At 71.4% G+C, this 55471-nt stretch carries 56 protein-coding genes; 16 read left to right on the top strand and 40 right to left on the bottom strand.

The window, feature by feature from the left end:
- Positions 1–64 precede the first annotated feature (64 nt).
- Complete coding sequence (locus tag AB0A69_RS29240) at positions 65–808, top strand: class I SAM-dependent methyltransferase (protein WP_361428342.1); 744 nt, start codon at positions 65–67, stop codon at positions 806–808.
- A gap of 14 nt (positions 809–822) precedes the next feature.
- Here the strand turns inward: AB0A69_RS29240 and AB0A69_RS29235 are convergent, their stop codons facing one another.
- From AB0A69_RS29235 to AB0A69_RS29190, 10 genes are all read right to left on the bottom strand, one after another.
- Entirely contained in the window at positions 823–1437 is a 615-nt protein-coding gene (locus AB0A69_RS29235) for an antibiotic biosynthesis monooxygenase (RefSeq protein ID WP_361428266.1), read from the bottom strand.
- A gap of 179 nt (positions 1438–1616) precedes the next feature.
- Positions 1617–2195 carry a hypothetical protein gene (locus tag AB0A69_RS29230; protein ID WP_361428265.1) on the bottom strand — a complete coding sequence of 193 codons (579 nt, stop codon included), beginning with the start codon at positions 2193–2195 and terminating at the stop codon, positions 1617–1619.
- Positions 2196–2497: 302 nt separating this feature from the next.
- Positions 2498–3115: a TetR/AcrR family transcriptional regulator gene (locus tag AB0A69_RS29225; RefSeq protein WP_361428340.1), complete on the bottom strand. Its 618-nt coding sequence runs from the start codon at positions 3113–3115 to the stop codon at positions 2498–2500.
- A 143-nt stretch (positions 3116–3258) separates the two neighbouring features.
- The gene (locus AB0A69_RS29220; RefSeq protein WP_361428263.1) at positions 3259–4605 is read right to left on the bottom strand and encodes a dicarboxylate/amino acid:cation symporter; all 1347 of its coding nucleotides are present in this window, start codon (positions 4603–4605) and stop codon (positions 3259–3261) included.
- A gap of 353 nt (positions 4606–4958) precedes the next feature.
- Positions 4959–5258, bottom strand: a complete 300-nt coding sequence (locus AB0A69_RS29215) for a DUF4229 domain-containing protein (protein WP_361428261.1) — start codon at positions 5256–5258, stop codon at positions 4959–4961.
- 77 nt (positions 5259–5335) lie between these two features.
- Positions 5336–5893 (bottom strand): GNAT family N-acetyltransferase, encoded by a 558-nt coding sequence (locus AB0A69_RS29210; RefSeq protein WP_361428259.1) that lies wholly within the window; start codon positions 5891–5893, stop codon positions 5336–5338.
- A 19-nt stretch (positions 5894–5912) separates the two neighbouring features.
- On the bottom strand, positions 5913–6560 hold the full coding sequence (locus AB0A69_RS29205) for a UdgX family uracil-DNA binding protein (protein WP_361428257.1): 648 nt from the start codon (positions 6558–6560) through the stop codon (positions 5913–5915).
- Positions 6561–6588: 28 nt separating this feature from the next.
- On the bottom strand, positions 6589–7752 hold the full coding sequence (mqnE, locus tag AB0A69_RS29200; RefSeq protein WP_361428255.1) for an aminofutalosine synthase MqnE: 1164 nt from the start codon (positions 7750–7752) through the stop codon (positions 6589–6591).
- Positions 7753–7842: 90 nt separating this feature from the next.
- Entirely contained in the window at positions 7843–8298 is a 456-nt protein-coding gene (locus tag AB0A69_RS29195; RefSeq protein ID WP_361428253.1) for an Lrp/AsnC family transcriptional regulator, read from the bottom strand.
- 105 nt (positions 8299–8403) lie between these two features.
- On the bottom strand, positions 8404–9078 hold the full coding sequence (locus AB0A69_RS29190; RefSeq protein WP_361428251.1) for a UbiX family flavin prenyltransferase: 675 nt from the start codon (positions 9076–9078) through the stop codon (positions 8404–8406).
- Positions 9079–9172: 94 nt separating this feature from the next.
- Here AB0A69_RS29190 and AB0A69_RS29185 point away from each other — a divergent pair, with 94 nt between their 5' ends.
- Positions 9173–9811: a rhomboid family intramembrane serine protease gene (locus tag AB0A69_RS29185; RefSeq protein WP_361428249.1), complete on the top strand. Its 639-nt coding sequence runs from the start codon at positions 9173–9175 to the stop codon at positions 9809–9811.
- Here AB0A69_RS29185 and mqnP read toward each other — a convergent pair.
- The 3 genes from mqnP to AB0A69_RS29170 are packed head-to-tail and all read right to left on the bottom strand — an operon-like array spanning position 9801 to position 12615.
- On the bottom strand, positions 9801–10697 hold the full coding sequence (mqnP, locus tag AB0A69_RS29180; protein WP_361428247.1) for a menaquinone biosynthesis prenyltransferase MqnP: 897 nt from the start codon (positions 10695–10697) through the stop codon (positions 9801–9803). The genes AB0A69_RS29185 and mqnP overlap by 11 nt on opposite strands.
- Complete coding sequence (locus AB0A69_RS29175; RefSeq protein ID WP_361428245.1) at positions 10697–11167, bottom strand: hypothetical protein; 471 nt, start codon at positions 11165–11167, stop codon at positions 10697–10699. Before AB0A69_RS29175 ends, mqnP begins: the two co-directional genes overlap by 1 nt.
- Positions 11164–12615 (bottom strand): menaquinone biosynthesis decarboxylase, encoded by a 1452-nt coding sequence (locus tag AB0A69_RS29170; protein WP_361428243.1) that lies wholly within the window; start codon positions 12613–12615, stop codon positions 11164–11166. Before AB0A69_RS29170 ends, AB0A69_RS29175 begins: the two co-directional genes overlap by 4 nt.
- Before the next feature lie 88 nt (positions 12616–12703).
- Here AB0A69_RS29170 and AB0A69_RS29165 point away from each other — a divergent pair, with 88 nt between their 5' ends.
- Entirely contained in the window at positions 12704–13099 is a 396-nt protein-coding gene (locus AB0A69_RS29165; protein WP_361428241.1) for a PLD nuclease N-terminal domain-containing protein, read from the top strand.
- An 87-nt stretch (positions 13100–13186) separates the two neighbouring features.
- On the opposite strand, the gene AB0A69_RS29160 is transcribed toward AB0A69_RS29165, so the two are convergent.
- The 8 genes from AB0A69_RS29160 to hemL form a co-directional block, all read right to left on the bottom strand.
- Positions 13187–13699, bottom strand: coding sequence for an SRPBCC domain-containing protein (locus tag AB0A69_RS29160; protein WP_361428239.1), 513 nt, complete (start codon positions 13697–13699; stop codon positions 13187–13189).
- A gap of 37 nt (positions 13700–13736) precedes the next feature.
- The gene (ccsB, locus tag AB0A69_RS29155; RefSeq protein ID WP_361428237.1) at positions 13737–14816 is read right to left on the bottom strand and encodes a c-type cytochrome biogenesis protein CcsB; all 1080 of its coding nucleotides are present in this window, start codon (positions 14814–14816) and stop codon (positions 13737–13739) included.
- Positions 14813–16582 (bottom strand): cytochrome c biogenesis protein ResB, encoded by a 1770-nt coding sequence (locus tag AB0A69_RS29150; protein ID WP_361428235.1) that lies wholly within the window; start codon positions 16580–16582, stop codon positions 14813–14815. The genes ccsB and AB0A69_RS29150 overlap by 4 nt, the downstream gene beginning before the upstream one ends.
- 4 nt (positions 16583–16586) lie before the next feature.
- Positions 16587–17324 carry a cytochrome c biogenesis protein CcdA gene (locus AB0A69_RS29145; protein ID WP_361428233.1) on the bottom strand — a complete coding sequence of 246 codons (738 nt, stop codon included), beginning with the start codon at positions 17322–17324 and terminating at the stop codon, positions 16587–16589.
- A gap of 3 nt (positions 17325–17327) precedes the next feature.
- Complete coding sequence (locus tag AB0A69_RS29140; RefSeq protein ID WP_361428231.1) at positions 17328–17933, bottom strand: TlpA disulfide reductase family protein; 606 nt, start codon at positions 17931–17933, stop codon at positions 17328–17330.
- A gap of 99 nt (positions 17934–18032) precedes the next feature.
- On the bottom strand, positions 18033–19286 hold the full coding sequence (locus tag AB0A69_RS29135; protein ID WP_361428229.1) for a hypothetical protein: 1254 nt from the start codon (positions 19284–19286) through the stop codon (positions 18033–18035).
- A 129-nt stretch (positions 19287–19415) separates the two neighbouring features.
- Positions 19416–20132, bottom strand: a complete 717-nt coding sequence (locus tag AB0A69_RS29130) for a histidine phosphatase family protein (RefSeq protein ID WP_361428227.1) — start codon at positions 20130–20132, stop codon at positions 19416–19418.
- Positions 20129–21436 carry a glutamate-1-semialdehyde 2,1-aminomutase gene (gene hemL / locus AB0A69_RS29125; RefSeq protein WP_355362735.1) on the bottom strand — a complete coding sequence of 436 codons (1308 nt, stop codon included), beginning with the start codon at positions 21434–21436 and terminating at the stop codon, positions 20129–20131. Before hemL ends, AB0A69_RS29130 begins: the two co-directional genes overlap by 4 nt.
- Positions 21437–21752: 316 nt before the next feature.
- Here hemL and AB0A69_RS29120 point away from each other — a divergent pair, with 316 nt between their 5' ends.
- From AB0A69_RS29120 to AB0A69_RS29110, 3 genes are all read left to right on the top strand, one after another.
- Entirely contained in the window at positions 21753–22412 is a 660-nt protein-coding gene (locus tag AB0A69_RS29120; protein WP_361428225.1) for a hypothetical protein, read from the top strand.
- Between the two features lie 22 nt (positions 22413–22434).
- Positions 22435–22989, top strand: coding sequence for a GNAT family N-acetyltransferase (locus AB0A69_RS29115; RefSeq protein WP_361428223.1), 555 nt, complete (start codon positions 22435–22437; stop codon positions 22987–22989).
- A gap of 118 nt (positions 22990–23107) precedes the next feature.
- Positions 23108–23842: a Mut7-C RNAse domain-containing protein gene (locus AB0A69_RS29110; RefSeq protein ID WP_361428221.1), complete on the top strand. Its 735-nt coding sequence runs from the start codon at positions 23108–23110 to the stop codon at positions 23840–23842.
- Positions 23843–23874: 32 nt separating this feature from the next.
- On the opposite strand, the gene AB0A69_RS29105 is transcribed toward AB0A69_RS29110, so the two are convergent.
- A complete protein-coding gene (locus AB0A69_RS29105) occupies positions 23875–24462 on the bottom strand; it encodes a TetR family transcriptional regulator (RefSeq protein ID WP_361428219.1) in 588 nt (195 codons plus the stop codon).
- A 121-nt stretch (positions 24463–24583) separates the two neighbouring features.
- Here AB0A69_RS29105 and AB0A69_RS29100 point away from each other — a divergent pair, with 121 nt between their 5' ends.
- Positions 24584–26008 carry an FAD-dependent oxidoreductase gene (locus tag AB0A69_RS29100; protein WP_361428217.1) on the top strand — a complete coding sequence of 475 codons (1425 nt, stop codon included), beginning with the start codon at positions 24584–24586 and terminating at the stop codon, positions 26006–26008.
- A 1-nt stretch (position 26009) separates the two neighbouring features.
- Here the strand turns inward: AB0A69_RS29100 and AB0A69_RS29095 are convergent, their stop codons facing one another.
- Positions 26010–26522, bottom strand: coding sequence for a hypothetical protein (locus AB0A69_RS29095; protein ID WP_361428215.1), 513 nt, complete (start codon positions 26520–26522; stop codon positions 26010–26012).
- A 41-nt stretch (positions 26523–26563) separates the two neighbouring features.
- Between AB0A69_RS29095 and AB0A69_RS29090 the strand changes: the two genes are divergently transcribed.
- Both AB0A69_RS29090 and AB0A69_RS29085 read left to right on the top strand, forming a co-directional pair.
- Positions 26564–26899 carry a YnfA family protein gene (locus tag AB0A69_RS29090; RefSeq protein ID WP_361428214.1) on the top strand — a complete coding sequence of 112 codons (336 nt, stop codon included), beginning with the start codon at positions 26564–26566 and terminating at the stop codon, positions 26897–26899.
- A gap of 72 nt (positions 26900–26971) precedes the next feature.
- Positions 26972–27742 (top strand): SDR family NAD(P)-dependent oxidoreductase, encoded by a 771-nt coding sequence (locus tag AB0A69_RS29085; protein ID WP_361428212.1) that lies wholly within the window; start codon positions 26972–26974, stop codon positions 27740–27742.
- A 75-nt stretch (positions 27743–27817) separates the two neighbouring features.
- Here the strand turns inward: AB0A69_RS29085 and AB0A69_RS29080 are convergent, their stop codons facing one another.
- On the bottom strand, positions 27818–29011 hold the full coding sequence (locus AB0A69_RS29080; protein WP_361428210.1) for an RtcB family protein: 1194 nt from the start codon (positions 29009–29011) through the stop codon (positions 27818–27820).
- Positions 29012–29186: 175 nt separating this feature from the next.
- On the opposite strand from AB0A69_RS29080, the gene AB0A69_RS29075 reads away from it, so the two are divergent.
- From AB0A69_RS29075 to AB0A69_RS29065, 3 genes are all read left to right on the top strand, one after another.
- Positions 29187–30038, top strand: coding sequence for a DUF3558 domain-containing protein (locus AB0A69_RS29075; RefSeq protein WP_361428208.1), 852 nt, complete (start codon positions 29187–29189; stop codon positions 30036–30038).
- 132 nt (positions 30039–30170) lie between these two features.
- On the top strand, positions 30171–30908 hold the full coding sequence (locus AB0A69_RS29070; RefSeq protein ID WP_361428206.1) for a DUF3558 domain-containing protein: 738 nt from the start codon (positions 30171–30173) through the stop codon (positions 30906–30908).
- Positions 30909–31026: 118 nt separating this feature from the next.
- Positions 31027–32349, top strand: a complete 1323-nt coding sequence (locus tag AB0A69_RS29065) for a DUF2637 domain-containing protein (protein ID WP_361428204.1) — start codon at positions 31027–31029, stop codon at positions 32347–32349.
- 84 nt (positions 32350–32433) lie between these two features.
- Here the strand turns inward: AB0A69_RS29065 and lysS are convergent, their stop codons facing one another.
- Entirely contained in the window at positions 32434–34200 is a 1767-nt protein-coding gene (gene lysS / locus AB0A69_RS29060) for a lysine--tRNA ligase (protein ID WP_361428202.1), read from the bottom strand.
- Positions 34201–34416: 216 nt separating this feature from the next.
- On the opposite strand from lysS, the gene argS reads away from it, so the two are divergent.
- Positions 34417–36183: an arginine--tRNA ligase gene (gene argS, locus AB0A69_RS29055; protein WP_361428201.1), complete on the top strand. Its 1767-nt coding sequence runs from the start codon at positions 34417–34419 to the stop codon at positions 36181–36183.
- 91 nt (positions 36184–36274) lie between these two features.
- Here argS and AB0A69_RS29050 read toward each other — a convergent pair whose 3' ends face one another.
- The 7 genes from AB0A69_RS29050 to AB0A69_RS29020 all read right to left on the bottom strand — a co-directional run bounded on the left by AB0A69_RS29050 (position 36275) and on the right by AB0A69_RS29020 (position 44445).
- Positions 36275–37567 (bottom strand): hypothetical protein, encoded by a 1293-nt coding sequence (locus tag AB0A69_RS29050; RefSeq protein WP_361428199.1) that lies wholly within the window; start codon positions 37565–37567, stop codon positions 36275–36277.
- 278 nt (positions 37568–37845) lie between these two features.
- Positions 37846–38838 carry a porphobilinogen synthase gene (hemB, locus tag AB0A69_RS29045; protein ID WP_361428197.1) on the bottom strand — a complete coding sequence of 331 codons (993 nt, stop codon included), beginning with the start codon at positions 38836–38838 and terminating at the stop codon, positions 37846–37848.
- A gap of 288 nt (positions 38839–39126) precedes the next feature.
- Positions 39127–40791 carry a bifunctional uroporphyrinogen-III C-methyltransferase/uroporphyrinogen-III synthase gene (locus AB0A69_RS29040; protein WP_361428195.1) on the bottom strand — a complete coding sequence of 555 codons (1665 nt, stop codon included), beginning with the start codon at positions 40789–40791 and terminating at the stop codon, positions 39127–39129.
- Positions 40788–41756 (bottom strand): hydroxymethylbilane synthase, encoded by a 969-nt coding sequence (hemC, locus tag AB0A69_RS29035; protein WP_361428193.1) that lies wholly within the window; start codon positions 41754–41756, stop codon positions 40788–40790. The genes AB0A69_RS29040 and hemC overlap by 4 nt, the downstream gene beginning before the upstream one ends.
- The gene (locus tag AB0A69_RS29030; protein WP_361428191.1) at positions 41753–43111 is read right to left on the bottom strand and encodes a glutamyl-tRNA reductase; all 1359 of its coding nucleotides are present in this window, start codon (positions 43109–43111) and stop codon (positions 41753–41755) included. Before AB0A69_RS29030 ends, hemC begins: the two co-directional genes overlap by 4 nt.
- On the bottom strand, positions 43108–43878 hold the full coding sequence (locus AB0A69_RS29025; RefSeq protein ID WP_361428189.1) for a redox-sensing transcriptional repressor Rex: 771 nt from the start codon (positions 43876–43878) through the stop codon (positions 43108–43110). Before AB0A69_RS29025 ends, AB0A69_RS29030 begins: the two co-directional genes overlap by 4 nt.
- Before the next feature lie 288 nt (positions 43879–44166).
- Positions 44167–44445, bottom strand: a complete 279-nt coding sequence (locus AB0A69_RS29020; protein ID WP_361428187.1) for a glutaredoxin family protein — start codon at positions 44443–44445, stop codon at positions 44167–44169.
- 71 nt (positions 44446–44516) lie between these two features.
- On the opposite strand from AB0A69_RS29020, the gene AB0A69_RS29015 reads away from it, so the two are divergent.
- The 3 genes from AB0A69_RS29015 to AB0A69_RS29005 all read left to right on the top strand — a co-directional run bounded on the left by AB0A69_RS29015 (position 44517) and on the right by AB0A69_RS29005 (position 48431).
- A complete protein-coding gene (locus AB0A69_RS29015; protein WP_361428185.1) occupies positions 44517–45407 on the top strand; it encodes an HAD-IB family hydrolase in 891 nt (296 codons plus the stop codon).
- An 841-nt stretch (positions 45408–46248) separates the two neighbouring features.
- Complete coding sequence (locus tag AB0A69_RS29010) at positions 46249–47028, top strand: ECF subfamily RNA polymerase sigma factor, BldN family (RefSeq protein WP_361428183.1); 780 nt, start codon at positions 46249–46251, stop codon at positions 47026–47028.
- A 215-nt stretch (positions 47029–47243) separates the two neighbouring features.
- Entirely contained in the window at positions 47244–48431 is a 1188-nt protein-coding gene (locus tag AB0A69_RS29005; RefSeq protein WP_361428181.1) for a DUF5667 domain-containing protein, read from the top strand.
- A 75-nt stretch (positions 48432–48506) separates the two neighbouring features.
- Here AB0A69_RS29005 and AB0A69_RS29000 read toward each other — a convergent pair whose 3' ends face one another.
- The 8 genes from AB0A69_RS29000 to AB0A69_RS28965 form a co-directional block, all read right to left on the bottom strand.
- Positions 48507–49556 (bottom strand): lysophospholipid acyltransferase family protein, encoded by a 1050-nt coding sequence (locus AB0A69_RS29000; RefSeq protein WP_361428179.1) that lies wholly within the window; start codon positions 49554–49556, stop codon positions 48507–48509.
- Between the two features lie 15 nt (positions 49557–49571).
- Positions 49572–50672, bottom strand: a complete 1101-nt coding sequence (locus AB0A69_RS28995) for an NAD-dependent epimerase/dehydratase family protein (RefSeq protein ID WP_361428177.1) — start codon at positions 50670–50672, stop codon at positions 49572–49574.
- Positions 50673–50834: 162 nt separating this feature from the next.
- A complete protein-coding gene (locus AB0A69_RS28990) occupies positions 50835–50933 on the bottom strand; it encodes an AURKAIP1/COX24 domain-containing protein (protein WP_003948845.1) in 99 nt (32 codons plus the stop codon).
- A gap of 151 nt (positions 50934–51084) precedes the next feature.
- Positions 51085–51297, bottom strand: coding sequence for a helix-turn-helix domain-containing protein (locus tag AB0A69_RS28985; RefSeq protein ID WP_160159783.1), 213 nt, complete (start codon positions 51295–51297; stop codon positions 51085–51087).
- A gap of 128 nt (positions 51298–51425) precedes the next feature.
- Positions 51426–52241 (bottom strand): phosphatase, encoded by an 816-nt coding sequence (locus tag AB0A69_RS28980; RefSeq protein ID WP_361428175.1) that lies wholly within the window; start codon positions 52239–52241, stop codon positions 51426–51428.
- Between the two features lie 90 nt (positions 52242–52331).
- Entirely contained in the window at positions 52332–53507 is a 1176-nt protein-coding gene (locus AB0A69_RS28975; RefSeq protein WP_361428173.1) for an acetoin utilization protein AcuC, read from the bottom strand.
- Positions 53476–54654, bottom strand: a complete 1179-nt coding sequence (locus AB0A69_RS28970) for an MFS transporter (RefSeq protein ID WP_361428171.1) — start codon at positions 54652–54654, stop codon at positions 53476–53478. The genes AB0A69_RS28975 and AB0A69_RS28970 overlap by 32 nt, the downstream gene beginning before the upstream one ends.
- Before the next feature lie 56 nt (positions 54655–54710).
- Entirely contained in the window at positions 54711–55355 is a 645-nt protein-coding gene (locus AB0A69_RS28965) for an HAD family hydrolase (protein ID WP_361428169.1), read from the bottom strand.
- Positions 55356–55471: the final 116 nt, after the last annotated feature.

Here is a 55471-nt window from a genome sequence, read left to right as displayed (position 1 = left end):
AGAGACCGGTGCGCCGCGCGAAAATCATCGGTACGGGGACGGGGACATGACACCGAGATCCACTCTGCTCGACTACGACGGGGAGGCCGGGGAGTACGACGCCTCCCGGGGCGGTGAGCCGCGGGCGCGGGCGGCCGCCGAAGCGCTCGAGCGGCTGCTGCCCGAGGGGCCGGGCACGGTACTGGACGTCGCGTGCGGCACCGGCATCGTCACCCGCAGGCTGGCCCGCCCCGGCCGCATGGTGCTCGGCGTGGACCGCTCCCCCGGCATGCTGCGGCTCGCCGCCCGCCGGCACCCGGGCCGTGTCGCCCTCGGCGACGCCACCCGCCTGCCCGTGGGCACGGGCGCCGTCGACGCCGTCACGCTCGTCTGGCTGCTGCACCTGCTGCCCGACGCGACGCCCGTGCTCGCCGAGGCGCGGCGGGTGCTGCGGCCCGGCGGCGTCCTCATCACGACGGTGGACAAGGACGACGCGTACTTCACGGAGGACAGCGACATCGCCGAGGTGACGGCCCCGCTGCGGCGGGCGTACGCGCCACGCGTGCCGGACCACTCCGGCCGCGTCCTGGGCTGGGCCGCCCGGCACGGCCTGCGCCTCGTGGGCGAGACCACGTTCCCCGGTACGGGCCAGGGCCGCAGCCCCCGCACCTGGCGGGAGCGGATCACCGGGGGCCACATCCCGTGGAGCGCCGCGGCGGAGCCGGGCGACGCAGCCGAGGTGTGCCGCGGGCTGGCCTCGCTCCCGGAGCAGGAGACCCCGCGGCCGGACCCGCGCTACCGGCTCATCGCGCTCGCCCGGGAGCGGTGACGCGTGCGCCCGGCTCAGGACGGCGGAAGCGCCATCACCATGACCGCCTCGAACTCCTCGACCGACCGCACCCTCGCCCCCGTCTTGCTCGCCGCCTGGCCGCGCAGCACGGCGACGGGCCCCCGAGAGGACGCGAAGCTCTCCTGGTCGGCGTAGATGGCGCCCACCTGCGCCTCGCCCGCGGCGCGGTCGAGGAGCAGCGCCCCGCCCTGGAAGCCGGGCATCTCCTGGAGCTTGGGCAGCGCGCCGTTCTCGAAGGCGTCGACCAGCAGGTCCGCGCGCGACGGGTCGAACTGCATCCGGATCATCCGGAAGCGGGCCCCCTCACCGACCGACTCGGGGCGCGTCGCGACCGCGGCCTCCCAGGTGTCGACGGTCATGGTCGTCGCGAAGGGCGCCAGCATCTCGGTCCGCAGCTCGCCCATCCGTTCGGCGCTCGCCCGCAGGGCCTCCTCGTCGTCCCACCACGTACCGGTCAGCAGCTTCCCGACCTCCCGGTCCACGAACAGGCCCGCGCCGCGGAAGCCGGGCTCGCGCTCCAGCGGCTGCCTGCCTTCCGTGGTCATCCTCCGTACGGCCTCGTCGAGCTTGGCCGGATCTCCCGTCGCATACGTCGTACGAACGAACATGGCGCCCTTTCTCGGCTGGATCGGGGGGCCGGGTCAGAGGGATCGAGGCTCCCCCGTCCATGCGAAAGCCGGTGTGGGCGGGCGGCAAGGGGGCGCGGGCGTTCGGGTGAGCCGTGCCGCCGGCGGCAGCGCCGGGCGGTGCGTCGGCCGAAGAACCAGCCCGTCCGTGGCGGGTGCCGTTACCAGGTGTGCGCGACGTCGATGATCAGCTTGTCGTCCCACTGCGTCACGCGGAACGGCAGGCGCGCCCGGACGCCGAGGCCGATCTGCGTCTGCCCCTCGAAACTCACCGCGAACCGGGTGTCCCGGAAGGTCTGGTAGCCGGTGAGGTCCACGCCCGGGAGCGGTTGGCCGGCCCGGCCGCCGTAGGTCGGCTTCATCGTGTCCGGGTCGTAGCTGGGCGAGGACACGTAGATCTGCAGGATGGCGCCGCCCTTGACCGGTATGGGCTCGCCGGAGGCGTCCTGGTGGAGGGTGTCGACGTAGCCGACGTGATAGCGGAGCTTGCCGGTCACGCCGCCGGTGTCCACCACCATGCGATCGAAGCACGGGGACTGGCCGGTCCTGATCGACGTCAGGGGCCGGGCCGTCTCCGTCCCGGCCGACTTCGCGAGGCTTCCCCAGCCGGTCGGGCAGGTCGTCGTGGTGCTGGTCGCGGCACGCGCGCTCGCGCTCTCGCGGGCCTCGGCCGTCCCCGTCACGCCCGCCACCGTCGCGGCCGTGAGGAGGAACATCGCAGCGGTCTTCAACGCTCCCATGAGCTTTCCTCCCAGAATGTTCGATGTACACCATCCGACCAGGTGGCGAATCGTCCCGGCAAACCCGGTGACGTCAACCGGCCAGCCCACTGACCTGGAACAGCCGGATGGTACGGAGCGGGGAGCCCTCCGGAGGAGGAAGGACAGCTTCGTCCTGGTGCGGGTGAGGCTGTGGTTTCGAGGAAGTGTGAAAAGTCCTGCCAACGGATGGGTGCTCCTCTGGAGGAAGGCCCGCCCGTGACTGACCGAAAACGTGCTGCGGTACACGGCGTACAGGAACCGGCGTCCTCAGCCGCGTCGCGTCAGCGGGACGGTGACCAGCGTTCCCCGTCCATGAGGCTCCCGAGCCCGGTCCAGGCGAAGTTCATCAGCGTCGCCGCCGCCTCCTTCGCGCAGACGCCCGGTGTCTCGTTGGCCCACCCGGCGAGCGACTCGGCCGCGCCGACCAGCGCCTGGGCGAGGCCCGCCGCGTCCCGCTCGCCGAACGACGGTTCCTGGCGCGCCTCGCGCGCCGCCGCCCCGATCAGGCCCGTCACGAAGGCCGTGATGTCGTCGCGCAGCGCGGCCACCTCCCCCGCGAACGGCTCCCCGTGCGTACGCGCCTGCCGGTGCAGGATCGCCCAGCCGTCCGGGTTCTCGGCGGTGTGGGTGAAGAACGCCGTGAGCCCCGCCCACAGTTGGCGGTCCGCCGGCAGTCCGGGCCGTACGGCGGCGCGGACGGCCGCGGTCAGCGCGGCGGCCTCGCGGCGGATGCACGCCGTGAAGAGCTCCTCCTTGGAGTTCAGGTAGAGGTACACCAAGGGCTTGGACACTCCGGCCAGTTCGGCTATCTCGTCCATGGAGGCCGCCCGGTAGCCGCGCTGCCCGAAGGTCCGTACCGCCGCGTCCATCATCTGCCGTTCGCGCACGGCCCGCGGCATCCGCGTCGGCTTCGCACCTGTGCCTCTCACGGCCCCCACCTCCTGTTTTCCGGTGGCGCACAGCCTAAGTGCCCCTGGTCCAGAGATGGACCAGGGGCACTGTCGGCGGGCGGGATGGTGATGCGGGGGCCGCGCGGGGAGTGTTACGCGGCGACCGGCACGGCCACCTTCTGCTCGGCCTCGCGCACCTCGCGCTCCTCCACGGGCGAACCCGAGGCGGAGTTGTACGCGTCGAGGTCGAGGATCTTCTCGCGGGCGGCGACGATGACCGGGACGAGCGCCTGACCGGCGACGTTCGTGGCCGTACGCATCATGTCGAGGACCGGGTCGATGGCCATCAGCAGACCCACGCCCTCCAGCGGCAGGCCCAGCGTGGAGAGGGTCAGCGTCAGCATGACCGTCGCGCCGGTGAGGCCCGCGGTGGCGGCGGAGCCGACGACCGAGACGAACGCGATCAGCAGGTAGTCCTGGATGCCCAGCTGGACGTCGAAGATCTGCGCGATGAAGATCGCCGCGAGCGCCGGATAGATCGCGGCGCAGCCGTCCATCTTGGTCGTGGCGCCGAACGGCACGGCGAAGGAGGTGTACTCCTTCGGCACGCCCAGGCGCTCGGTGACCTTGACGGTGACCGGCATGGTGCCGACGGACGAGCGGGAGACGAAGGCCAGCTGGATGGCGGGCCAGGCGCCCTTGAAGAACTGGAGCGGGTTCACCTTGGCGACGGTCGCCAGCAGCAGCGGGTACACACCGAAGAGCACCAGCGCGCAGCCGATGTAGACGTCGGCGGTGAAGGTGGCGTACTTGCCGATCAGGTCCCAGCCGTACTCGGCGATGGCGTACCCGATGAGGCCGACGGTGCCGACCGGCGCGAGGCGGATGACCCACCACAGGGCCTTCTGGAGCAGCTCCAGGACGGACTCGCTGAGGGTGAGGATCGGCTGGGCCTTCTCACCGAGCTTGAGCGCGGCGATACCGGCGACGGCGGCCATGAAGACGATCTGCAGGACGTTCAGCTCCGTGAAGGGCGTGATGACGTCCGTCGGGATGATGCCGGTGAGGAAGTCCAGCCAGGAGCCGGCCTTCTCGGGCAGCTTGCCGTCCTTCGGGGTCAGGCCGGTGCCCGCGCCCGGGTTGGTGAGCAGGCCGATCACCAGGCCGATGGCCACGGCGATCAGCGACGTGATCATGAACCAGAGCAGGGTGCGGGTGGCCAGGCGCGCGGCGTTGTTGACCTTCCGCAGGTTGGTGATGGACACCAGGATCGCGAAGAAGACCAGCGGCGCGACGGCCAGCTTCAGCAGCTGGACGAAGATGTGGCCGACCTTGTCGAGGGTGGTGTGCAGCCACTGCACGTCGTAGCTGCGGGTGAGCCAGCCGAGGACGACGCCGAGGACCAGACCGGCGACGATCTGGACCCAGAAGGGGACCTTGGGTATGCGGGAGGCGCGCTGGGCGGGGGATTCGGTGCTCGCGGAGGCGGACACGGACACACTCCAGTGGGGCGTATCGGGGAATACGGGACAGGGGTGAGGGGTGCGACGCACGCGCGCTACGGGCGGCGCCGCTGCATGATGCCGGGGTCAGATTTCGCGGCAACAGACCGCGGACATACAGCAGCACAGGTCGACATGCAGGCGCGCCACGAGCGGGGGGCTCATGGCTTCACGGGGGCGCACAGCTGTCTTCACGCCGAACACGTTAACACTTGAACTTTGAGGTCCTCAAAGCACTTCTTTGGGGTGAGGGCCTCCCGGAAACGCCAACGCCCCCGTCCGAAGCGTGGCTTCGGCACGGGGGCGGGTACGGGCGCGTGCGGAGTATGAGCTACCTCACGGCGCGTGCGTCACTGGGCGGTGGCGTCCTCCTGGGACCGGCTGGACTCCAGCCGCGCCTTCATGGTGTCGACCTTCGGGGCGATCTGCTCGGACATCGCGTCCCGCTGCTTGCGCAGCAGCACGAAGCTGAGCGGCCCGGACATCACGATCGACAGCAGGAGCACCCACAGCAGGTTCGAGTCACCGAGCCCGCGCGGCAGCACACCGACGTACACCAGGCCCCACAGGGCGAGGAAGCAACCGACGAAGATGCCGAAGCGCATCAGGGTGTAGCGGATGGTGGCGCTCGTCCAGGCGGCAGCGGACACGGCGGGCCTTCCTTCTTCCTGCTCTGCTCTCTTCGCTTACGTGCGCATCAAGTGAAGCATGCGCCCTTTGGATCATTTCAGGGGGTGAGGGAAGCGGGCGCTCCGGCGGCGCGCTGCAACGGCAGGTACATGATGACGTCGTCGCGGTCGTCGCCCTCCGCGACCCGGATCGCGCCGGGCACGCGCCCCACCTCCTGGTACCCGCAGGCGGCGTAGAACCGGTCGGCGCCGGTGCCGCCGCGGCACGCCAGCCGTATCGCCTCGATGCCGTCGAAGCCGCGCACCGCCTCCTCGACCGCCGCCATCAGCGCGCGCCCGTACCCCTTGCCCTGGTGCTTGGGGTGCACCATCACCGTGTAGACCCACACCCAGTGCTGCATCAGCCGGTGCGTGTTGTACGAGACGAAGGCCGTGGCGGCGAGCGCGCCGTCCTCGTCGTACCCGGCCAGCAGCCGCATCCGGCCGGCCTCCAGCGCGGCGAGCTGGCTCACCCACTGGGGCAGGATGTCGTCGGTCGTCACGGGCGGTACGAAGCCGACGGCGCCGCCGGCGTTGGTGACGTCCGCCCACAGGGCGAGGACGCCGTCACGCAGGGCGGGCTCGATGCGCGGGTCGAGAACGAAGGTCAACGGCATGCCTTCGACGATAAACGCCTCAGCCGAGCGCCCGGGCGGCGATCCGCAGGTCGGACACCAGTCCCTCGTAGACCGCCTCCCGGTCGTCGGCGCGCAGCACCGCGGACGGGTGGATGGTGGCGAGCAGGCTCTCGCCCCGGTCCTCGTACGGCAGGAGCATGCCGCGCTGCTTGGTCACCCGGAAACCGGAGCCCAGCAGCGCCTTCCCGGCGGTCGCGCCGAGGACCACGATCACCTCGGGGTCGACGAGCCGCATCTCGGCGTCGAGCCACGGCTTGCAGGCGGTCATCTCGCGCAGGCCGGGCGACTTGTGGATGCGGCGCTTCCCGCGCTCGGGGACGGTCTCGAACTTGAAGTGCTTGACGGCGTTGGTGGTGTACGTGTCGTCGGGGTCGATGCCCGCCTCGTCCAGCGCCCGGTCCAGGAGCTTCCCGGCGGGGCCCACGAAGGGCGCGCCCTGCCGGTCCTCCTGGTCGCCGGGCTGCTCGCCGACGAGCATCACGCGCGCGTGCGGGTTCCCGGCGCCGAACACGGTCTGCGTGGCGTCGCGGTGCAGCGGGCAGCCGCGGCACCCGGCGGCCGCCGCGCGCACCTCGTCGAGGTCCGCGCCGGCGGGCACGAACGGCCGGGCGTCGTACGCGTCCTCGGGGGCCTTGGTGTGCGCCATGGCCCCCGGGTACCCGTGGGGCGGTGCGTCAGACGCGCATGGGCTGCGGCGACTCGCGGCGGTCCGGGTCCGGGCCCGGGTACTCGCGGATGATCTCGTACCGCGTGTTGCGCTCCACCGGGCGGAAGCCCGCGTCCCGGATCAGCTCCAGCAGGTCCTCACGGCTCAGCTTGTTCGGCGTGCCGTAGTTGTCCGCGTCGTGCGTGATCTTGTACTCGACGACCGAGCCGTCCATGTCGTCCGCGCCGTGCTGGAGCGCCAGCTGCGCCGTCTGCACGCCGTGCATGACCCAGAAGACCTTGACGTGCGGGACGTTGTCGAAGAGCAGCCGCGAGACCGCGAAGGTCTTCAGCGCCTCGGCGCCCGTCGCCATGGTGGTCCGCGCCTGGAGGCGGTTGCGGATCTTGCCGTCCTTCATGTCCACGAAGTCGTGCTGGTAGCGCAGCGGAATGAAGACCTGGAAGCCGCCGGTCTCGTCCTGGAGCTCCCGCAGCCGCAGCACGTGGTCCACGCGGTGGCGCGGCTCCTCGATGTGGCCGTACAGCATCGTGCACGGGGTCTTGAGCCCCTTCTCGTGCGCGAGGCGGTGGATGCGGGACCAGTCCTCCCAGTGGGTGCGGTGGTCCACGATGTGCTGACGGACCTCCCAGTCGAAGATCTCCGCGCCGCCGCCGGTCAGGGACTCCAGTCCGGCGTCGATCAGCTCGTCGAGGATCTCGGAGGCGGACAGCCCGGAGATGGTCTCGAAGTGGTGGATCTCGGTCGCCGTGAAGGCCTTGAGGGAGACGTTCGGCAGGGCCTTCTTCAGCTCGCTGAGCGACCGCGGGTAGTAGCGCCACGGCAGGTTGGGGTGGAGCCCGTTGACGATGTGCAGCTCCGTGAGGTTGTCGTTCTCCATCGCCTTGGCGAGGCGGACGGCCTCCTCGATGCGCATGGTGTACGCGTCCTTCTCGCCCGGCTTGCGCTGGAACGAGCAGTACGCGCACGACGCCGTGCACACGTTCGTCATGTTGAGGTGCCGGTTGACGTTGAAGTGGACCACGTCACCGTTCTTGCGCGTGCGCACCTCGTGGGCGAGGCCGCCGAGCCAGGCCAGATCGTCCGACTCGTAGAGGGCGATGCCGTCCTCGCGGGTCAACCGCTCCCCGGACCGGACCTTCTCCTCCAGCTCGCGCTTGAGCCCCGCGTCCATGCGGATGCCTCCCATACGTGTGTCAATCGGGCTCCACCACCGTACTCCCCCGTACTTTTCAGCCGGGGGGACCCCCACCGGGGCTCCGCGTCACTCCCCCTCCGGCAGGTCGCCGACCCGGTTCTCCCACTTCGTCGACAGCACGATCGTCGTCCGCGTACGGGAGACGCCCTTCGTGCCGGACAGGCGCCGGATGGTCTTCTCCAGGCCGTCGACGTCCGTCGCCCGCACCTTGAGCATGTACGAGTCGTCGCCCGCGATGAACCAGCAGTCCTCGATCTCGGCCAGGTCCTTCAGCCGGCGGGCCACGTCCTCGTGGTCGGCGGCGTCGGAGAGCGAGATGCCGATCAGCGCCGTGACGCCGAGGCCGAGCGAGGCGGAGTCGACGGTGGCGCGGTAGCCGGTGATGACGCCCGCCGCCTCCAGGCGGTTGATGCGGTCGGTGACGGAGGGCCCGGAGAGCCCGACGAGCCGGCCGAGCTCGGCGTACGAGGCCCTGCCGTTCTCCCGCAGGGCCTGGATGAGCTGCCTATCCACGGCGTCCATATGCCTGAAGCCTTCCATTGGTCAGCGAAACCGCGCGTTTGAGTGTCAATCTAAGGCATGCGGGGTCGGCGCCCCGTACGGATCTTCCCCTGGCTCTCGAGAGCCCTAATCACCATCACGCGAGCCACCACCGAGCTCGCCCTTCCAGCGGCGGTACAGCGCGTGCGGTACCCCCGCCGCGTCCAGCACCCGCCCCGCGACGAAGTCCACCAGGTCCTGGATGTGCGTCGCCCCCGCGTAGAACGCCGGGGAGGCCGGCAGCACGACCGCGCCCGCCTCGTCCAGCGCCACCAGGTGCTTCAGCGTCTGGCCGTTCAGCGGGGTCTCGCGCACCGCGACCACGAGCCGGCGCCGCTCCTTCAGGGTCACGCTCGCCGCCCGCTGCAGCAGGTCCTTCGACAGGCCCAGCGCCACCCCGGCCACGCAGGCGGTCGACGCGGGCACGATCAGCATCCCCTTGACGGGGTACGAACCCGACGACGGCCCCGCGGCCAGGTCACCGGCCGCCCAGTGGCGTACGTCCGCCACGTCGACGTCCCGGAACGCGCCCGGCTTCCCGTCCGCGCCCCGCGCCAGCCACTGGGCCAGGTCCTCGCGCCAGTGCGCGTCGCGGAACGCGATCCCCGTCTCGTCCAGCAGCGTCAGCCGGGACGCCCGGGACACCACCAGGTCCACGCTCTCCCCCGCCGCCAGCAGCCCACGCAGCACGGCGGCGGCGTACGGGGTCCCCGAGGCCCCGGACACCCCGACGACCCAGGGAACGCGCTTGCCGACAGTCATGCGCCTGAGCCTATCCGGCCCGGCGGGTGGGGAACCGGGTAAGGTCCCCGGACGTTTGCCGAGGTGGAAGCGTGCGAGACCGCAGGGGGCCGCCATGGCGGGTACGACGAGTGGGACGGGAAGCCGGACCGGCCGCGACGGCACCGGCTGGAGCCGCGCCGGCCGGGCCGGGGCGGCCGCGAAGCTGATGGTCGCCTGGGTGGCGCTGCTGTGGATCCTCGAAGCCGTGGACATGGCGACCGGTCACGCCCTCGACGCCTACGGCATCACGCCCCGCGAGGCCGCCGAGCTGCGCGACCTCGTCCCCGCGGCGTTCCTCCACTTCGGCTTCGCCCACGTCGCGGCGAACACCGTGCCGCTGCTGGTCTTCGGCTTCCTCGCCGCGCTCGGCGGCATCCGCCGCTTCCTGGCCGTCGCCGCGCTCATCGTGGTCGTCGACGGGCTCGGCGTGTGGCTCGTCTCCCCGTCGTACAGCGTCACGGCGGGCGCCTCCGGCCTGATCTTCGGCCTCTTCGGCTACCTGCTGGTGCGCGGCTTCGTGGACCGCAAGCCGCTGGACATCGGCGTCGGGCTGGTCATAGGCGCGATCTGGGGCAGCTCGATCCTGCTGGGCATATCCCCCACCCAGTCCGGCGTCAGCTGGCAGGGCCACCTCTTCGGCCTCCTGGCGGGCGTGGCGGCGGCCTTCGTCTTCCGCCGCCGCCCGCGCCGGACGGCGGCGCTCACCCCCTGAGCCCGCGCACCACCAGGTCCACCACCGCGCACACGAACAGCGCGATCCCGATGAAGCCGTTCGTCGTGAAGAACGCCCGGTTCAGCCGCGACAGGTCGTGCGGGCGCACGATCGTGTGCTCGTACACGAAGGCGACGGCCACCACGACCAGGCCCAGCCAGAAGAAGAGGCCCGCGTCGGTGGCCAGGGCGTACCAGACGAGCAGGGCCGTCGTCACGGCGTGGCAGGCGCGGGCGCCGTGGAGGGCCGCCGGGACGCCGAACCGGGCCGGCACCGACATGACGCCGTGGGCGCGGTCGGCCTGGACGTCCTGGCAGGCGAAGATCAGGTCGAAGCCGCCGATCCAGACGCCGACGGCGAGGCCGAGGATCACCGCGTCCCACGACCACGCCCCGGTGACCGCGAGCCACGCGCCGACCGGGCCGATGGCCTGGGCCAGGCCCAGGATGGCGTGCGGGAAGTTCGTGAAGCGCTTGCCGTACGGATAGACGACCATCGGCACGACGGCGAGGGGCGCCAGCGCCAGGCACAGCGGGTTGAGCAGCGCCGCCGCGCCCAGAAAGACCACCAGGGCCACCAGCGCGCCGGTCCAGGCGGAGCGGACGGACACCGCGCCGGTGACCAGCTCGCGGCCCGCCGTGCGCGGATTGCGGGCGTCGATCTCGCGGTCGATGATCCGGTTGCAGGCCATGGCGAAGGTGCGCAGGCCCACCATCGCGACCGTGACGAGCAGCAGCTCGACCCAGTGGACGCTCCGGTCGTCCTCGTACATCGCGGTGAGGGAGGCGATGTACGCGAAGGGCAGCGCGAAGACCGAGTGCTCGATCATCACCAGCCGCAGGAAGGCCTTGATGCCGCCGGCCGGCTTCGGCGCGGTGGTCGTCATCACGCGAGGCTCCCGAGGAACGCGTCGAGGTCGGCCAGCAGCGCGGCCACGGGCAGCGGCCCGGTCTCCACGGTCAGCGTGGTCTCGGGGTCGTCGGGCGGTGTGACATGCGCCGTGAAGGCGTAGGCATCCGCGCCGGCCGGACGGGCGTCCAGACGCAGTACGGCGCCGCCGTCGACGCTGAACGGCCCGGATGCGGCGGCAAGCTCGGCGCGCAGCCGCTCCGCGAAGTCGGCGGGCTCGGCGTCGCGTACGCCGGGCAGCTCGAAGCCGTCGCCCTCGCCGCCGCTCTCCACGAGGACGGCCCAGAGGTCGCCGGCGCCCGCGAACTCCTCGGGCGCGACGCCCGCCTCGGCGGCGGCCCGCTGGACCCCGGCGTTCGCCGGGTCGAGCTCCGGGCGCACCAGCGCGACGTAGTCGGTGTCGGTGCCGATGAAGAGGGCGGGGCCGCCCATCGCGATCGGGCTCACAGCCCGTACTCCTTCCAGCGGCGGTCCACCAGCGCCGCCGTCGCCGGGTCGGACTCCACCATGTCCGGCCAGCCGCCGTCGCGCGTGTAGCCCTCCTCGGGCCACTTCTTCGTGGCGTCGATGCCCGCCTTGCCGCCCCAGAACTGCTGGTACGAGGCATGGTCAAGGTGGTCGACCGGACCCTCGACGACCGTGAGGTCGCGGGCGTAGTCGGTGTTGCCGAGCGCCCGCCACGACACCTCGTGCATGTTGCGGACGTCGCAGTCGGCGTCGACGATCACGATGAGCTTGGTCAGCGACATCATGTGCGCGCCCCAGATGGCGTGCATGACCTTCTGCGCGTGCTTGGGGTACTTCTTCTCGATCGAGACGATGGCGCAGTTGTGGAAGCCGCCCGACTCCGGCAGGTGGTAGTCCACGATGTCCGGCACGATGATCTTGAGCAGGGGCAGGAAGAAGCGCTCCGTCGCCCGCCCCAGCGGCCCGTCCTCCGTCGGCGGCCGGCCCACCACGATGGACTGCAGCAGCGGCCGCTTCCGCATCGTCACGCAGTCGATCTTCAGGGCCGGGAACGGCTCCTGCGGGGTGTAGAAGCCGGTGTGGTCGCCGAACGGCCCCTCGGGGAGCATCTCGCCCGGCTCCAGCCAGCCCTCCAGGACCACCTCCGCCTGTGCCGGGACCTGCAGCGGCACCGTCTTGCAGTCCACCATCTCGATCCGCTTGCCCTGGAGGAAGCCCGCGAACAGGTACTCGTCGATGTCCTCCGGCAGCGGCGCCGTCGAGGCGTACGTCACCGCCGGGGGCGCCCCGAACGCGATCGCGACCGGCAGCCGCTCCCCGCGCCGCGCGGCGACCTGGTAGTGGTTGCGGCTGTCCTTGTGGATCTGCCAGTGCATGCCGATGGTGCGCTTGTCGTGGCGCTGGAGCCGGTACAGGCCGAGGTTGCGGATGCCGTTCTCGGGGTGCTTGGTGTGCGTGAGCCCCAGGTTGAAGAAGGACCCGCCGTCCTTGGGCCAGGTGAAGAGCGCCGGGAGCATGTCCAGGTCCACGTCGTCCCCGCGCAGCACGACCTCCTGCACGGGCGCGTCCTTGACCTTCTTCGGCGGCACGTGCGCCATCGCGCCGAGCTTGCCGAACGCCTCCCGCACACCCACGAAGCCGTGCGGCAGCTCGGGCCGCAGCAGGCCGCCGATCTTCGCGCTGATCTCGTCGTACGACGTCAGGCCCAGCGCCTTCAGCAGCCGGCGGTCGGTCCCGAAGACGTTCATCGCGAGCGGCATCGCGGAGCCGCGCACGTTCTCGAAGAGCAGCGCCGGGCCACCGGACTTCTGGACCCGGTCCACGATCTCCCCGACCTCCAGGTGGGGGTCGACTTCGGCCTTGATGCGCTTGAGGTCGCCTTCGCGCTCCAGAGCCCTGAGCAGCGAGCGGAGATCGTCGTAAGCCATGGGGTCAAGTATCGGTCACCGGCTACTCTGGGCCTGTCACCGGGGCTGTCGAAACCGGCCCTCCGATGCTTCCAGGGAGCTGTCCCCCATGCTCAGGGCACTGCTGTACATCCTGCCGCTGGCGTTGACGATCTACGCGTTCATCGACTGCCTGAACACGCCGGAGGACGAGGCGAAGCACCTCCCCAAGGTGGCCTGGATCTTCATCATCCTGCTCTTCTGGATCGTCGGCCCCATCGTCTGGTTCGCCGCCGGAAAGATGCGCCACGCCCCGGCCGGCGGACGCACCCCCTCCGAGTGGCACCGGAACCACCGCACCCAGTGGGTCGCCCCCGACGACAACCCCGAGTTCCTGAAGTCCCTGCGCGACGAGAACAAAAAGGACGAAGCCCTCCTGAAGGACTGGGAGGCCGACCTGCGCCGCCGCGAGGAGGAGCTCAAGAAGGGCGAGCAGGACGAGGGCGACGACCCGAAGAAGTCCTGAAGGCCGTCACCGAAGTCCCCTGCGTGCGTTACCCGGCCCGGCATCGCCGGGTGCAGCTGATCCAAGGCCTGTCTTTCGGATCAGGCCCTAGGTCGCGCCGAAGTCGCGGGCCTCGTACCGGCTGCGCAGGTCCTGCCAGCGCTCGCGCGACCAGGAGGGCCAGTCGGCCGGCTTGCCGTCCAGCGCGTCGACGAGGTACTCGAAGCGGTCGTGCCAGCCGGCCAGGCGGTCGAGACGCCGGTCGTCCGTGCCCCGGAACTCGTTCAGGAACCGCAGCACGGTCGTGTCGGGCGCGCCGCCCCGCTCCAGGTGCAGGCGGACGCGGCCGTACACGTCGAGCGTGTACTCCACGATGCGCTCGACGTCCCACGCGGTGACCGTGCCGGTGGCGACGGTGTCGCTGGTGGGCCAGCGCAGGATGGCCGTGCCGCCGAGGTGCGGCTCCAGCGCTTTGGGCTCGGCCAGCCATCCGCGCAGGCCGCCGGGGGTGGAGATGGCCGGCCAGACGCGCTCCACGGGGTGCGGCAGCGGAACCGTGAACCGCACGGTGTGGGTGTCGCCGTGAGTCTCACTCGTACCGGGAGGTATGGGATCAGCCATACCTCCAGCCTCGCGCGGGCGCCGGGCCCGCGCTACCTCACACGCCTGCGTAGGAGTGCTTGCTGCTCACGAAGATGTTGACGCCGTAGTAGTTGAAGAGGAAGCACGCGAAGGCGATCAGCGCGATGTACGCGGCCTTGCGGCCCTTCCAGCCGGCCGTCGCGCGGGCGTGCAGGTACGCGGCGTACCCGACCCACGTGATGAAGGACCAGACCTCCTTGGCGTCCCAGCCCCAGTAGCGGCCCCACGCGTCGCCGGCCCAGATCGCGCCCGCGATGATCGTGAAGGTCCACAGCGGGAAGATCGCCGCGTTGACGCGGTACGCGAACTTGTCCAGGCTCGCGGCCGCCGGCAGCCGCTCCAGCACCGAGCGGGCGAAGGCGCTCGGCGTGCCGCCGGCCGCCAGCTTGGCCTCGTAGCCGTCACGGAAGAGGTAGAGCAGCGTGGCGACCGCGCCGAGGTACAGGACGGCGCCGCAGAAGATGGCGGTGGAGACGTGGATCCACAGCCAGTACGAGTGCAGGGCCGGGACCAGCTGGTCGCTCTCGGTGTAGAGCCAGGTGGTGGCGATGCCGAGGTCGATCAGCACGGTGGTGACCAGCGGCAGGCCCATCCAGCGGACGTTCTTCTTCGCGAGGAGGAAGCCGAGGTACGCGCCGACCGCCACCGTCGAGAAGGTGGTGGAGAACTCGTACATGTTGCCCCAGGGCGCCCGCTCCACGGACAGCGCACGGGTGACGACCCCGGCGGCCTCGATGAGGAAGGCGAGCGTGGTGAGGGAGACGGCGATCCGCCCGTAGAGGTCGCCCTTCTCGTCGCCACCGGCCGCGCCCGGGCCGTCGGGTACCTCACGGGCGCCGGCGGCGGCGCGGGTGACGACCTGCGGCTTGTCCAGGACGGCGGTGCCGCCGCCCTGCCGCGTGACCTGGACCCGCACCGGCGCGCCCGCCGAGGACTCCGTCAGGGCCGCCGCCGTACGGCCGACCTTGCTGCGGCTGCCGAGGACCCACTCGGCGATGTGCGCGAGGAAGGCCAGGGTGTAGACGGCCATGGAGGAGTAGATGAGCAGATTGCTCAGCTCCGCCAGGCTCTCGTTGGTCGCGGCGGCGAGATTCACTTCTCAGCCCTTTCGTCGGCGTGGTCGGCCTCGGCCTCGGGTGCGGGCGCAGGGGTGGGCGCGGGCGCGGTCGGTGCCTGGGAGTGGAGGGTGGCGGCCAGGTCGGCCAGTTCCTCGGGAAGCTTCGCGGACTCGCTGCGGCCGAGCCCCGCCAGCTCGACGACGGTCACGCCGTCGTCACCGCGGACCGCCCGGACCCACACACGGCGGCGCTGGATGAAGAGGGAGCCGACCAGTCCGGCGATGGCGGCGATGGCTCCGGCGAGGGCGAGACCGTTGCCGGGCTGCTGGGAGATCTGGAAGCTGGCCCACTCCTTGATCCCCTTCTCGAAGGTGACCGAGCCGGCCCCGCCCGGCAGCTCCATGCGCTCGCCGGGCCGCAGGGTCTTCTTGTAGATCTCGCCGTTCGCGTCCTTGAACGGGGTCATCTTGCCGGTGTCCAGCTGGTACACGTTCTGCGGCAGGCCGCTGTCGACGCGCAGGTCGCCGTGGTAGGCGCTGATGTTGAGCGCCGGGAAGACCAGGCCGGGGAACTGGCTGAACATCTGGCCGCTGCCCTTGCCCGCGTACGTCGGGACGAAGAAGAGCGGGAAGCCGAGCTGGACCTTCTTGCCGTTCGCGTCCTTGTAGCCGTCCATCACCTTGAGGACGCCGGTGGAGGTGACGTTGTTGTCGATGGGGAGCAGCGGAACGGCGCCCTGGTAGACGACCTCGCCCTTGCCGTCGCGGACCGTGACGACCGGCGCGTACCCGTGCGAGATCAGATAGACCTTCGAGCCGTCGACCTCCAGCGGCTCGTTGACCCGGATGACGCCCTTCCTCTTCTCCTCGCCCGCCCTGCCGTACGTGACGTCGGCCTCGAAGGTGCGGGGGGTGCCGCGCTGCGGGCCGCTCGTCTCGTACGTGCCGGTGAACCGGTCCAGCTTGAAGCTGAACCGCGCCAGTTCGTCGGTGTCGAAGAGCGAGCCCGACTTGAAGTCGTCGTACTGCGGGAGGATGTTCGAGAAGCCGTCGCCCTCGACGATGAGCTTGCCGCCCTCGGACTTGAAGAGCTGTCCGGCGGCGAAGGCCACCAGCATGACGATGAGCGCCACGTGGAAGAGGAGGTTGCCGGCCTCGCGGAGGTAGCCCTTCTCGGCGGCGACCGCGTCCCCGGCGGTGTGGGCGCGGAAGCGCCGCCTCTTCAGCAGCGCGAGCGCCGCCTCGCGTACGTCCTCGGGCGCGGCCTCGGTGCGCCAGGTGGCGTACGCGGGCATGCGGGTGAGGCGGCGGGGGGCGGCCGGCGGGCGGCTGCGCAGCTGGCCGACGAACTGCCAGCTGCGGGGGACGATGCAGCCGATGAGCGAGACGAACAGCAGGATGTAGATCGCCGAGAACCACACCGAGCTGTAGACGTCGAAGAGCTGGAGCCGGTCGTAGATCGGCGCGAGCGTCTCGTGGGCTTCCTTGAAGGTGCGGACCTTCAGCTCGTCGGCGCTGTTCTGCGGGATGAGCGAGCCCGGGATGGCGCCGAGCGACAGCAGGAAGAGCAGGATCAGCGCGACCCGCATGGAGGTCAGCTGGCGCCAGAACCAGCGGACCCAGCCGAACACGCCGAGGGTGGGGCCGCCGGTGAGCCCGTCGGCCGGCCCGCCGGACTCCGCGGAGTCCTCGGCGGGCGCCGTCGACAGGTGCGCCCCGGCCGCGGCGTCCGCGTCGGCCTCCGCCGCCGCCCCGGCCGTCCGTGCCGACTCGGCCGCGTCCGTCGTCTCTGCTGCCTTGCTCATGGAACTAGATCCCCACCTGGAAACCGCTGGACCAGACCTGCATGTGCTGCACGAGGATGTCCCACGCGCCTGTGAGGAGCAGCAGGCCGGTCAGGATCATCATCCCGCCGCCGATGCGCATCACCCACGCATAGTGCCGCTTCACCCAGGCGAACGCGCCGAGCGCCTTGCGGAACGCGACCGCGGCGAGCACGAACGGCACACCGAGACCGAGGCAGTACGCGAACGTCAGCAGCGCCCCGCGCCCCGCGCTGGCCTGGTCGGCGGCGAGGGCGGTGACGGACGCGAGCGTCGGGCCGATGCACGGCGTCCAGCCGATGCCGAACAGCGCGCCGAGCACCGGCGCCCCGACGAGACCGGTCACCGGCCGCTTGTGGAAGCGGAACTCGCGCTGCGTGAACCACGGCAGGAGCCCCATGAAGAAGACGCCCATGAGGATCATCAGCACGCCGAGGATGACGGTCAGCGTCTGGCGGTGCTGCTGCAGGGTCCAGCCGAAGTAGCCGAAGAGGGCGCCGCCGGAGACGAAGACGGCGGTGAAGCCGAGGACGAAGAGGGCGGCGCCGGCGGCCATCCGGCCCCGGCGGGCCTCGGCGAGGTCGGTGCCGGTGACGCCGGTCACGTACGAGAGGTAGCCGGGTACGAGCGGCAGGACGCAGGGCGAGAAGAAGGAGACCAGCCCGCCGAGCACCGCGATGGGCAGGGCGAGCAGGAGGGCCCCGCTGAATACCGTCTCGTTCATGGGTTACTTCTCCGCGAGGACCGGGTCGATCATCGAGCGGAGCTGTTCCTCGCTCACGGCCTTGAGCACGCGTGCGGCGATCTTGCCCTCGCGGTCGAGCACGACGGTGGAGGGGATGGCCTGGGGCGGAAGCGTGCCCTTGGGGAAGCCGTTGAGGATGATCTCGCCGGCCGGGTCGTGCAGGCTCGGGTACGTGATGCCGTTGTCCTGCTCGAACTTGACGGCCGGCTGCGGGCTGATGTCACGCGTGTTGAGCCCGACGAATTCCACGCCCCGCGCCTTGAGGTCTTCGGAGACCTTGTTGAGGTGCGGGGCCTCGGTGCGGCAGGGCCCGCACCAGGAGCCCCAGACGTTGAGGACGACGACCTTGCCCTTGAGGTCGGCGACGTCGAGCGGCGCACCCTGCAGGGTCTTGCCGGCCATCGTGCCCACGGCCTTGCGCTCACTCTTGGGGACCGTCAGGATGCCGCCGTTTCCGGCGACGAAGTTGGTGTCGCCGCCGCCGCCGGAGACGCCCTTGGTGCCACTGGTGCACGCGGTCAGCGCGAGCGCGGCCGCCAGGGTGCCGGCGGCGAGCGTGATGCTTCGAGGAGCGCGGCTAAAGGTCATGTGAAAAGTTTCGCATGGGCCTTCCGGGGATCTTCCGCGCCCCCCTCCGTACTCCCTCCGCAGTTCTCCGGTGACCGTAAAGCCCGATGTCAGGGCGGTCTAAGCGGCCTTGAGGAAGGTGTTCCAGCCACCCGTCGGCGATTGCCCGACCTCCAGCGTGCGGAGCTTGTCGAGGATCTTCGGGTCCTGGACGTCGAGCCAGTCGGTGAACTGCTTGAAGGAGACCAGCCTGACGTCCTTCTTTCCGGCCATGCCCTTGAGCGCTTCTTCGACGGCGTCCATGTAGATGCCGCCGTTCCACTGCTCGAAGTGGTTGCCGATGAAGAAGGGCGCGCGATTCGATTCGTAGGCGCGCCGGAATCCGGCGAGGTACGCCTCCGTGGCCTGCTTCTTCCAGTCGGGATAGCGGGCCGGGTTGCCCTTGGTCGTGTTCTGCGACTGGTTGGCGAGCATGTTGTAGTCCATGGACAGGACCTCGAAGGCGCGGCCGGGGAACGGCACCTGCTGCAGCGGCAGGTCCCAGATGCCCTGGCGCTTGACGGGCCACTTCTGGCGGCCGCCGGGCGAGCTGGCGTCGTAGCGCCAGCCGAGCTTCTTCGCCGTGGGCAGCAGGTTGTCCTGGCCGAGGAGGCAGGGGGTGCGGGCGCCGACGAGTTCCTTGCGGTAGTCGAAGGGCAGCGGATCGAGGGTCGTCCAGCCGCTGTTCGTCTTCCATTCGGTGACGAATTTCACGGCCTGGTCGATCTCGCTCTGCCACTGCGCCGGGGTCCATTTGCCGACCGAACCGGAGCCCGCACAGAAATGCCCGTTGAAGTGGGTGCCTATCTCGTGTCCGTCGAGCCAGGCCTGGCGGACGTATTTCAGCGTCTCCTTGATGTGGTCATCGGTGAGGTAACCGATGTCGGAGGCGCCGACGGGGTTGTTCGGCGGGCGGTAGAGGGTCTTCTTCGATTCCGGGAGGAGATAGAGCCCGGAGAGGAAGAAGGTCATGGCCGCGCCGTGGTCCTTGGCCAGTTCGAGGAAGCGGGGGAAGAGGCCGTTGCCGACCTCTCCGGCGCCGTCCCAGGAGAAGACCACGAACTGGGGCGGGGTCTGACCGGGCTCCAGGGGGACGGGCTTGTCGGGCTGGTTCGGCTGCTTACCGGTGTCGGAGGTGGAGCCGTCGCCTATCAGCCGTCCCTTCGGCGCGCCGCCGGCGTCGGGCTTACCGGTGTTCGCGCCGGCGCCGCCGGGCTGTGCGCCGCCTTTGCCCGTACCGTCGTTACCGCCACCGGGGCCGCAGCCCGCGATTCCGATCGCGGCCGCGGCCCCAACTCCGGCTCCCAGCAAACCCCTTCGGCTGATCCCGCGCATCTCGTCCCCATCCGCATTCGCGCCTGCTTTTCGACCGGAAAGTCACGACCGGTCCGACAAGGGGAGAGATGCGGTGGGGAGCGCCCGGGTTCCCGAATTAATCACATAATCTGCTCTGTGACAGGGAAGTTACGCGCCGAAGGCCTTGGACGCGCCCTTGTCCTTGCCCTTCACCGGCTTCGCACCGGCCAGCAGGTGCGCCGGGACGAGATCGCGGGCCGGCTCGCTGTAGCCCACCGAGACGATCTTGTCGCCCTGGTACGTGAAGGTGGTCAGGGACGCGAGCGTGCACTGCCGCCGCCGCGGGTCGTGCCACAGCCGGCGCCGCTCGACGAAGCTGCGCACGATCCAGATCGGCAGCTGGTGGCTGACGCACACCGCCTCGTGCCCGCGGGCCGCGTCACGTGCCGCGTTCAGCGCGCCCATCATCCGTACGACCTGGTCGATGTACGGCTCGCCCCAGGACGGCCGGAACGGGTTGGTCAGGTGCCTCCAGTTGGCCGGCCTGCGCAGCGCGCCGTCGCCCACACCGAAGGTCTTGCCCTCGAAGACGTTCCCCGCCTCGATGAGCCGCTCGTCGGTGGCCAGCTCCAGGCCGTGCGAGGCGGCGATGGGCTGGGCCGTCTCCTGGGCGCGCTCCAGCGGCGAGGCCACGACATGGGTGATGTCGCGCTCCGCCAGGTGCTCGGCGACCCGGTCGGCCATCTTCCGGCCGAGCTCGGAGAGGTGGTAGCCGGCGCGGCGCCCGTACAGGATGCCGTCAGGGTTGTGCACCTCGCCGTGGCGCATCAGGTGGACGACGGTGATGTCGCCGCCGCCCGCGCCTCCGCCCTGCCGCGTGGTCATGCCGTCGCCTCCGCGGCGGCGCGGGCCGCGGCCGGCAGCGCGGCGGCGATCCGCTCGACGGCGCGCTCGTCGTGCGCCGTGGAGACGAACCACGACTCGAAGGCGGACGGCGGCAGGTAGACGCCCTGCGCCAGCATCGAGTGGAAGAACGCGGTGAAGCGGAACGCCTCCTGCTTCTTCGCGTCGTCGTAGTTCACGACCTCGGCGTCGGTGAAGAAGACGGAGAACATGTTGCTCGCGGTCTGCAGCCGGTGGGCCACGCCCTCCTTGCTCAGCGCGTCCGTCACCAGCGCCTGGATCTCGCGCGAGACCGCGTTGACCTTCTCGTACGCCGCGTCGTCGAGCAGCCGCAGCTGCGCGAGCCCGGCGGCCGTGGCGATCGGGTTCCCGGAGAGGGTGCCGGCCTGGTAGACGGGCCCGGCGGGCGCCAGGTGCGCCATCACGTCGGCGCGGCCGCCGAACGCCGCGGCCGGGAAGCCGCCGCCCATGACCTTGCCGAACGTCATCAGGTCGGGGACCACGCCGTCGACGCCGTACCAGCCGGCCTTCGAGGTGCGGAAACCGGTCATGACCTCGTCGGAGATGTACAGCGCGCCGTTGGCCGCGCACAGCTCCTTCAGCCCGGCGTTGAAGCCGTCGCGGGGCGGGACGACACCCATGTTGCCCGGCGACGCCTCGGTGATCACACAGGCGATCTCGCCGGGGTGCGCGGCGAAGGCCTGGCGTACGGCGTCGAGGTCGTTGTACGGCAGGACGATGGTGTCGCCGGCCTGCGCACCGGTGACGCCGGGCGTGTCGGGCAGCCCGAAGGTCGCGACGCCGGAGCCGGCCGCGGCCAGCAGCGCGTCCACGTGCCCGTGGTAGCACCCGGCGAACTTGACGACCTTGGCGCGGCCGGTGAAGCCGCGGGCGAGCCGGATCGCGGACATCGTGGCCTCGGTGCCCGACGACACGAGCCGCACCTGCTCGACCGGCTCGACCCGGGCCACGATCTCCTCGGCGAGCGCGACCTCGCCCTCACCCGGCGTACCGAAGGAGGTTCCGCGCGCGACGGCCTCCTGCACGGCGGCGATCACCTCGGGGTGCGCGTGACCGAGGATCATCGGCCCCCACGAGCAGACGAGGTCGACGTACTCGCGCCCGTCCGCGTCAGTGAGGTACGGACCCGTACCGGACACCATGAACCGGGGCGTTCCGCCCACCGCGCGGAAGGCGCGCACGGGAGAGTTCACGCCGCCGGGCGTCACGAGGGACGCGCGGTCGAAAAGCGTCTGTGAGACTGGGGCTTCGTATGAATACGGCACTTTGGTCCTGACCTGCGAGAACGAGTGGAGGGGCGGCAATGCGCGGGCATGGCCGCCGGACGGCGACGATCTGTTGACAATCTGTTGATGATCTTGTTGCGGATCTTGCCGATGACCTTGTTTTACGACCGGGCGGCAGGGCTCCGCGTCTGCGAAACTGGGGCGTCATTGGGAAAGCTCACGGAAACCATGGTGTCAGAGGCCCGGACGTTCTTGCGGACAGGTGTTTCACCGCACGCGCGTGGGGGAGGTCACTGTCACGATGATCGGGTTGCGCGGTTGGGGCCGTGTTACCTAAAAGCAGTCGGGTGGAGATATGCATCGCGGTGGCGGACTGGGTGAAGGGACCGACGACCTGGGTCCTGAGCCCGCCCGGCGGGGGAAGCACCGGCGAGAACGGGACAATCCCCCGGGGAACCAGCCCTCCCGGTCCTCCGGGAACCAGCCTTCCCGGTCTTCCGGGGAACAGACCTCCGGGAACCCCCTGGGGCACGAGCACATGGGGAGCGTTCCTCTGGGAGGCGGGAGTGGCCGGGGCATGGGGGTGACGTACAAGTACTTCGGCGCGCCCAACGGCGCCACCGCCGCGCGCGTCCCGATCTCGATGCGGCCCGAGGAGCTCGGCGGCGACGAGCTCGGCATGGGCGGCATGTTCACCAAGATCAAGCCCGAGACGATAGCCGCGATGGTCCTCACCGGCATCCAGGGCATGCCGCTGCACAAGGTCCCGCCCCTGGAGCTCGTGGTCCTGCACCCGGACTACGCCGTGGTGAAGCTTCCGACGACGGTGGTCGACCCCCTGCGCGGCATCGGCGAGGAGACCGTGGGCGCGGCGGCCTTCATATGGTCGACGGTCCCCGACCGCGGCGGACCGCGGGACGCGTTCGACGTGTACCAGCTGCTCCACGAATGGCAGGACTTCTCGGTACGCCTCCACGAGGCGGGGCACCAGCCGTACTGCCTGGTGTGGCCGTAGGCGGGGCCCGGGGCTCGGCCCGATGAGCGCGCAGACCGTACGCGTCCGCCTCGAGCCGTGGTCCGAGGACGGCTTCGCGCTGCTGCGGGCCGCCAACACGCCGGAGATGATGGCCCACCTGGGAGGTCCGGAGCCCGAGGACCTGCTGATCAGGCGCCACCAGCGGTACGTCGACCTCAGCGCGGACCGCTCGGGGACGGGGCGGATGTTCCGGATCGTGCTGCTGCCGGACGAGGTGCCCGTGGGCGTGATCGGCTACTGGGAGCGGGCCTGGAACGGCGCCCGGGTGTACGAGACGGGGTGGGTGGTGCTGACGCCCTTCCAGGGGCGCGGGATCGCCACGGCCGCGACGGCCGCCGTCCTCCAGGAGGCGCGGGCGGCGCGCAAGCACCGGTATCTGCACGCCTTTCCCGCCGTGGACAACGCCGCCTCGAACGCGGTGTGCCGGAAGGCGGGCTTCGAGCTGCTCGGGGCGTACGACGACGAGTACCCGCCGGGCCGCCCGCTGCGGAGCAACGACTGGCGCCTGGACCTCGGGCCGGACCTCGGACCGGACCTCCCGCAGCGGGGCGCATGACGGGGCGGCGCCTTCCGGTGGGGCGCCTTCCGGTGGGGTGCCTTCCGGTGGGGTGCCTTCCGGTGGGGCGGGCGAAATGGCCTGGCTGGCGCGGAGCCCCCGGTGGCATGCTGGCCGCGTGAACGGACCGGAGATCCACATCAGCTTCGCCCCCGAACTGGGGCTGTTCGTCTCGGCGCCCCGCCGCGCGGGCCGCACCTCCGTGGTCACGGACGGCGCCTCGACGCTCGGGCACGTCGTCGAGTCGCTCGGCGTACCGCTGACCGAGGCGGGCAGGCTGCTGGTGGACGGGCGCGCGGTCTCCACCGCGCACATCCCGGCCCACGGCGAACACGTCGAGGTGCTGGGGCGCGAGCGCCCGCAGCCGGTGCCGGGCGCCCCGCTGCGGTTCCTGCTCGACGTGCATCTCGGCACGCTGGCGCGCCGGCTGCGGCTGCTCGGCGTGGACGCGGCGTACGAGAGCGAGGACATCGGCGACGCGGCGCTGGCCACCTGGTCGGCGCGGGAGCGGCGCGTGATGCTCTCGCGTGACCGGGGGCTGCTGCGCCGCCGCGAGCTCTGGGCCGGGGCGTACGTCTACAGCGACCAGCCCGACGACCAGCTCCGCGACGTCCTGGAGCGCTTCGCGCCGCGGCTCGCGCCGTGGACGCGGTGCACCGCCTGCAACGGCACGCTGACGGACGCGGACAAGGACGCGGTGCGCGAGCAGCTGGAGCAGGGCACGCAGCGCTCGTACGACGTGTTCGCGCAGTGCACGGCGTGCCGGCGGGTGTACTGGCGCGGCGCCCACCACGCCCGCCTGGAGGCGATCGTCGAGAACGCCCTGCGCGAGTTCGGCGGCGCGGCCGCGTAGGCGCGGTGAGACTGCGCCCACGGCCGGTCGCGTCAGGGGGACTCGGCCGTCAGGTACCGCTGAACCGTCGGCGCCAGCCAGGCGATCACCTCGTCCCGCGACATCTCGACGGCGGGCGGCAGGTGCAGCACGTAGCGGGCCAGCGCCATGCCGAGGAACTGCGAGGCCACCAGGGCCGCGCGGCGCGGGGCGTCGGCCGGATCGGGGCAGATGCCGGCCACGACCGGGCCCAGCTGCGCCGGAAACATCGCGCGTATCCGCTCGGCGCCCGCGGCGTTGGTGACGGCGACCCGGAGCACGGCCGTGAGCACCTCGTCCTGCTCCCACCGGTCGAAGAAGTGGGCGGCGAGGACCGCGCCGACGTGCTTGGTGGGCAGCGCCCCGACCTCCGGAATGCGCAGGTCGACCGCGCAGGCGGCCGCGAAGAGCCCCTCCTTGTTGCCGTAGTAGCGCATCACCATCGACGGGTCGATGCCCGCGTCGCGGGCGATGGCGCGGATGGTGGCGCGCTCGTACCCGTCGGTCGCGAACCGCTCGCGGGCGGCGTGGAGGATCGCGGCGCGGGTGGCGTCCGAGCGGCGGGGGGCACTCGGGGGGTCGGCGGGGGCTTCGATCTTCATGCCAACAACTGTAGGCCAACAGGTGTTGACGCGCCATCAGCGCGGGCATACATTTGCCAACGAGCGTTGACCAACAATCGTTGACCAACATCCGTTGGCATTCCACGGGCAGGAGGCAGCCATGACTGGCACGCCGGGCACGGAGTTCGACGTCATCGTCGTGGGCGCGGGACCCACGGGACTACTGCTCGCCGGCGACCTCGCCGCCGCGGGCCTGGAGGTGGCACTCGTCGAGCGCCGCCCCCACGAGACCAGCAACCTCGCACGCGCCTTCGCCGTGCACGCCCGGACGCTGGAGCTGCTCGACGCCCGCGACCTCGCGGACGAACTGGTGAAGCGGGGCACTCCCCTCACCCGGATGAACCTCTTCAGCAAGCTGTCGCTCGACCTCTCCCGGCTGCGCTCCCGCTTCCCCTTCGTGCTGATCACGCCCCAGTACGAGGTCGAGCAGCTGCTGGAGCGCCGCGCCGCCTCCGCCGGCGTGCACTTCCGGTACGAAACGGAGCTGCGGGGCCTGCGCCAGGACGCCGACTCCGTCACCGTCGAGGTCACCGGCCCCGACGGCGCGCCCGGCGAGCTCCACGCCCGCTATCTCGTGGGCGCGGACGGCGTGCGCAGCGCCGTCCGCGACGGACTCGGCGTGCCGTTCCCCGGCGAGTCGGTGATCCGCTCCGTCGTGCTCGCCGACGTCCGGCTCACCGAGGAGCCGGGCAGTGCGCTCACGGCGAGCGGCACCCCTGACGCCTTCGCCTTCGTCGTGCCCTTCGGTGACGGCTGGTACCGGGTGGGCGGCTGGAGCCGCCACCGCCAGTCGCCCGACAGCGAGCCCGTCGACTTCGACGAGATCCGCACCCTCACCCGCACCGCCCTCGGCACCGACTTCGGGATGCACGACCCCCGCTGGCTCTCCCGCTTCCACAGCGACGAACGCCAGGTCCCGGAGTACCGCAAGGGGCGGGTCTTCCTCGCCGGTGACGCCGCGCACGTCCACTCCCCCGCCGGCGGCCAGGGCATGAACACCGGCCTCCAGGACGCCGCCAACCTCTCCTGGAAGCTCGCCGCCGTGCTGCGCGGCGAGGCCCCGGAGCCCGAGGCCCTGCTCGACAGCTACCACGACGAGCGCCACCCCGTCGGCACGACGGTGCTGCGCAGCAGCGGCGCGCTCATCCGCCTGGCCATGGTCCACACCGCGCCCACGCTGGCGGCCCGCGCCCTCGGCACCGGGCTGCTCAACCGGTTCCCTCCCGCGGCCGCCAAGGCGATGCGCATGATCAGCGGCATCGGCATCGCGTACGGCGCCGGGCGCGGCGCCCACCGCCTCACCGGTCGGCGCGCCCCCGACCTCGCCCTGACGGAGGGCCGGCTCTACGAACTGCTGCGGGAGGGAGCGTTCGTCCTCGTCGCCCCGCGGGGCGGGGCCGCCGCACCGGACGTGCCCGCCGCGCCGGGCCGGGTCATACGGGCGAGCTGGACCAACGCCGCCCGCCGGGACACACTCCTCATCCGCCCCGACGGCTACATCGCCTGGGCCGGAAGCGGGAGCTGACTCAGAAGACGTACCAGTCGCCCGTCGCGGGGACCAGCACCTGATGGTCGTTGTTCCCGGGGTTCCGGTCGGTCGCGCCGCCGTTCCACTCGGTGGCCACCCGTACCGTCACCTCGTGCGGGGCGCCGGCCGTGCGCAGGTCCAGCACGGTGTCGCGGGCCGGGCCGTCCGCGCGCAGCGGGCCGGTGGAGCACAGCACCTCCCGGTCCCCGCCCCACAGGCAGTTGGGCGGCAGCGGCGGCCCACCGGCCAACGGCACCGAGAAGGCCAGGCGCACGGTCGTGGTCGGCACGCCGGACGGGCCGTGGTTCTGACTCGCCATCAGCACCTCCAGCCGGTCACCGTCGAGCGAGACATGCCCGTGGTGGGCGACATCCGCCTCGGGGGCGATCGCCCCGGTGGCGCCGGCGGCGGGGGCACCGGCGGCCGCCCCCGCGCCCGCGTCCGAGGCGGCCACCGCCGCCAGCACCGTCACGACCGACACCACCAGTCCAGCCTTGCCCCTCGCAACCATGTCCAGAAGGTACCGATTATCCCGCCCTCTACGCTGACGCCATGCTCATCGCCCGCTCCGCCGCCCTCTTCGTTCTGGCCGCCCTCTGCGAGATCGGCGGCGCCTGGCTCGTCTGGCAGGGCGTCCGCGAGCACCGCGGCTGGCTCTGGATCGGCGCCGGCGTGCTCGCCCTCGGCGCGTACGGCTTCGTCGCCACGCTCCAGCCGCAGGGCGACTTCGGCCGGATCCTCGCCGCGTACGGCGGCGTGTTCGTGGCCGGCTCGATCGCGTGGGGCATGGTGGCCGACGGCTACCGGCCCGACCGCTGGGACGTGACCGGCGCGCTGATCTGCCTCGCCGGTATGGCCGTGATCATGTACACACCGCGCGGCCACTGACCGGCACCAGACCCGCACCTATCCTGACCGCGTATCGACCACCCTTTCGATCAGCCGCGCGAGGAGAAGCCCATGACCGCCGCCACCCCCACCGCGCCCGTCGCCGTCGTCACCGGAGCCAGCAGCGGTATCGGCGCCGCCACCGCACGGCAGCTCGCCGCGGCCGGCCACCACGTCGTGCTCACCGCGCGCCGCAAGGACCGCATCGAGACCCTGGCCGCCGAACTCACCGCCGCCGGCCACCAGGCCACGGCATACGCCCTGGACGTCACCGACCGCCCGGCCGTCGACGCCTTCGCCGCCGGCCTCGAGCGCTGCGACGTCCTCGTCAACAACGCGGGCGGCGCACTCGGCGCGGACCCCGTCGCCACCGGCGACCCCGCCGACTGGCGCCAGATGTTCGAGGTCAACGTCATCGGCGCCCTCAACATGACCCAGGCCCTGCTCCCCGCCCTCACCGCCGGCGGCGCCGGCACGGTGGTGATCGTCTCCTCCACCGCCGGCCACGCCACCTACGAGGGCGGCGGCGGCTACGTCGCCGCCAAGAACGGCGCCCGCGTCCTCGCCGAGACCCTCCGCCTCGAAATCGTCGGCACCCCGGTCCGCGTGATCGAGATCGCCCCCGGCATGGTGAAGACCGACGAGTTCGCCACGACCCGCTTCCGCGGCGACACCGAGAAGGCGGCCAAGGTCTACGCGGGCGTCCCCGACCCGCTCTCCGCCGACGACGTCGCCGACACCATCACCTGGGCCGTCACCCGCCCCGCCCACGTCAACATCGACCTCCTGGTGGTCCGCCCGCGCGCCCAGGCCTCCAACACCAAGGTCCACCGCGAGCAGTAGACCCGGCGGGACATGCGAAGGCCCCGGCGCCAACCCGCCGGGGCCCTCACCCAGAGCCGAGGTGTCTCCTCCGCCTCAGCCCTTCACGCACACCACCTGCTTCAGCTTCGCGACCACCTCGACGAGGTCGCGCTGCTGGTCGATGACCTTCTCGATCGGCTTGTAGGCGCCCGGGATCTCGTCGACCACACCGGCGTCCTTGCGGCACTCCACACCGCGCGTCTGCTCCTCCAGGTCCCGCGTGGAGAAGCGCCTCTTCGCGGCGTTGCGGCTCATCTTGCGGCCGGCGCCGTGCGAGGCGGAGTTGAAGGACGCGGCGTTCCCGAGCCCCTTCACGATGTAGGAGCCGGTGCCCATCGAGCCGGGGATGATCCCGTACTCGCCGGAGCCCGCCCGGATGGCGCCCTTCCGCGTGACCAGCAGGTCCATTCCGTCGTATCGCTCCTCCGCCACATAGTTGTGGTGGCAGGAGATGACCGGATCGAAGGTGACCTTGGCCTTCTTGAACTCGCGCCGCACGACGTCCTGCGAGATGGCCATCATGATGGCGCGGTTGTACTTCGCGTACTCCTGCGCCCAGAAAAGATCATTCCGGTAGGCCGCCATCTGCGGCGTCTCCGAGATGAACACCGCCAGGTCCCGGTCGACCAGGCCCTGGTTGTGCGGCAGATCCCTCGCCACTCCGATATGGAAGTCCGCAAGTTCCTTGCCGATGTTCCGGGACCCGGAGTGCAGCATGATCCAGACGGAACCGTCGGTGTCGAGACACAGTTCCCAGAAGTGGTTGCCCCCTCCGAGCGTTCCCATCTGCTTCACCGCCCGGTCCTGACGGAACTTGACCGCTTCCGCCACCCCACCGAACCGGGCCCAGAAGTCGTCCCACCCCGCCGCCGGGAAGCCGTGCAGCCTGGCCGGGTCGACCGCCTCGTCGTGCATCGCGCGGCCCACCGGGATGGCCTGCTCGATCTTCGAGCGCAGCCGCGACAGGTCGCCCGGCAGGTCGTTCGCCGTCAGGGACGTCTTCACCGCGGACATGCCGCAGCCGATGTCCACACCCACCGCGGCCGGGCAGACCGCCCCCCGCATCGCGATGACCGAGCCGACCGTCGCACCCTTGCCGTAGTGCACGTCCGGCATCACGGCGAGGCCCTTGATCCACGGGAGCGTGGCGACGTTCCGCAGCTGCTGCATCGCGACGTCCTCGACCGCCGCCGGGTCCGTCCACATCCGGATCGGGACCTTCGCCCCGGGCACCTCTACAAAAGACATACTTCCTCGATCCCCCGAAAAGTCTGAAAACGCAAAAACCGGCGCCAACATCCGCGTATGCGACAGCGGACCAGCATCGACGGCAGCGCGTGCGATAGACATTGTGTCCACCCGTCGGCGTCGGGCGGCAACAAGTTTTCGGATGGCAGGCACCCGAGCGAAAGGACCCCGGACCGTGCAGCGAAGGGCGTACGCACCCGGCCTGGCCGCACTTCTCGCGGCGGTCACCGCCGGCGTCACCGGCCTGACCGGCTGCACCGCCGGCTCCGGCGGCTCCGGTTCCGCCATCGACTCCAAGGCCGGGGGCCCCGCCGCGGCGGCCGCCGAACCCGGCAAGTACCGCACGCTCCTCGAACCCTGCGGTTCCATCGAGCGGTCCACGCTCAGGGACCTGCTCCCCGGCGTCGACTTCCTCCCCCAGGAGCAGCGCGAGCGCGTCTACCGCGGTACCTCGGCCGTCACGTACGACACCGACCGCCGCGCCGGGTGCAGTTGGAAGGCGGACGGGCCGGACGCCTCGCACCAGCTCACCCTGGACTTCGAGCGCGTCGTCTCGTACGACCCGACCGTCAGCGACGACGACCGCGCCCAGCAGGTCTACGAGGGCAAGCAGACCGCTGCGGGACTGGCGGTCGCCCCCACCCCCGGCACCCCCAGCCCGCCCGCGTCCCCGGCCTCTCCCGCCAGCCGGCCGCCGGCCACCGGAGGCCCCGCCCCGAGCGCCGCCGCGCCCGCCCCGAGCGTCGCCGCCGTCCCGGCCGCCAGCCCCGGCACCACTCCCGAGGGCCTGGAGCCGCGCGTCCTGACCGACCTCGGCGACGCGGCGTTCCTCGACGACGTCCTCACCCGCGCCGGTTCGACCGCCCAGCACCGCACCGTCAGCGTGGTGTTCCGCACATCGAACGTGATCGTCACCATCCGGTACGGCGAACAGCCCGGCCGCATCACCGAGGTGCCCGACAGCAAGGAACTGCAGGAAAAGGCACAGGGACTGGCCCGCAAGCTCGCCGAGAAGTTCGACGAGTAGCCACCCGCACGCCGACCCCGCCCCGGCTCCGCGCGGCACCCGCGCCTCTCTTGTGCCTCGCCCGTACACGTACGACTCGGGCTACCGTGTCGGAACTGCCGGACGACCGTACGACAAGCGACTGAAGGAACCATGCACCGATCAGCCCCGCGACTCACCCGCATACTCGCCTGCGCAGCCGTACCGGTGATGCTCGTCGTCGCCGGCTGCTCCTCGGACTCCGACGGCAAGGGCGAGCCCGAGAAGCAGACGCCCCCGTCCGCCGCCTCGTCCAGCGCCGCGTCCGGCGCCGCGAAGGAGACCACGCCGAAGGTCGAGCCCGCCGTCTTCACCAAGCTGCCCGACGCCTGCAAGGCCATCGCGGCGAAGACGGTCGCGGAGATGGTCCCGGAGGCGAAGGTCAAGACCGGTACGCCCGGAAAGTCCAACGACATCGCCAGCCGCGGCAGCTGCTCCTGGAACGGCCTGGAGGACAAGGGCATCAAGGGCTCCAACTACCGCTGGCTCGACATCTCCCTCCTGCGCTACGACTCCGACCCCACGCTCGGCAGCGGCGAGAAGCGCGCCCAGGAGAGCTTCGCCAAGGAGGTCGCCAAGGTCCAGGCGACCGAGGGCGCCACCGGTCTGCACGCCTCGACCGCCACGGGCGTCGGCGACGAGTCGAAGGCCTTCAGCTACGGCCTGAAGAAGACCGACGAGGACTTCAAGAACGCGGTCATCGTGACCCGTACGGAGAACGCCGTCGTCGTCCTCTCCTACAACGGCGCCGGGTACGCGGGCGCCGAGACCCCCGATGTGGAGGCCCTGATGGAGGACGCGGTCAAGGCGTCGAAGGAGGCCGTGGCCGCGATCGCCACCGCCAACAAGTAGCCGCCCGCACGGGCGCTATGCGGAGTCCGGCCCTCCCCCGGGGGCCGGACCCCGTACACGTGTGCCAGGCTGTGCCCGCCAGATCTCGACTGCGGGGAGGGGATCGCGGGTGGCCGCGATGCAGCTGACACGGACGCACCGGATGCTGATAGGTGTCGTCATCGCCGGTGCGGTGGTCATCGCCGGCATCGGTTTCGCGGGCTCGTACGCGGCGGTGCGCGAGCTCGCGTTCCAGAAGGGCTTCGGCGACTTCTCGTACTTCTTCCCCATCGGCATCGACGCGGGCATCTGCGTGCTGCTCGCCCTGGACCTGCTCCTCACGTGGATCCGCATCCCGTTCCCGCTGCTGCGGCAGACGGCGTGGCTGCTGACCGCCGCGACGATCGCCTTCAACGGCGCGGCCGCCTGGCCCGACCCGCTCGGCGTGGGCATGCACGCGGTGATCCCGGTCCTCTTCGTCGTCGCCGTCGAGGCGGCGCGGCACGCGGTCGGCCGGATCGCCGACATCACGGCCGACAAGCACATGGAGGGCGTACGGCTCACCCGCTGGCTGCTCTCGCCGGTGCCCACCTTCCGGCTCTGGCGCCGGATGAAGCTGTGGGAGCTGCGCTCGTACGAGCAGGTCATCAAGTTGGAGCAGGACCGGCTGATCTACCAGGCGCGCCTCCAGGCCCGGTACGGCCGGGCCTGGCGCCGCAAGGCGCCGGTCGAGGCGCTGATGCCGCTGCGGCTGGCGAAGTACGGTGTGCCGCTCGCCGAGACCGCGCCGGCGGGCCTGGCTGCTGCGGGCATCGAGCCGGTCCTGCTGCCGCCGAACCCGACCCCGGCCTCCACCCCGGCCCGCGACCGGCAGCAGATCCCGGCGGCCCCCGCCGCCGAGCTCCCGCAGGTGCAGCCTCCGGCCCAGGAGCGGGCCGTGATCCCCGAGCAGCGGCAGCGCCCGCCCCGCCTGGAGCAGGCCCGGCAGGGCGACGCCCCCTCCCCGGATGCCCCCGCCCCGGGCGCCCCGGCCCAGGAGCTCCCGGCCCAGCACCCCGACGAAACCGAGCCGCAGGCGCAGCCGGAGGCACAACACCAGCCGGAGCCGGAACCCCAGCCGCAGCCCCAGCTCCCGGCCAACCACCACAGCCCCTGGTTCGCCGCCCCGCAGCTGCCGCCGACCGCGTACGAGGGGGCCTACGACCCGGCGTACGACGAGGAGCCGCCGCCGCAGGGCGAGATCCCCGAGCCGGACTCCGAGGAGTTCCGGCACGCCGCGTACCCGGTCTTCAAGCAGTACGTCGACGAGAACAACGTCTGGCCGAGCGCCGAGGTCCTCGACATACACCTCGCCGACGGCCACGGCATCCGGCACCCGCTCAGCGCCGTCCTCCTGCGCCGCATGCTGCCGGGGTTCAAGGAGCGCTACCAGGCGGAGCTGACGTCCGAGCACATCGCGTGAACGACACCGCGTAGCCCATGGCATGGACGAGGCCCCCCACCTCCCGGTGGGGGGCCTCGTCGTTGTGCGTGGGTGGCTACGTCCTCACGCGCCCAGCAGCTTGCGCACCCGGTCCGCGCCGACGGCCAGCAGCAGCGTGGGCAGCCGCGGCCCGGTGTCGCGGCTGACGAGCAGCCGGTACAGCAGCGCGAAGAAGGTGCGCTGGGCGACCTTCAGCTCCGGCGTCGGCTTGGCCTCCGGGTCCAGCCCCGCCATCACCTTCGGCACGCCGTACACCAGCGTGGTCAGCCCGTCCAGCGACCAGTGGCTGTCCAGGCCCTCCAGCAGCAGCCGCAGCGACTCGCGCCCCTCGTCGTCCAGCGAGCCGAGCAGCTCGGTGTCGGGCTCGGAGCGGACGATGGTGCGCTGGTCGGCCGGGACGTGCGTGGAGATCCAGTTCTCCGCGCGGTCCAGCCGGGGGCGCACCTCGTCCAGGGAGGCCAGCGGCCGGGACGGGTCGAGCTCGCTCAGGATGCGCAGCGTCTGCTCGTCGTGCCCGGCGGTGATGTCGACGACCGAGGCGAGCGTGCGGTACGGCAGCGGGCGCGGGGTGCGCGGCAGCTCGCCGGCGGCCGTGCGCACGGCGCGCGAGTGGGCGGCGGCGTCGGCGGGCAGGACGCTGCCGTCGGCGACCTTGGCCTCCAGCTTGTCCCACTCGTCGTACAGCCGCTGGATCTCCTGGTCGAAGGCGATCTTGAAGGCCTGGTTGGGCTTGCGGCGCGCGTACAGCCAGCGCAGCAGCGGCGCCTCCATGATCTTCAGGGCGTCGGCCGGGGTCGGCACGCCGCCCTTCGAGGACGACATCTTCGCCATGCCGGAGATGCCGACGAACGCGTACATCGGGCCGATCGGCTGGACGCCGTCGAAGACCTCGCGCACGATCTGCCCGCCGACCACGAAGGACGAGCCGGGCGAGGAGTGGTCGACGCCGCTGGGCTCGAAGATCACGCCCTCGTACGCCCAGCGCATCGGCCAGTCGACCTTCCAGACCAGCTTGCCGCGGTTGAACTCGCTCAGCTTCACCGTCTCGGAGAAGCCGCAGACGCAGCCGTAGGTCATCTCGGTCGACTCGTCGTCGTACGCGGTGACGGTGGTGAGGTCCTTGCCGCACTGCCCGCAGTACGGCTTGTACGGGAAGTACCCGCCGGCGCCGCCGGAGCCGTCGTCCTCGCTCGCCGCGCCGGAGCCCTCGGCGGCCTCCAGCTCGGCCTCGTCGACCGGCTTCTGCTGCTTCTGCTGCTGCGGCTTCTGGCCCTGCTTCTTCGGCTGGCCGGTGGCCTTGTCCTTGGTCCGGTAGCGGTCCAGGATCGCGTCGATCGCGGCGCGGTGCTTCATCGCGTGCAGGATCTGCTCGCGGTACACACCCGCCGTGTACTGCTCGGTCTGGCTGATGCCGTCGAACTCGACGCCCAGCTCGGCGAGCGACTCGACCATGGCGGCCTTGAAGTGCTCGGCCCAGTTCGCGTACGGCGAGCCGGCGGGGGCGGGGACCGAGGTCAGCGGCTTGCCGATGTGCTCGGCCCACGACTCGTCGACGCCGGGGACACCGGCCGGCACCTTGCGGTAGCGGTCGTAGTCGTCCCAGGAGATCAGGTGGCGCACCTCGTACCCCCGGCGCCGGATCTCGTCGGCGACCAGGTGCGGGGTCATGACCTCGCGGAGGTTGCCCAGGTGGATGGGGCCGGACGGCGACAGGCCCGAGGCGACCACGACCGGTTTGCCAGGCGCACGTCGCTCCGACTCGGCGATGACCTCGTCCGCGAAACGGGAGACCCAGTCGGTCTCGGTGCTGCTCTGAGCCACGATCGGCACGTCCTTGAATGCTTGGGGTTTCGAAGGCTGGCGTAAGCCATTCTCCCAGACGCCGACGGCGCGGTCCGAGGTTGTCCACAGCCCGCACCCGCCGGTACGACAGCGCTGGGACGGCTGTGGACAGCGGTGGATAAGAGCTTGCGCACCCGTGGGACACTTGACAACCGGAATACACCCCGGACGACAGCACAGCGATCAAGACAGAAACGGAAGCTCATGGCCTCGGTCCCTTCCCTCGCTTCGACCGTGCAGCAGCGCCTCGCGGACGCCCTTTCGGCAGCCCTGCCGGAGGCCGGCTCCCGCGACCCCCTGCTGCGACGAAGCGACCGGGCGGACTTCCAGGCCAACGGCATCCTGGCCCTGGCCAAGCAGGTCAAGGGCAACCCGCGTGAGCTGGCGGCCAAGGTCGTCGAGGCGATCCCGGCCGACGACGTGATCCAGGACATCGAGGTCTCGGGCCCCGGCTTCCTCAACATCACGATCACGGACCGGGCGATCGCCGAGACGCTGGCGGCCCGCGCCGCCGACGACCGCCTCGGCGTCCCGTACCGCGACGAGCCGGGCACGACGGTCATCGACTACGCCCAGCCGAACGTGGCCAAGGAGATGCACGTCGGCCACCTGCGCTCGGCGGTCATCGGTGACGCCGTGGTCAAGATCCTGGAGTTCGCGGGCGAGAAGGTGATCCGCCGCCACCACATCGGCGACTGGGGCACCCAGTTCGGCATGCTCATCCAGTACCTGATCGAGCACCCGCACGAGCTGGACCACAAGGACTCCGCGGTCTCCGGCGAGGAGGCCATGTCCAACCTCAACCGCCTCTACAAGGCGGCCCGGGCGCTGTTCGACTCCGACGAGGAGTTCAAGGCCCGCTCCCGCGACCGGGTCGTGGCGCTCCAGTCCGGGGACGAGGAGACCCTCGCCCTGTGGCAGCGGTTCGTCGACGAGTCGAAGATCTACTTCTACTCCGTCTTCAACAAGCTGGACATGGACATCAAGGACCCGGACGTGGTCGGCGAGTCCGGGTACAACGACATGCTCGAGGAGACCTGCCACCTGCTGGAGGAGTCCGGCGTCGCGGTCCGCTCCGAGGGCGCGCTGTGCGTGTTCTTCGACGACGTCAAGGGCCCCGACGGCAACCCCGTACCGCTGATCGTGAAGAAGTCCAACGGCGGGTACGGCTACGCCGCCACCGACCTCTCCGCGATCCGCGACCGCGTCCAGAAGCTGGGCGCGGACACCCTGGTGTACGTCGTGGACGCCCGCCAGTCGCTGCACTTCAAGATGGTCTTCGAGACCGCGCGCCGCGCCGGCTGGCTGAACGACCGGGTGCACGCCGTGCAGCTCGCCTTCGGCACGGTCCTGGGCAAGGACGGCAAGCCGTTCAAGACCCGTGAGGGCGAGACGGTCCGGCTGGTCGACCTGCTCGACGAGGCGATCGACCGCGCCACCGCCGTGGTCCGCGAGAAGGCCGGGAAGGTGGGCCTGAGCGAGCAGGAGATCGTCGAGAACGGCCGGTACGTGGGCATCGGCGCCGTGAAGTACGCCGACCTGTCGACCTCCGCGTCCCGCGACTACAAGTTCGACCTGGACCAGATGGTGTCGCTCAACGGCGACACGTCCGTCTACCTCCAGTACGCGTACGCCCGCATCAAGTCGATCATCCGCAAGGCGGGCGACACCCAGCCGGCCGCCCACCCCGAGCTGCCGCTCGCCCCGGCGGAGCGGGCGCTGGGCCTGCACCTGGACCAGTTCGGGGAGGTCCTGACGGAGGTCGCCGCGTCGTACGAGCCGCACAAGCTGGCGGCGTACCTCTACCAGCTGGCCTCGCACCTGACCACGTTCTACGACCAGTGCCAGGTGATCAGCGACGAGAACGCGCCGGAGGTCGTGGAGAACCGGCTCTTCCTCGTCGACCTGACCGCCCGCACCCTGCACCAGGGCATGGCGCTGCTCGGCATCCGCACGCCCGAGCGGCTCTGACCCCTGCGGCCTCGCGGCCTCGCGGCCCGATCAGCCCACGGCCGAAGCCCCCGCCGGACACCGGCGGGGGCTTCGGCGCGCTTCACGCCCCTCAGACGATCTTGTTGTAGCGCAGGGCCACGTAGTTGCTGTACGCGTGGCTGTCGATCGTGCCGCTGTTGATGTCGGCCGTCGAGTAGTTCATGTCCGTGCTCGGGCTGCCCTCGGAGTAGTAGTAGAAGGTGCCGGCGGCCTTGTCCTTCCAGCCCGCGAAGAGGACGACGTGGTGCGTCTTGTAGTTGAGGATGTCGCCCGGCTGGAGGTCGCTCTTGGAGATCTGCGTGGCGACGGTCGGCAGGCTGTAGGTCGTCAGCGAGTCCTGCAGGTGCCAGGCCATGGAGACGAAGCCGGAGCAGTCCGTGCGGTACTTCACGTCCGTCGTCGGGCCGTACTCCCAGTCGGCCATGTTGGTGCTCTGGCTGTACTGGATGTTCCGGTCGTACCAGTTCTTGGCCCGCGACATGACCTCGCTGCGCGTGATCTGGCCGTTGGCGGTGGAGCTCGGCGTCACGTACGAGCAGTCGCCGCCGAAGGCGGAGAGCAGGCTCTGGGTCCAGCCGGACGCGTCCACCGGATCGTCGGTGTGGTACGCGATGTCGCTGCCGTCGCCGTCGTACGGGGTCGCGTCGTGGTACCAGTACATGCCGCCGTTGGTACGGCCGTAGAAGAGGCCGCCGCCGGGCGAGACGAGCGAGTCGACCGCGGACCAGCCGCTCGCCTTCAGCTGGGACGAGACCCAGTCGCCCACCCCGTTGACCTTGTAGCCGAGCAGCCGGCCGTCGGCGGTCGAGGCGATGAGCCGGTCCTTGCCGGAGGCGGCGAGCGTCTTCAGGACGAAGCCCGAGCCGATGACCTCGTGCTGGCCGATGTGGGCCGGGCCGGACGGCTTGGCCTCGGTGACGATGTAGCGGTGCAGGTCGCCGTTGACCGTGCCGTAGAGGCGCCCGGCGCCGTCGTACGTCAGCTTGTCGAAGGTCCAGCCGCCGTCCCAGATCTTGGTGACGCCGGCGATGCCGAGCGAGGTGTTGTTGGTCTGGATGTCGACGCGGTACAGCTCACCGGCGGTCGAGGTGACCAGGACCGTGTTGAAGTTCAGCGTGGCCATCGCCTTCGGCGTGAAGCCCAGCTCGGCGCCGACGAGGGTCTTCACCCGGTCGCCGGTGTTCGGGGCTATCGCCGTGTAGGTGAGCCGGCCGTCCGGGAGGATGCCGTAGACCGACACGTCCCCACCGCAGCTGGCGGCGGCCGCGGCCGTACCGGAGCCGACCGTGGTGACCAGGCCGAGGGACATCGCGCTGATGGCGAGCGCGGCTCCCGAGCGGCGGAAGGCGTGGCTGAGCTTCATGGTCTCTCTCCTGCGGAGTCGTGAGGACGGGGCGCGGGATACACACCTCGGCCGGCAACAGCTGCCCTGCAGGTGCAGCTGGTGTGGCTTGTTCGGGTGTGGCGCCCGGTGACATCACGTACTCTCGCGGCCCGGGAAGCGGCCCGGAAGAGAGATCGGCTGGACGGAACGGGCCCTGTCCCCTTGGGGCCTCGGGGCCGCCCGCGCACGCACGAAAAAGCCGCCGACCACCCGTCTCACACGGGCGGTCGGCGGCACGGGAAGACCGCGCGGCCCGCCTACCGGAGCCGCTGCGCGACCTCCGTCGCCCAGTAGGTGAGGATCATCTGCGCGCCCGCCCGGCGAATGCCGGTGAGGGTCTCCAGGATCGCCTTGTCGCGGTCGATCCAGCCCTTCTCCGCGGCGGCCTCGACCATCGCGTACTCACCGCTGATCTGGTACGCCGTGACCGGCACGTCCACCGCGTCCGCCACCTTCGCGAGGACGTCGAGGTACGGCCCGGCCGGCTTGACCATCACCATGTCGGCGCCCTCTTCGAGGTCGAGCGCCAACTCCCGCAGGGACTCGCGGACGTTCGCCGGGTCCTGCTGGTACGTCTTGCGGTCGCCGCGCAGCGACGAGCCGACGGCCTCCCGGAAGGGCCCGTAGAAGGCCGACGAGTACTTCGCGGTGTACGCGAGGATCGCCACGTCCTCCTTGCCGATGGTGTCCAGCGCGTCGCGGACCACCCCGACCTGACCGTCCATCATCCCGCTGGGGCCGACCACGTGGACGCCCGCGTCCGCCTGGACCTGCGCCATCTCGGCGTACCGCTCCAGCGTCGCGTCGTTGTCGACGCGCCCGTCCGCGTCCAGGACGCCGCAGTGGCCGTGGTCGGTGTACTCGTCCAGGCAGAGGTCCGACATGATCACCAGGTCGTCCCCGACCTCGGCGCGCACGTCCCGGATGGCGACCTGGAGGATGCCGTCCGGGTCGGTCCCGGCGGTGCCGAGCCCGTCCTTCTTGGACTCCTCCGGCACGCCGAACAGCATGATCCCGGAGACCCCGGCCGCGGCCGCCTCCACGGCGGCCTTCCTCAGCGTGTCCCGTGTGTGCTGGACGACGCCGGGCATGGCCCCGATCGGCACCGGCTCGGTGACGCCCTCGCGTACGAACGCGGGCAGGATCAGATCGGCCGGATGCAGCCGCGTCTCCGCGACCATCCGCCGCATGACGGGAGTCGTCCGCAGCCGCCGCGGCCGCGCACCGGGAAAGGATCCGTACACAGTCATGCGTCCACGCTACGCCCGCCCCGGGGGCGCTTTTGCCGACAGCCCGCCGGTCGCACGCGCCCCCACCCGGGCAGCCCCCGCCCCGATGCCCCACGCCGGACGACCGGCCCCGCTCCACCGGGCCTCCACCCCGTACCGCCCCCGCCCGCCCAGGCGGCGCGTACGCACCACGCGTACGCCCGCCAACGCCGACGGCCGGGCCCGCCCCCCTCGGGGACGCACCCGGCCGTGGCCGTACACACAGGGACCGTCGGTACACACAGGGACCGTCGGTACGCGCAGGGACCGTCAGGTCGTACGCCGCCGCCGTGCGCCCGGCCGCCGCTCGCTCGGGCGCGTGACCGGGTCGCCGGCCTCCAGCGCCGCCTGGCGGCGCCGTATGCCGAACTCCGCCAGCGCCTCCGCCAGCTTGTGCACCGACGGCTCCGGCGCCAGGACGTCCACGCGCAGCCCGTGCTCCTCCGCGGTCTTCGCGGTCGCCGGGCCGATGCAGGCGATCACCGTCACGTTGTGCGGCTTGCCCGCGATGCCGACCAGGTTCCGCACGGTCGACGACGACGTGAACAGCACCGCGTCGAAGCCACCGCCCTTGATCGCCTCGCGCGTCTCGGCCGGCGGCGGCGACGCGCGCACCGTCCGGTACGCGGTCACGTCGTCGACCTCCCACCCGAGCTCGATCAGCCCGGCCACCAGCGTCTCGGTGGCGATGTCGGCGCGCGGCAGGAAGACGCGGTCGATCGGGTCGAAGACCGGGTCGTACGGCGGCCAGTCCTCCAGCAGCCCGGCCGCGGACTGCTCACCGCTCGGCACGAGGTCCGGCTTCACACCGAACTCGACCAGCGCCTTCGCGGTCTGCTCGCCCACCGCCGCGACCTTGATCCCGGCGAAGGCGCGGGCGTCGAGCCCGTACTCCTCGAACTTCTCGCGCACCGCCTTGACGGCGTTGACCGAGGTGAAGGCGATCCACTCGTAGCGGCCGGTGACCAGGCCCTTGACCGCGCGCTCCATCTGCTGCGGCGTGCGCGGCGGCTCGACGGCGATGGTCGGCACCTCGCTCGGCACCGCGCCGTAGGACCGCAGCTGGTCGGAGAGCGACGCCGCCTGCTCCTTCGTACGCGGTACGAGGACCTTCCAGCCGAACAGCGGCTTCGACTCGAACCACGCGAGCTGGTCGCGCTGGGCGGCGGCGCTGCGCTCACCGACCACGGCTATGACCGGCTGGCCGCCGTCCGGCGACGGCAGCACCTTCGCCTGCTTGAGCACCTGCGCGATCGAGCCCAGCGTCGCCGTCCACGTCCGCTGCCGCGTCGTCGTACCGGCGATGGTGACGGTCAGCGGGGTGTCGGGCTTACGGCCCGCCGACACCAGCTCACCGGCGGCGGCCGCCACGGAGTCGAGCGTCGTCGACACGACCACCGTCCCGTCGCTGGCGCCCACCTCCGTCCAGCACCGGTCGCCCGCGGTCCGAGCGTCGACGAAGCGCACGTCGGCGCCCTCGGCGTCGCGCAGCGGCACACCGGCGTACGCCGGCACACCCACCGCCGTGGCGACGCCCGGCACCACCTCGAAGGGGATGCCCTCGGCGGCGCACGCGAGCATCTCCGCGCCCGCGTTGCCGTCGAGCCCGGGGTCGCCGCTCACCGCACGGACGACCCGCTTGCCGCCCCGCGCGGCCTCCATGACAAGATTGGTCGCATCCCTCAACACGGGGACCCCGGCGGGCATTGACGCATCGTCAACAACCGTCAGCTCCGGCGTGCTCACGCCCGCCCGGGCATGGCCGCGTACGACATCGAGCACATCCGGCTCCGCGATGAGTACGTCAGCACCCGCCAGCGCCTCGACGGCGCGCAGTGTCAGCAGCCCCGGATCCCCGGGTCCGGCGCCCAGGAAGGTGACGTGCCCGCACGCGGAGAACGCCGAGGAAACCTTGGATGCAGTGGTGGGGCTCAAAGTGCTCGCTCCCCCATAAGACCGGCCGCACCCTTGGCGAGCATCTCGGACGCGAGTTCGCGACCGAGCGCGACGGCGTCGCCGTGCGACGTGGGTACGGGACCGGTGGTGGACAACTGCACCAGCGTGGAGCCGTCGGTCGTGCCGACGACGCCCCGCAGGCGCATCTCATGAACAACCTGCCCATCGGCCAGCAGGTCGGCCAGCGCACCCACGGGTGCGGAGCAGCCGGCCTCCAGGGCGGCGAGCAGGGACCGCTCGGCGGTCACGGCGGCCCGCGTGTGCGGGTCGTCGAGCCCGGCGAGCGCGGCGGCGAGGTCGGTGTCGGCCGCCGTGCACTCGATCGCCAGCGCCCCCTGACCGGGAGCGGGCAGAACGGTGTCGACCGACAGGAAGTCGGTCACCTCGTCGATACGCCCGATGCGGTTCAGCCCGGCCGCGGCGAGAACCACCGCGTCCAGCTCACCGCTCCGCACGTAACCGACACGCGTGTCGATGTTCCCCCGAATGGCGACACACTCGATCTCCATGCCGTGGGCGCGCGCGTACGCGTTGAGCTGCGCCATGCGCCGCGGCGAACCGGTGCCCACGCGGGCCCCGGCCGGCAGCTGCTCGAACCGCAGCCCGTCCCGGGCGACCAGCACGTCGCGCGGGTCCTCGCGGAGCGGGATCGCGGCGAGCACCAGGTCGTCCGGCTGCGCGGTCGGCAGGTCCTTCAGCGAGTGCACGGCGAAGTCCACGTCCCCGGCCAGCAGCGCCTCGCGCAGCGCCGTGACGAAGACGCCCGTCCCGCCGATCTGCGCCAGGTTCTCGCGGGAGACGTCGCCGTACGTGGTGATCTCCACGAGCTCCACGGGACGCCCGGTCAGCTGCCGCACCGCCTCCGCGACCTGCCCGGACTGGGCCATGGCGAGCTTGCTGCGCCTGGTCCCCAGCCTCAGTGCCCTCTGGGCCCTCTCGGTCATACTCGCCCTCGGTTCTTGAGATCGGCGTCGTTCACGTCGGCCCGGCTGACGGAGGCGACCGCCTCCGGGTCGAGGTCGAAGAGTGTGCGCAGCGCGTCCGCGTAGCCGGCCCCGCCGGGCTCGCTGGCGAGCTGCTTGACCCGCACGGTCGGCGCGTGGAGCAGCTTGTCCACCACGCGGCGCACGGTCTGGGTGATCTCGGCGCGCTGCTTCTCGTCGAGACCGGGCAGCCGCCCCTCCAGCCGGGCCATCTCCCCGGCCACCACGTCGGCGGCCATGGTGCGCAGGGCGACGACGGTCGGGGTGATGTGCGCGGCCCGCTGAGCGGCGCCGAACGCGGCGACCTCGTCGGCGACGATGCCCCGCACCTGGTCCACGTCGGCGGCCATCGGCGCGTCCGCCGGCGCCTCGGCGAGCGACTCGATGTCGACGAGCCGGACACCCATGAGCCGGTGCACGGCGGCGTCGATGTCACGCGGCATGGCGAGGTCGAGCAGCGCGAGCGGCGCACCCGTACGCCCGGCCACGGCGGCCTCGACGGCCGCGCCGGTCAGCACGAGACCGGTGGCGCCGGTGCAGGACACGACGACGTCGGCACGTGTCAGTTCGTCGCCCACGGAGGCCATGGCCACGGCACGCGCGGCCACGCCCGTGCCCCCGGGCTCGGTGAGGATCTGTACGAGGCGCTCGGCGCGCTCCATCGTCCGGTTGGCGACGACCACCTCGTCGACGCCGGAGCGCGCGAGCGTGGCGGCGGCGAGCGAGGACATCGAACCGGCGCCGATGACCAGCGCCCGCTTGCCCTTGGCCCAGGTGTCCACCGGGGTGTCGGCCGCCAGCTGCTCGAGGCCGAAGGTGACGAGCGACTGCCCCGCCCGGTCGATACCGGTCTCGCTGTGCGCCCGCTTGCCGACCCGCAGCGCCTGCTGGAACAGGTCGTTCAGCAGCCGCCCGGCGGTGTGCAGCTCCTGGCCGCGCGCGAGGGCGTCCTTGATCTGGCCGAGGATCTGCCCCTCGCCGACGACCATGGAGTCCAGCCCGCACGCCACCGAGAAGAGGTGGTGGACGGCCCGGTCCTCATAGTGCACGTACAGGTACGGGGTGAGCTCCTCCAGCCCCACCCCGCTGTGCTGGGCGAGCAGCGTGGACAGCTCGGCGACGCCCGCGTGGAACTTGTCCACGTCGGCGTAGAGCTCGATGCGGTTGCAAGTGGCCAGGACCGCGGCCTCGACGGCCGGTTCGGCGGCGAGGGCGTCCTGGAGCAGCTTGCTCTGCGTGTCGGGGGCCAGGGCGGCCCGCTCCAGCACGCTGACGGGCGCGCTGCGGTGGCTGAGTCCGACGACGAGGAGGCTCATGCCGGCATCACGGCGGGCATGTCCCCGTCAGGTCCCTTGCGTCCTTCGGCCGGGGCGGTGGCGCCGGCGCCGCGCACCACGGGGGGCACCGGCGCGCCCGGCTCCTCGCCGGCCTTGCGCTGCTCGTGGAAGGCGAGGATCTGCAGCTCGATGGAGAGGTCCACCTTGCGCACGTCCACGCCGTCGGGCACCGACAGCACGGTCGGCGCGAAGTTCAGGATGGAGGTCACCCCGGCCGCGACGAGCCGGTCGCAGACCTGCTGGGCCGCGCCCGCGGGCGTGGCGATGACACCGATCGACACGCCGTTCTCGTCGACGATCTTCTCCAGGTCGTCGATGTGCTGCACCGCGATGCCCGCGACCGGCTTGCCGACCATGGCCGGGTCGGCGTCGATCAGCGCGGCGACGCGGAAGCCACGGGAGGCGAAGCCGCCGTAGTTGGCGAGGGCGGCGCCGAGGTTACCGATACCGACCATGACGATCGGCCAGTCCTGGGTGAGCCCGAGCTCGCGGGAGATCTGGTAAACGAGGTACTCGACGTCGTACCCGACACCGCGCGTCCCGTACGAACCGAGGTAGGAGAAGTCCTTGCGCAGCTTCGCGGAATTGACCCCCGCCGCCGCCGCGAGCTCCTCGGAGGAGACCGTCGGTACGGAGCGCTCCGACAGTGCGGTGAGCGCCCGCAGATACAGCGGAAGCCTGGCGACGGTGGCCTCGGGGATTCCTCGGCTACGGGTCGCCGGTCGGTGTGTTCGGCCAGTTGCCACGGTGCTCCTGCGGGATGAGCGGGGCTGCAGGCGGCCATGCGTACCGAGGCCGCCCCGTCGACAGCAGGCTATGTCTTTGTGAACGCGTGCACAAAGATGGTGTCCCTTTTGTCCGGCCAAAGTGACCGGGGTCACGCGATCCGATCGCGCCGCCCCGGAACCGAGGGCGCGCTCAGCCCGTTGGGAACACGAAGGGCGCAAGACGGTTCACACTCCTCACGGCTCCGCCCCCGAAACCCAACAAAACGCACACGATGGTAACCGCCCTTTCCGGTCACCCGCCGTGCTTCAGCCTCCGAGCTCGCGCCGCAGCCGCGCCGCGTCCACCTTCCAGAAGGTGTGCTGCTCACCGTCCACCAGCACCACCGGGATCTGCTCCCAGTAGGCGCGGTGGAGCTCCTCGTCCTGGAGGATGTCCTTCTCCTCCCACACGGCGCCCGTCTCGGCGCAGACCCGCTCGATCACCGCCCGCGCGTCATCGCACAGATGACACCCGGGCTTCCCGATCAGCGTCACCGTCCGCGGACCGCCGGCCTTCTTCGTACGTCGCCCGAACATGCCCCCCATTCTCCTTCCGTTCACGCTGTGGCGGCCCCCACGAGGCGGGAAGGACCGAACACAGTGGCTATGCTCACGGCATGGCCGCACTGGGATGGCTCACCCCTCGCAGGCGCTCCGCCACCGCGCGCAGTGTGCTGGCAGGCGAAGCGTCGGCCGAGGCCGCCCGTAAGACCTCACAGGAGTTCCCCGTCCACGGGGACGAGCGCGCGGCGGCCTTCTTCGACCTCGACAACACCGTGATGCAGGGCGCCGCCCTTTTTCACTTCGGCCGGGGCCTGTACAAGCGGAAGTTCTTCCAGCGCCGCGAGCTGGCCCGGTTCGCCTGGCAGCAGGCCTGGTTCCGGCTCGCCGGGGTCGAGGACCCCGAGCACATGCAGAACGCCCGGGAGAGCGCGCTGTCCATCGTCCAGGGCCACCGCGTCTCCGAGCTGATGACCATCGGCGAGGAGATCTACGACGAGTACATGGCCGACCGCATCTGGCCCGGCACCCGCGCCCTGGCCCAGGCGCACCTCGACGCCGGCCAGAAGGTCTGGCTGGTCACTGCCGCCCCCGTCGAAACGGCGACGATCATCGCCCGCCGCCTGGGCCTGACCGGCGCGCTCGGCACGGTCGCCGAGTCCGTCGACGGCGTCTACACCGGCAAGCTCGTCGGCGAGCCGCTCCACGGCCCCGCCAAGGCCGAGGCGGTCCGCGCCCTGGCCGCCGCGGAGGGCCTGGACCTCTCGCGCTGCGCCGCGTACAGCGACAGCCACAACGACATCCCGATGCTCTCGCTGGTCGGGCACCCGTACGCGATCAACCCCGACACCAAGTTGCGCAGGTACGCGCGCGAGCGCGAGTGGCGCCTGCGCGACTACCGCACGGGCCGCAAGGCCGCGAAGGTCGGCATCCCCGCGGCCGCGGGCGTCGGCGCCCTCGCCGGCGGCACCGCCGCCGCGGTGGCCCTAAGCCGCCGCCGCCGCTGACCCACGGCGCCCCCGCCTCACCCGCGGAGGCGGCGCGGGCCCGTACCCCCTCCGCCTGCCGACGGCTCGCAGCAGCTCAGCGTCCGGAGTACGGCCGGCCCGACTGTGCGACATGCCGAGCGCCCGGGGCGCGGCCTTCCGGCGGCGCGAAGCCGCCGCCTGCCGAGCGCCCGATGCGCGACCCCCCGGGGGCGAGGGGCCGCCACCTACGGGCTTGCAGGGGCTGGATGTCCGGGGGTGCAGCCCGGCGGCGGGGTGCCGCCGCCTGCCGCGTGCCGTCCGGGGCGCGGCCCTCCGGCGCCGGCAGCTGCCGCCTAGTGGGAGTCCCAGACGCAGCCCCTCCCCCGGCGGCGCGAAGCCGCCGCCTGGCTGGGGGTGGGTGCATCGGCCCCATAAGCCCTCCCCGCCGGGGGGGCCGGGGCGCAGCCACGGGTTCGGGAAGGGGCGGGGTGGGGGAACCAGCAGCCCCGGCAACGTGAAGCGGACGCCCGCCGCCGAGGGCGCCGGGGCGCCGACCCCCGTGGCCGCGCGAGTCGCGGCCAAACCGGGGTCTTACCCGCGCCACCCCCACCCCAGTCCCCCACCCCCGCACTCGACCACAACACACCCCCACCCCACCCACATCCGAAACCGATCCGGTCAATTAACGGTCACCAAGTGCGACTTGATCAGCCCTCTAGACGTCACAGAAGCGACTGAATCGATGATTTGAGCAACTCGGTGTAGCGCTCCCTGCACGAAGCGTTATTCTCCTCAGACGCATACGGAACCCTCATACGTCGCTACGACGGGTGAACGGTTCCGCACTGCACGTGATGGAAGCTCTGCCTCTGGGAGTCCCGTGTACCCACACGTCGGGGTTGACGCCTCGGGCCTGGCTACGCTCCGCGCAACGGTCCTCGACCACCTGCGCGGCTTCGTCCCCACCGCGTACGCCGTCCCCGCCTTCGCCGTACCGGCACCCGCCGGCCCCTGCTACGCCCTCGCCGACGGCGGTCCCGCCGTCGGAAGAAGGGGTGGCCGGGGCGGAGCGGGCACCTCGACCACCGCGCGCCGGCCCACCGCCGACAGCGACAGCGCCCGCATGATGGACCTGGTCGAGCGCGCCCAGGCCGGCGAGGCCGAGGCCTTCGGCCGCCTGTACGACCAGTACAGCGACACCGTCTACCGCTACATCTACTACCGCGTCGGCGGAAAGGCGACGGCCGAAGACCTGACCAGCGAGACGTTCCTCCGCGCCCTGCGCCGCATCTCGACCTTCACCTGGCAGGGGCGCGACTTCGGAGCCTGGCTGGTCACCATCGCTCGCAATCTGGTCGCCGACCACTTCAAGTCGAGCCGATTCAGGCTCGAAGTGACCACAGGCGAAATGCTCGACGCCAACGAGGTCGAGCGCAGCCCGGAGGACTCCGTCCTGGAGTCCCTCTCCAACGCCGCGCTCCTGGAGGCCGTCCGCAAGCTGAACCCCCAGCAGCAGGAGTGCGTCACCCTGCGCTTCCTCCAGGGCCTCTCGGTCGCCGAGACCGCGCGCGCGATGGGCAAGAATGAAGGCGCGATCAAGACCCTCCAGTACCGCGCGGTGCGCACCCTCGCGCGCCTGCTCCCCGACGACGCCCGCTGACCGCACGACACCCTCCGTGAGGGCGCGAGCACGCACTGGTCGGATCATCTTTCGTCCGTAACCCAGGTGCCGCGACGCTCGTTGTGCGGGATGCAGGCTCCCTATGGTCACACCCTGACCGCACCCACTCACTCGTTCGTGTGGATGCGCTCAAGGTGTGCAACCTTCCCGCCCTTCCGGGGAGTCGACCGTGATGACGAGAGGAGGTGCCGCCAGTGATCGCGAACGTATCGGCGCACCGGCGGGCGAACGCCTTCGCCCAGGCCCTGGAAGATCAGGCGGCCGAGCAGCCCGACGCGTCGGCCGAACCGACCGAGCGTGGGCGACTGTTGGCCCTGGCGAGCGGTCTCGGCAAACTGCCGAAGCCGGAGTTGGACCCCGAAGTCAAAACCGTGCAGCGAGCCCAGCTGGTCGCCGCCATGGAGGCGATGGTCGCCGAGGGGGGTGCGTCCGCGGGCCCTACCGTGCCGGAGCAGCGGACGTCGTCGGGGCGGGGGGCCCACCGGGCCACCGCGCTCCGGAAGTTGCGCCCACGCTCCCGCTGGTCGAAGGGGCTCGCCGCCGGCGGCCTCACGGTCGGAGTGGCCGCGGGGGCCTTCAGCGGGGTCGCCGCTGCAAGTTCCGACGCCCTCCCGGGTGATTCGCTGTACGGGCTGAAGCGTGGCATGGAGGACCTCAAGCTCGGCCTCGCCGACGACGAGGCCGACCGCGGCGAGCTCTACCTGGACCAGGCGTCCACCCGACTCAGCGAGGCCCGCCGCCTCATGGAGCGGGGCCGCTCCGGCGTCCTGGACCACGAGTCGCTGAACGAGATCCGCCGCGCCCTCAACGGCATGCAGCACGACGCCGCCGAGGGCCACCGCCTGCTGCGCATCGCGTACGAACGGGACGGCACCATCGCGCCGATGGCCACGCTCGACTCGTTCGCCCGCAACCACCGCGAGGCGTGGCACGGCCTGCGCGACCGGCTCCCTCCCCAGCTCACCGACGTACGCGACCAGGTGAGTTCGGTCTTCGCCGCCATAGACGAAGAGGTCGGCCCGCTGCAGTCCAAGCTGCCGCGCGTCCCGGAGGAGAAGGACGGCCGCACTCCCTCCGGCACCCAAAGCGGCCCCCAGGACTCGACCCGCCCCGGCAGCCCGTCGCACGAGTCCCCGTCCGCGCCGGAATCCCGCCCCTCGGGCGGCCCCGGCAAGCCGGGCCCGTCGGGCTCCGGCTCGGGATCCGCGCAGGACGACGGCCTGCTCGGGGGCAACACGGGCGGCCTCCTGGAGCCCGACCCGACGACACCGCCGCCCGATGCGAGCCAGGAGCCACCCGCACCGGCTCCCGACGTCACCATCCCCCCGCTGCTGCCGGGCATCCTCCCGGGCCTCGGCATCGACAAGGAGGACGCGCGTTAGGACACGCGACAGGACGAAGGTGGGGCGCCTCTCGGACACGAGGGCGCCCCACTCTCGTACGTCCGCGCGTACGCGCTAGAAGAACACCGACCGCCGCTGCACCAGCAGCTTGTACAGCGTGTGCTGGATCTGCTCCCGGACCTGGTCCGTCAGGTTGAACATCAGCATCGGGTCCTCCGCCGCCTCCGGCGGATAGCCGTCGGTCGGGATCGGCTCGCCGAACTGGATCGTCCACTTCGTCGGCAGCGGCACCGCGCCCAGCGGCCCCAGCCAGGGGAACGTCGGCGTGAGCGGGAAGTACGGGAAGCCGAGCAACCGCGCGAGCGTCTTCGCGTTGCCGATCATCGGGTAGATCTCCTCCGCGCCCACGATCGAGCACGGCACGATCGGCACCCCGGCCCGCAGTGCCGTCGACACGAAGCCGCCCCGCCCGAACCGCTGCAGCTTGTACCGCTCGCCGAAGGGCTTCCCGATGCCCTTGAAGCCCTCCGGCATCACCCCGACGACCTCGCCGCGCCGCAGCAGCCGCTCGGCGTCCTCCGCGCACGCCAGCGTGTGCCCGGCCTTCCGGGCCAGCTCGTTCACGACCGGCAGCACGAACACCAGATCAGCGGCGAGCAGCCGCAGATGGCGCCCGGCCGGGTGGTGGTCGTGGACAGCGACCTGCATCATCAGGCCGTCCAGCGGAAGTACTCCCGAGTGGTTCGCCACCACCAGGGCTCCGCCCTCGGCCGGGATGTTCTCCACGCCCTTCACCTCGACGCGGAAGTACTTCTCGTACAGCGGCCGGAGAAGCGACATCAGGACCTGGTCCGTCAGCTCCTCGTCGAAACCGAACTCGTCGACCTCGTACTCACCGGTGATGCGCCGCCGCAGGAAGGCCAGCCCGCCCGCGAGCCGCCGTTCCCACTCGCCACCGGGCGCCGAGCCCCCCGGGGCCGGAGCGTCGTCCCCGGCCGCCTCGGCCTCCTCGGGCCCGTACGACCCCGGCAGCGGGCTCACCGGGGCCGGCTCGCCCCTCCGTCGGGCACCACCGCCCAGCAGCGGACGCCGGCGCGCCGGCCGGGGGGCCGCACCCGCGCGCGAACGGTCGTCGTCGAAGGGAATGACCTTGGCGTCCGCCATCGTTGCTCGCGCTCCTTAATCGGCTTCGGCGCTTGTCGTCGTCTTCGTCTTCGTATCCGGCCTCGTATCCGGTTTCGGCTTCGCACCGCTCAGGAGCGGCGACGCGGCGATCCGGTCGACCGCACCGGCCACGGCCTCCGGCGGCAGCAGCCCAGGGCCCCGGCTGCGCGCGAAGTCCGCGAAGGCCTGGGCGGTGGTGTACGCGGGCTCGAACCCGAGCGTCTCGCGCATCTGCGCCGTACTGACCACCCTGCCGTGCGTCAGCAGCCGGATCTGCTCCGGTGAGAAGTCCGTCACACCCACCGTGCGCAGCGCCGTACCGACCCACCTGACGGCCGGCAGCAGTACCGGCACGGTGGGCCGCCCCAGCCGTCGCGAGCACTGAGAGAGCGTCAGTACGCCGTCGCCGGCGATGTTGAACGTCCCGCTGTTCAGCGTGGCTCGCCGCGGCTCGTGCGAGGCGATCCGCAGGACGTCGATGACGTCCTCCTCGTGGACGAACTGGAGCCTCGGGTCGTACCCGAAGACCGTGGGCAGGACGGGCAGCGAGAAGTACTCGGCGAGCGGCGAGTCCGCGCCCGGCCCCAGGATGTTCGCGAAGCGCAGCACGCACACCGCCACGTCCGGGCGCCGCCGTGCGAAGCCGCGCACGTACCCCTCGACCTCGACGACGTCCTTGGCGAAGCCTCCGCTCGGGAGCGACTTCGGCGGCGTCGTCTCGGTGAAGACCGCCGGGTCGCGGGGCGCCGAGCCGTACACGCTCGTGCTGGACTTCACCACCAGCCGGCGGATCGTCGGCGACTTCTGGCACGCGCCGAGCAGCTGCATCGTGCCGATGACGTTGGTCTCCTTGACCGCCGTCCGGCCCCCACTGCCCAGCGGTTGGCCCGTGACGTCCAGATGGACGACGGTGTCGACCGCGTGCTCGGCCAGTACGCGCCCGATGCCGGGCTGCCGGATGTCGGCGCGGACGAACTCCGCCGCGCCCAGCCGGTGCGGAGGATCGACGGCGTCGACGCCGATCACCCGGTCCACGCCGGGGTCCTGCTGGATGCGCCGTACGAAGCGGCCGCCGAGCTTCCGGGCCACCCCGGTGACGAGCACGACCTTCCCCAAGATCAGCGCCTTCCGTTCGGTCCTGTTCGCCTACGCGCCACCGTAGCGTTTCACCCTCGCGGTGTGACGACCGCCGCACTCTCCCGCGCACGGCCGAAAACACCGCGGCCCTCCCACCGGAACCGGTGGGAGGGCCGCGAATGCCGCACGTACAGCCGTCGCTTACTTCTTGTTGCGACGCTGAACGCGGGTGCGCTTGAGCAGCTTGCGGTGCTTCTTCTTGGCCATCCGCTTACGCCGCTTCTTGATAACAGAGCCCACGACTACCCTCGCTCACTTCTCGGAACACCCCCGCGCCAGCGGGGATCTCGGTGCGGGGCGTCTGGGCCCACACGACCTACGTCGGCCTAGCCTACCCGGCCGAGCGACGAGCTTGTAATCCGAGGGCTCGTGGAGTGCCCTTCGCGCCCCGCTACGCGGTTTCCACCCCCACGAAAGACTCTCGCAGGTACTCGTGAACCGCTTGCTCCGGCACCCGGAAAGACCTGCCCACCCGGATGGCCGGCAGATGACCGCTGTGCACCAAGCGGTACACGGTCATCTTCGACACTCGCATCACCGCGGCGACTTCCGCCACGGTCAGGAACTTGACCTCGTTGAGAGGCCTTTCGCCAGCAGCAGCCATGACCCACCTGTACCTTCCGCACACGACGCCCACCGGCTTCCCCTCCGGTGACTCTTCGTCGTTGTGCGCTCACTCCCCAGAGTAGGGGCGGGTGATGCGAGTGGGGAAGAGGAGCTGCCATCAGCCCCCTACTGTGACAGACACGCCCGATTGAGTACATAGCGAGTAAGCGGCCGGTAGTAAGCGGACCGCACACCGTCATCGAGCGGAACGGCCACGGACACCCGTCCCTCCGCTTCTCCGACGAACAGCGCGGGGTCGTCCGTATCGGCCAGGCCGATGGCCTCGAACCCCAGCTGACCTGCTCCGCAGACCCATCCGTGGTCCCCGACGACCAGGTCCGGCAGCCCCCTTCCACCCTCCGCCGCGGCCTCCAGAGCGGCTCTGACGGGGAGGGGGGAGTGCGTGTGTGCGCCGGTCTCACAACCGGCGCCTTCGGCCCCGGGTTCCCGCACCAGCGCGACTCCCCGTACGTAGTCCACGGTGTACGTACGTACGCCAAACCGGGTCGTTATGTCGACACATCTCCCCTGCGCGGGTGTGAGAACGGTGCATCCCGCCGCCGACAAAGCGTCTGCCAACCCGGCGTAGAACCCGAGCAGACGGTGCGGGTGCCCGGTCCCGAACAGCACCGCACCCCGCCGGGCGGCCACCTCCGCGATCCGCGCCGCGAACGCGTCCAGCGCGCCCAGCGTCCGCTCCGGATCGATGACGTCGAGCCCGGACCGGTGAGCAGGATCCGCGGAGACCCCGCACCTGTCCGCCATGAGCCGCAGCACCTCGCGCTCGCTCCACCCGCCGTCGGGGTCGAGCCCCAGCGTGATGCGCGGATCCCGGGCCGCGAACAGCCGGTAGTTGCGCAGACTCCGCTCCCGCGCGGTGGCCACCGTCCCGGCCAGCCCCGAAGCCACCAGATGCGCCCGGAGCGCCTCCACACTCAGCACTCTCCCGATGCTGCCGCACCCCGGTCGCCCGAGCGCCGAAACGCATCCGGGCTCCCACCGTTGGCGTAACCCCGCCACGCCGAGGCGTTCCTACGCCAGCAGCCCCCGCAGCGGGAACACCGCGCGCCGCGTCGCCAGCACCGCCTGGTCCAGCCGGTCCGCCGGGTCGTACCCCTCGTCCCAGGAGTGCCACTCCACCGGCCACCGGCCGTCCGTCATCCGGCCCGGCGCCAACTGCCGCGTCCGCGCGTACACCTCGTCCCGCCACGACGACGGGATGACCGACTCCGGCTCCACCGGCGCCCCCGCCGCGATGCCCACCAGGTGCGTCCACGACCGCGGCACCACGTCCACCACCGCGTAACCGCCTCCGCCGAGCGCGACCCACCGCTCCTCGGCGTACGCGTGCGCCAGGTCGTGGCAGGCGGCCTGCACCGCCCGCTGCGCGTCCAGCGACACCGCCAGGTGCGCCAGCGGGTCCTCGAAGTGCGTATCGGCCCCGTGCTGCGTCACCAGCACCTGCGGCCGGAAGTCCGCCAACAGCTCCGGCACCACCGCGTGGAACGCCCGCAGCCACCCCGCGTCCCCGGTCCCGGCCGGCAGCGCCACGTTCACCGCGGTCCCCTCCGCCTCGCCGGTCCCACCGGTCTCCTCAGGCCACCCGGTCCCCGGGAACAGCGTCCGCGGGTGCTCGTGCAGCGAGATGGTCAGCACCCGCGGGTCGTCCCGGAAGGCGGCCTCTACGCCGTCCCCGTGATGCACGTCCACATCCACGTACGCGACCCGCTCCGCCCCCAGCTCCAGCAGCCGGGCGATGGCGAGCGACGCGTCGTTGTAGATGCAGAAACCCGCCGCGGAGCCCGGCATCGCGTGGTGCAGGCCGCCCGCGAAGTTCACCGCGTGCGCGGCCTCGCCCCGCCACACCGCCTCCGCCGCGCCCACCGACTGGCCGGCGATGAGCGCCGACGCCTCGTGCATCCCCGCGAACGCCGGATCGTCCATGGTGCCGAGCCCGTACGCCTGGTCCGCCGCCTTCGGGTCCGCCGACGCCGCCCGTACGGCCGCCACGTAGTCCTCGCGGTGCACCAGCCGCAGCGTCGAGTCCCCGGCCGGCTTGGCCGCCACCACGTCGACCGCACGGTCCAGGCCGTACGCCCGCACCAGACCCATGGTCAGCGCGAGCCGCACCGGGTCCATCGGGTGGCTCGGCCCGAAGTCGTAACGGGTTACTGCGTCATCCCACATCAACAGTGCGCGGCCGCTCATGCCCGCCACCGTATCGGTCCCGTTCAACGCCGAACGACCGGGCATACCGGAGCGTCACCAGCACCAACACCATCGGCACCAGCATCGCCCCGCGGTACGTCCAGGCCTCACCGAGTGCCCCGACCAGCGGCGAACCGACCAGGAACCCGACGTAGTTGAAGACGTTGAGCCGCGCCACCTCCGCGTCCCCCCGCGCGGCCGCGAACGTCTGCGGCACCACCACGCTCAGGCCCAGCCCCAGCACCGTGAACCCGGCCACCCCGGCCCACGCACCGGGCGCCCCGGCCACCACCCCGAAGCCGACCGCCGCGAGCAGCACCCCGCCCCGCACCACGCCCACGGCCCCGAACCGCCGCACCCCGAGGTCCCCGACCGCCCGCCCGAGCAGCATCGTCACCATGTAGGCGTTGTACGGAACGGTCGCCAGCGCCTCCGAACCGCCCAGCACGTCCGTCAGATACGTGGCGCTCCAGTTCGCCACCGTGGCGTCCCCGATGTACGCGAACGTCATCACCAGGCACAGCGGCACCAGGAGCCCCGTCGGCCGGCCTGTCGCGCCGCTGTCGGCCTGCCGCTCGCCGTCCACATACCACCGGCTCGCCATCAGCGCCGCGGGCAGCAGCACGACCACGACGGACCCGTACGCCGTCCCCAGCTCCAGCCCCCGGCGCACCGAGACCCACGCGAGCGAGGCGCCCACGATCCCGCCGAGGCTGTACGCCGCGTGGAAGCCGAGCATGATGCTGCGGCCGTACGCGCGCTGGAGGCTGACGCCCAGCATGTTCATGGAGGCGTCCAACGCGCCGACCGCCAGCCCGAACACCCCGAGCGCGACGCCGACGTGCCACATCCGGTCCCCGGCCCCGACGGCGACGAGCGCCGACAGCACCACCGGCTGCACCCACCGGAGCACGACGGCCGGCGTCGCCGCGCGCCGCACCAGCGTGCCGGTGACCACGCTCCCCACCCCGGCGAGGACGGGGACGGCCGCCAGGAAGAGCGGGAGCAGGGCGCCGGATATCCCGTACCGGTCCTGGATGGCGGGGATACGCGTCACCAGCAGCGCGAAGGTCACTCCTTGTACGAAGAAGCAGACCGCGAGCGAGCCGCGCCCGCGCCGTAACCGCGTCGATCCCCTGTCCGCCATGGCGGCACAGCCTAGGGCGCCCCCCTACCGCTGGATAGATCACTCACACCAGTAGGTCATACGAGGAGCGCGGGCAGCCGGCTCATGTCGTCGAAGCAGCCCTTGACCCCCGCCAGCCGCTCCGCGGGGGTCATCGCGGTGAACCCGTACACGTCCATCCCGGCCGCGAGCGCCGCCTGCACGCCGAGGGGGCTGTCCTCCACCACGACGCACCGCTCGGGGGCGACGCCCATCCGCTCGGCGGCATACAGGAAGAGGTCCGGCGCCGGCTTGCCCTGTCCCACGTCCTGCGCGCTGAAGACGGTGTCCTCGGGGAACCAGAGGTCCAGCCCCGTCTTCCGGTGCCCGACCCGGATCCGCTCATGGCTCCCGGACGATGCCACGCAGTACCGCACCCCGTCCGCCACGAGCTTCCCCAGCACCTCCGTCACACCGGCGACCGCCTGCAACTCACGCTCGAACGCCGCGAAGACGCGGGCGTGCAACGTCGCGTCGAACTCTTCCGGCAGCCGCTGCCCGGTCCGCTCCAGGATCACGTCGTGCACGCGGTGCACGGCGGCCCCCATGTAGTCCCTGAGCGAGTCCTCGTACGAGGTCGGGTGCCCGAGCTCGGTCAGGTAGCCGGCGAGGATGGTGTTGGAAAGGTACTCACTGTCGACGAGTACACCGTCGTTGTCGAAGATGACCAGTTCATAGCGCATGGAGCCACCTTAGAAGGCGGTGAACGCAGAAAAGCCCCGCACCAGAAGGTGCGGGGCTTTCCCCAAAAATTGTTCGGCGGCGTCCTACTCTCCCACAGGGTCCCCCCTGCAGTACC

The sequence above is a fragment of the Streptomyces sp. NPDC045431 genome (assembly GCF_040646655.1).
GTDB lineage: Bacteria > Actinomycetota > Actinomycetes > Streptomycetales > Streptomycetaceae > Streptomyces.
This window is presented reverse-complemented; position numbering and strand designations above follow the sequence as displayed.

Coding starts and splice junctions, on each gene's coding strand:
- AB0A69_RS29070 (WP_361428206.1), top strand. CDS start 30,171: ATGCACCGATCAGCCCCGCGACTCACCCGCATACTCGCCTGCGCAGCC.
- AB0A69_RS29080 (WP_361428210.1), bottom strand. CDS start 29,011: ATGTCTTTTGTAGAGGTGCCCGGGGCGAAGGTCCCGATCCGGATGTGG.
- AB0A69_RS28965 (WP_361428169.1), bottom strand. CDS start 55,355: ATGCGCTATGAACTGGTCATCTTCGACAACGACGGTGTACTCGTCGAC.
- AB0A69_RS29185 (WP_361428249.1), top strand. CDS start 9,173: ATGGCGGGTACGACGAGTGGGACGGGAAGCCGGACCGGCCGCGACGGC.
- argS (WP_361428201.1), top strand. CDS start 34,417: ATGGCCTCGGTCCCTTCCCTCGCTTCGACCGTGCAGCAGCGCCTCGCG.
- AB0A69_RS29020 (WP_361428187.1), bottom strand. CDS start 44,445: ATGGGGGGCATGTTCGGGCGACGTACGAAGAAGGCCGGCGGTCCGCGG.
- AB0A69_RS29120 (WP_361428225.1), top strand. CDS start 21,753: ATGCATCGCGGTGGCGGACTGGGTGAAGGGACCGACGACCTGGGTCCT.
- AB0A69_RS29195 (WP_361428253.1), bottom strand. CDS start 8,298: ATGGACGCCGTGGATAGGCAGCTCATCCAGGCCCTGCGGGAGAACGGC.
- AB0A69_RS29205 (WP_361428257.1), bottom strand. CDS start 6,560: ATGGCGCACACCAAGGCCCCCGAGGACGCGTACGACGCCCGGCCGTTC.
- AB0A69_RS29130 (WP_361428227.1), bottom strand. CDS start 20,132: ATGACCACGCGGCAGGGCGGAGGCGCGGGCGGCGGCGACATCACCGTC.
- hemB (WP_361428197.1), bottom strand. CDS start 38,838: ATGACTGTGTACGGATCCTTTCCCGGTGCGCGGCCGCGGCGGCTGCGG.
- AB0A69_RS29225 (WP_361428340.1), bottom strand. CDS start 3,115: ATGCCGCGGGCCGTGCGCGAACGGCAGATGATGGACGCGGCGGTACGG.
- AB0A69_RS29170 (WP_361428243.1), bottom strand. CDS start 12,615: ATGGCTTACGACGATCTCCGCTCGCTGCTCAGGGCTCTGGAGCGCGAA.
- AB0A69_RS29190 (WP_361428251.1), bottom strand. CDS start 9,078: ATGACTGTCGGCAAGCGCGTTCCCTGGGTCGTCGGGGTGTCCGGGGCC.
- AB0A69_RS29085 (WP_361428212.1), top strand. CDS start 26,972: ATGACCGCCGCCACCCCCACCGCGCCCGTCGCCGTCGTCACCGGAGCC.
- AB0A69_RS29160 (WP_361428239.1), bottom strand. CDS start 13,699: ATGGCTGATCCCATACCTCCCGGTACGAGTGAGACTCACGGCGACACC.
- mqnE (WP_361428255.1), bottom strand. CDS start 7,752: ATGGACGCGGGGCTCAAGCGCGAGCTGGAGGAGAAGGTCCGGTCCGGG.
- AB0A69_RS29140 (WP_361428231.1), bottom strand. CDS start 17,933: ATGACCTTTAGCCGCGCTCCTCGAAGCATCACGCTCGCCGCCGGCACC.
- AB0A69_RS29095 (WP_361428215.1), bottom strand. CDS start 26,522: ATGGTTGCGAGGGGCAAGGCTGGACTGGTGGTGTCGGTCGTGACGGTG.
- AB0A69_RS28985 (WP_160159783.1), bottom strand. CDS start 51,297: ATGGCTGCTGCTGGCGAAAGGCCTCTCAACGAGGTCAAGTTCCTGACC.
- AB0A69_RS29135 (WP_361428229.1), bottom strand. CDS start 19,286: ATGCGCGGGATCAGCCGAAGGGGTTTGCTGGGAGCCGGAGTTGGGGCC.
- AB0A69_RS29015 (WP_361428185.1), top strand. CDS start 44,517: ATGGCCGCACTGGGATGGCTCACCCCTCGCAGGCGCTCCGCCACCGCG.
- AB0A69_RS29145 (WP_361428233.1), bottom strand. CDS start 17,324: ATGAACGAGACGGTATTCAGCGGGGCCCTCCTGCTCGCCCTGCCCATC.
- AB0A69_RS29115 (WP_361428223.1), top strand. CDS start 22,435: ATGAGCGCGCAGACCGTACGCGTCCGCCTCGAGCCGTGGTCCGAGGAC.
- mqnP (WP_361428247.1), bottom strand. CDS start 10,697: ATGACGACCACCGCGCCGAAGCCGGCCGGCGGCATCAAGGCCTTCCTG.
- AB0A69_RS29090 (WP_361428214.1), top strand. CDS start 26,564: ATGCTCATCGCCCGCTCCGCCGCCCTCTTCGTTCTGGCCGCCCTCTGC.
- AB0A69_RS29165 (WP_361428241.1), top strand. CDS start 12,704: ATGCTCAGGGCACTGCTGTACATCCTGCCGCTGGCGTTGACGATCTAC.
- AB0A69_RS29150 (WP_361428235.1), bottom strand. CDS start 16,582: ATGAGCAAGGCAGCAGAGACGACGGACGCGGCCGAGTCGGCACGGACG.
- AB0A69_RS29065 (WP_361428204.1), top strand. CDS start 31,027: ATGCAGCTGACACGGACGCACCGGATGCTGATAGGTGTCGTCATCGCC.
- hemC (WP_361428193.1), bottom strand. CDS start 41,756: ATGACCGAGAGGGCCCAGAGGGCACTGAGGCTGGGGACCAGGCGCAGC.
- AB0A69_RS29000 (WP_361428179.1), bottom strand. CDS start 49,556: ATGGCGGACGCCAAGGTCATTCCCTTCGACGACGACCGTTCGCGCGCG.
- AB0A69_RS28970 (WP_361428171.1), bottom strand. CDS start 54,654: ATGGCGGACAGGGGATCGACGCGGTTACGGCGCGGGCGCGGCTCGCTC.
- AB0A69_RS29210 (WP_361428259.1), bottom strand. CDS start 5,893: ATGCCGTTGACCTTCGTTCTCGACCCGCGCATCGAGCCCGCCCTGCGT.
- AB0A69_RS28975 (WP_361428173.1), bottom strand. CDS start 53,507: ATGAGCGGCCGCGCACTGTTGATGTGGGATGACGCAGTAACCCGTTAC.
- AB0A69_RS29050 (WP_361428199.1), bottom strand. CDS start 37,567: ATGAAGCTCAGCCACGCCTTCCGCCGCTCGGGAGCCGCGCTCGCCATC.
- AB0A69_RS29230 (WP_361428265.1), bottom strand. CDS start 2,195: ATGGGAGCGTTGAAGACCGCTGCGATGTTCCTCCTCACGGCCGCGACG.
- AB0A69_RS29235 (WP_361428266.1), bottom strand. CDS start 1,437: ATGTTCGTTCGTACGACGTATGCGACGGGAGATCCGGCCAAGCTCGAC.
- AB0A69_RS29105 (WP_361428219.1), bottom strand. CDS start 24,462: ATGAAGATCGAAGCCCCCGCCGACCCCCCGAGTGCCCCCCGCCGCTCG.
- AB0A69_RS29030 (WP_361428191.1), bottom strand. CDS start 43,111: ATGAGCCTCCTCGTCGTCGGACTCAGCCACCGCAGCGCGCCCGTCAGC.
- AB0A69_RS29100 (WP_361428217.1), top strand. CDS start 24,584: ATGACTGGCACGCCGGGCACGGAGTTCGACGTCATCGTCGTGGGCGCG.